This is a genomic window from Streptomyces sp. NPDC096323 (assembly GCF_040302845.1).
In the GTDB taxonomy this organism is placed as follows: domain Bacteria; phylum Actinomycetota; class Actinomycetes; order Streptomycetales; family Streptomycetaceae; genus Streptomyces.
In genome coordinates this window covers 454,680-512,350 of record NZ_JBEOSI010000004.1, presented here as the reverse complement: position 1 = coordinate 512,350, position 57,671 = coordinate 454,680, and the positions used below count along the sequence as shown (strand labels likewise).

Annotated in this window: 52 protein-coding genes, 3 tRNA genes and 1 pseudogene (2 of these 56 cut by a window edge); 33 read left to right on the top strand and 23 right to left on the bottom strand. The window is 68.3% G+C overall.

All coding sequences use genetic code 11. The features are described 5' to 3' along the window. Together murJ and ABTX18_RS13675 are read left to right on the top strand one after the other, a co-directional pair. On the top strand, positions 1–928 hold the final stretch of the coding sequence (gene murJ / locus ABTX18_RS13680; protein ID WP_352122899.1) for a murein biosynthesis integral membrane protein MurJ. Its footprint begins 1,235 nt before the window's first position; only the last 928 of its 2,163 coding nucleotides appear in the window; the start codon falls outside the window, past its left edge; its stop codon occupies positions 926–928. A 128-nt stretch (positions 929–1,056) separates the two neighbouring features. Then, positions 1,057–2,745 (top strand): protein kinase family protein, encoded by a 1,689-nt coding sequence (locus ABTX18_RS13675; RefSeq protein ID WP_352122898.1) that lies wholly within the window; start codon positions 1,057–1,059, stop codon positions 2,743–2,745. 115 nt (positions 2,746–2,860) lie between these two features. On the opposite strand, the gene ABTX18_RS13670 is transcribed toward ABTX18_RS13675, so the two are convergent. After that, positions 2,861–3,310, bottom strand: coding sequence for a DUF2690 domain-containing protein (locus tag ABTX18_RS13670; protein WP_352122897.1), 450 nt, complete (start codon positions 3,308–3,310; stop codon positions 2,861–2,863). Between the two features lie 155 nt (positions 3,311–3,465). On the opposite strand from ABTX18_RS13670, the gene sigM reads away from it, so the two are divergent. From sigM to trxA, 4 genes are all read left to right on the top strand, one after another. Beyond that, entirely contained in the window at positions 3,466–4,200 is a 735-nt protein-coding gene (sigM, locus tag ABTX18_RS13665) for an RNA polymerase sigma factor SigM (protein ID WP_352122896.1), read from the top strand. Further along, positions 4,197–5,135 carry an anti-sigma factor family protein gene (locus tag ABTX18_RS13660; RefSeq protein WP_352122895.1) on the top strand — a complete coding sequence of 313 codons (939 nt, stop codon included), beginning with the start codon at positions 4,197–4,199 and terminating at the stop codon, positions 5,133–5,135. The genes sigM and ABTX18_RS13660 overlap by 4 nt, the downstream gene beginning before the upstream one ends. 133 nt (positions 5,136–5,268) lie before the next feature. Continuing rightward, complete coding sequence (gene trxB / locus ABTX18_RS13655; protein WP_352122894.1) at positions 5,269–6,231, top strand: thioredoxin-disulfide reductase; 963 nt, start codon at positions 5,269–5,271, stop codon at positions 6,229–6,231. Positions 6,232–6,273: 42 nt separating this feature from the next. Further along, on the top strand, positions 6,274–6,603 hold the full coding sequence (trxA, locus tag ABTX18_RS13650) for a thioredoxin (RefSeq protein WP_352122893.1): 330 nt from the start codon (positions 6,274–6,276) through the stop codon (positions 6,601–6,603). An 86-nt stretch (positions 6,604–6,689) separates the two neighbouring features. Here the strand turns inward: trxA and ABTX18_RS13645 are convergent, their stop codons facing one another. The 9 genes from ABTX18_RS13645 to rpmH all read right to left on the bottom strand — a co-directional run bounded on the left by ABTX18_RS13645 (position 6,690) and on the right by rpmH (position 13,505). Next, positions 6,690–7,307 carry a GNAT family N-acetyltransferase gene (locus ABTX18_RS13645; protein ID WP_352122892.1) on the bottom strand — a complete coding sequence of 206 codons (618 nt, stop codon included), beginning with the start codon at positions 7,305–7,307 and terminating at the stop codon, positions 6,690–6,692. 281 nt (positions 7,308–7,588) lie between these two features. Further along, on the bottom strand, positions 7,589–8,692 hold the full coding sequence (locus ABTX18_RS13640; protein WP_352122891.1) for a ParB/RepB/Spo0J family partition protein: 1,104 nt from the start codon (positions 8,690–8,692) through the stop codon (positions 7,589–7,591). Next, a complete protein-coding gene (locus tag ABTX18_RS13635) occupies positions 8,689–9,765 on the bottom strand; it encodes a ParA family protein (protein WP_351396361.1) in 1,077 nt (358 codons plus the stop codon). Before ABTX18_RS13635 ends, ABTX18_RS13640 begins: the two co-directional genes overlap by 4 nt. Before the next feature lie 244 nt (positions 9,766–10,009). After that, entirely contained in the window at positions 10,010–10,726 is a 717-nt protein-coding gene (gene rsmG / locus ABTX18_RS13630) for a 16S rRNA (guanine(527)-N(7))-methyltransferase RsmG (RefSeq protein ID WP_352122890.1), read from the bottom strand. Positions 10,727–10,834: 108 nt separating this feature from the next. Beyond that, the gene (locus tag ABTX18_RS13625) at positions 10,835–11,344 is read right to left on the bottom strand and encodes a Jag family protein (RefSeq protein ID WP_136326750.1); all 510 of its coding nucleotides are present in this window, start codon (positions 11,342–11,344) and stop codon (positions 10,835–10,837) included. Positions 11,345–11,358: 14 nt separating this feature from the next. Then, complete coding sequence (gene yidC / locus ABTX18_RS13620; protein ID WP_352122889.1) at positions 11,359–12,615, bottom strand: membrane protein insertase YidC; 1,257 nt, start codon at positions 12,613–12,615, stop codon at positions 11,359–11,361. Between the two features lie 3 nt (positions 12,616–12,618). Then, a complete protein-coding gene (yidD, locus tag ABTX18_RS13615; protein WP_352122888.1) occupies positions 12,619–12,978 on the bottom strand; it encodes a membrane protein insertion efficiency factor YidD in 360 nt (119 codons plus the stop codon). Beyond that, entirely contained in the window at positions 12,975–13,346 is a 372-nt protein-coding gene (rnpA, locus tag ABTX18_RS13610) for a ribonuclease P protein component (protein WP_352122887.1), read from the bottom strand. The genes yidD and rnpA overlap by 4 nt, the downstream gene beginning before the upstream one ends. A gap of 21 nt (positions 13,347–13,367) precedes the next feature. Further along, on the bottom strand, positions 13,368–13,505 hold the full coding sequence (gene rpmH / locus ABTX18_RS13605; RefSeq protein ID WP_010985740.1) for a 50S ribosomal protein L34: 138 nt from the start codon (positions 13,503–13,505) through the stop codon (positions 13,368–13,370). Between the two features lie 381 nt (positions 13,506–13,886). On the opposite strand from rpmH, the gene dnaA reads away from it, so the two are divergent. The 9 genes from dnaA (at position 13,887) to ABTX18_RS13560 (ending at position 26,705) form a co-directional block, all read left to right on the top strand. Beyond that, positions 13,887–15,740: a chromosomal replication initiator protein DnaA gene (dnaA, locus tag ABTX18_RS13600; protein ID WP_352122886.1), complete on the top strand. Its 1,854-nt coding sequence runs from the start codon at positions 13,887–13,889 to the stop codon at positions 15,738–15,740. Between the two features lie 952 nt (positions 15,741–16,692). Then, the gene (gene dnaN, locus ABTX18_RS13595) at positions 16,693–17,823 is read left to right on the top strand and encodes a DNA polymerase III subunit beta (protein ID WP_352123093.1); all 1,131 of its coding nucleotides are present in this window, start codon (positions 16,693–16,695) and stop codon (positions 17,821–17,823) included. A gap of 147 nt (positions 17,824–17,970) precedes the next feature. Then, positions 17,971–18,849 carry a phosphogluconate dehydrogenase (NAD(+)-dependent, decarboxylating) gene (gnd, locus tag ABTX18_RS13590; RefSeq protein WP_352122885.1) on the top strand — a complete coding sequence of 293 codons (879 nt, stop codon included), beginning with the start codon at positions 17,971–17,973 and terminating at the stop codon, positions 18,847–18,849. 77 nt (positions 18,850–18,926) lie between these two features. Next, entirely contained in the window at positions 18,927–20,057 is a 1,131-nt protein-coding gene (gene recF, locus ABTX18_RS13585) for a DNA replication/repair protein RecF (RefSeq protein ID WP_352122884.1), read from the top strand. Then, positions 20,054–20,614 (top strand): DciA family protein, encoded by a 561-nt coding sequence (locus ABTX18_RS13580; protein WP_352122883.1) that lies wholly within the window; start codon positions 20,054–20,056, stop codon positions 20,612–20,614. The genes recF and ABTX18_RS13580 overlap by 4 nt, the downstream gene beginning before the upstream one ends. A 413-nt stretch (positions 20,615–21,027) precedes the next feature. Then, positions 21,028–23,115 (top strand): DNA topoisomerase (ATP-hydrolyzing) subunit B, encoded by a 2,088-nt coding sequence (gyrB, locus tag ABTX18_RS13575; RefSeq protein WP_352122882.1) that lies wholly within the window; start codon positions 21,028–21,030, stop codon positions 23,113–23,115. Positions 23,116–23,182: 67 nt separating this feature from the next. After that, positions 23,183–25,849, top strand: coding sequence for a DNA gyrase subunit A (gene gyrA / locus ABTX18_RS13570; protein ID WP_352122881.1), 2,667 nt, complete (start codon positions 23,183–23,185; stop codon positions 25,847–25,849). A 93-nt stretch (positions 25,850–25,942) separates the two neighbouring features. Then, positions 25,943–26,554, top strand: coding sequence for a DUF3566 domain-containing protein (locus ABTX18_RS13565; protein ID WP_352122880.1), 612 nt, complete (start codon positions 25,943–25,945; stop codon positions 26,552–26,554). 77 nt (positions 26,555–26,631) lie between these two features. Next, positions 26,632–26,705, top strand: a tRNA-Ile gene (locus ABTX18_RS13560). 381 nt (positions 26,706–27,086) lie between these two features. On the opposite strand, the gene ABTX18_RS13555 is transcribed toward ABTX18_RS13560, so the two are convergent. Continuing rightward, entirely contained in the window at positions 27,087–27,458 is a 372-nt protein-coding gene (locus ABTX18_RS13555; protein WP_352122879.1) for a DUF6344 domain-containing protein, read from the bottom strand. A gap of 318 nt (positions 27,459–27,776) precedes the next feature. On the opposite strand from ABTX18_RS13555, the gene ABTX18_RS13550 reads away from it, so the two are divergent. From ABTX18_RS13550 to ABTX18_RS13540, 3 genes are all read left to right on the top strand, one after another. After that, entirely contained in the window at positions 27,777–27,911 is a 135-nt protein-coding gene (locus tag ABTX18_RS13550) for a DLW-39 family protein (RefSeq protein WP_003958712.1), read from the top strand. A gap of 149 nt (positions 27,912–28,060) precedes the next feature. Beyond that, positions 28,061–29,989, top strand: a complete 1,929-nt coding sequence (locus tag ABTX18_RS13545) for a vWA domain-containing protein (protein WP_352122878.1) — start codon at positions 28,061–28,063, stop codon at positions 29,987–29,989. Further along, on the top strand, positions 29,989–31,314 hold the full coding sequence (locus ABTX18_RS13540) for a hypothetical protein (protein WP_352122877.1): 1,326 nt from the start codon (positions 29,989–29,991) through the stop codon (positions 31,312–31,314). Before ABTX18_RS13545 ends, ABTX18_RS13540 begins: the two co-directional genes overlap by 1 nt. Before the next feature lie 16 nt (positions 31,315–31,330). On the opposite strand, the gene ABTX18_RS13535 is transcribed toward ABTX18_RS13540, so the two are convergent. Beyond that, a complete protein-coding gene (locus ABTX18_RS13535; protein WP_352122876.1) occupies positions 31,331–32,683 on the bottom strand; it encodes a serine/threonine-protein kinase in 1,353 nt (450 codons plus the stop codon). A gap of 102 nt (positions 32,684–32,785) precedes the next feature. Beyond that, positions 32,786–33,334, bottom strand: a complete 549-nt coding sequence (locus ABTX18_RS13530) for a helix-turn-helix domain-containing protein (RefSeq protein ID WP_136326735.1) — start codon at positions 33,332–33,334, stop codon at positions 32,786–32,788. 170 nt (positions 33,335–33,504) lie between these two features. On the opposite strand from ABTX18_RS13530, the gene ABTX18_RS13525 reads away from it, so the two are divergent. Further along, positions 33,505–33,577, top strand: a tRNA-Ala gene (locus tag ABTX18_RS13525). 72 nt (positions 33,578–33,649) lie between these two features. Here the strand turns inward: ABTX18_RS13525 and ABTX18_RS13520 are convergent. Next, positions 33,650–34,369: a DUF5324 family protein gene (locus ABTX18_RS13520; protein WP_352122875.1), complete on the bottom strand. Its 720-nt coding sequence runs from the start codon at positions 34,367–34,369 to the stop codon at positions 33,650–33,652. 379 nt (positions 34,370–34,748) lie between these two features. On the opposite strand from ABTX18_RS13520, the gene ABTX18_RS13515 reads away from it, so the two are divergent. Further along, positions 34,749–35,276, top strand: a complete 528-nt coding sequence (locus ABTX18_RS13515) for a peptidylprolyl isomerase (protein ID WP_352122874.1) — start codon at positions 34,749–34,751, stop codon at positions 35,274–35,276. 155 nt (positions 35,277–35,431) lie between these two features. Beyond that, on the top strand, positions 35,432–36,331 hold the full coding sequence (locus tag ABTX18_RS13510) for a rhomboid family intramembrane serine protease (protein WP_352122873.1): 900 nt from the start codon (positions 35,432–35,434) through the stop codon (positions 36,329–36,331). A gap of 310 nt (positions 36,332–36,641) precedes the next feature. Here the strand turns inward: ABTX18_RS13510 and crgA are convergent, their stop codons facing one another. Next, positions 36,642–36,896: a cell division protein CrgA gene (gene crgA / locus ABTX18_RS13505; RefSeq protein ID WP_136326732.1), complete on the bottom strand. Its 255-nt coding sequence runs from the start codon at positions 36,894–36,896 to the stop codon at positions 36,642–36,644. A 141-nt stretch (positions 36,897–37,037) separates the two neighbouring features. On the opposite strand from crgA, the gene ABTX18_RS13500 reads away from it, so the two are divergent. The 6 genes from ABTX18_RS13500 to ABTX18_RS13475 all read left to right on the top strand — a co-directional run bounded on the left by ABTX18_RS13500 (position 37,038) and on the right by ABTX18_RS13475 (position 41,653). Then, a complete protein-coding gene (locus ABTX18_RS13500) occupies positions 37,038–37,805 on the top strand; it encodes a DUF881 domain-containing protein (RefSeq protein WP_352122872.1) in 768 nt (255 codons plus the stop codon). Between the two features lie 25 nt (positions 37,806–37,830). Beyond that, positions 37,831–38,541 (top strand): class E sortase, encoded by a 711-nt coding sequence (locus ABTX18_RS13495; protein ID WP_352122871.1) that lies wholly within the window; start codon positions 37,831–37,833, stop codon positions 38,539–38,541. A 128-nt stretch (positions 38,542–38,669) separates the two neighbouring features. Beyond that, positions 38,670–38,852 (top strand): hypothetical protein, encoded by a 183-nt coding sequence (locus ABTX18_RS13490; RefSeq protein ID WP_136326730.1) that lies wholly within the window; start codon positions 38,670–38,672, stop codon positions 38,850–38,852. Next, positions 38,849–39,487, top strand: a complete 639-nt coding sequence (locus tag ABTX18_RS13485) for an aminodeoxychorismate/anthranilate synthase component II (RefSeq protein WP_352122870.1) — start codon at positions 38,849–38,851, stop codon at positions 39,485–39,487. Before ABTX18_RS13490 ends, ABTX18_RS13485 begins: the two co-directional genes overlap by 4 nt. Next, positions 39,484–40,890 (top strand): class E sortase, encoded by a 1,407-nt coding sequence (locus ABTX18_RS13480; protein WP_352122869.1) that lies wholly within the window; start codon positions 39,484–39,486, stop codon positions 40,888–40,890. The genes ABTX18_RS13485 and ABTX18_RS13480 overlap by 4 nt, the downstream gene beginning before the upstream one ends. A 34-nt stretch (positions 40,891–40,924) precedes the next feature. Then, the gene (locus ABTX18_RS13475; protein ID WP_352122868.1) at positions 40,925–41,653 is read left to right on the top strand and encodes a class E sortase; all 729 of its coding nucleotides are present in this window, start codon (positions 40,925–40,927) and stop codon (positions 41,651–41,653) included. 62 nt (positions 41,654–41,715) lie between these two features. On the opposite strand, the gene ABTX18_RS13470 is transcribed toward ABTX18_RS13475, so the two are convergent. After that, the gene (locus tag ABTX18_RS13470) at positions 41,716–42,639 is read right to left on the bottom strand and encodes a transposase family protein (protein ID WP_352122867.1); all 924 of its coding nucleotides are present in this window, start codon (positions 42,637–42,639) and stop codon (positions 41,716–41,718) included. Between the two features lie 183 nt (positions 42,640–42,822). Here ABTX18_RS13470 and ABTX18_RS13465 point away from each other — a divergent pair. After that, positions 42,823–44,186: pseudogene (locus tag ABTX18_RS13465) on the top strand (IS1380 family transposase). A gap of 681 nt (positions 44,187–44,867) precedes the next feature. Next, positions 44,868–45,305, top strand: coding sequence for a hypothetical protein (locus ABTX18_RS13460; RefSeq protein WP_352122866.1), 438 nt, complete (start codon positions 44,868–44,870; stop codon positions 45,303–45,305). A 169-nt stretch (positions 45,306–45,474) separates the two neighbouring features. On the opposite strand, the gene pknB is transcribed toward ABTX18_RS13460, so the two are convergent. From pknB to ABTX18_RS13430, 6 genes are all read right to left on the bottom strand, one after another. Beyond that, positions 45,475–47,472: a Stk1 family PASTA domain-containing Ser/Thr kinase gene (pknB, locus tag ABTX18_RS13455; RefSeq protein WP_352122865.1), complete on the bottom strand. Its 1,998-nt coding sequence runs from the start codon at positions 47,470–47,472 to the stop codon at positions 45,475–45,477. A 167-nt stretch (positions 47,473–47,639) separates the two neighbouring features. After that, positions 47,640–49,103 (bottom strand): peptidoglycan D,D-transpeptidase FtsI family protein, encoded by a 1,464-nt coding sequence (locus ABTX18_RS13450; RefSeq protein WP_352122864.1) that lies wholly within the window; start codon positions 49,101–49,103, stop codon positions 47,640–47,642. Then, the gene (locus ABTX18_RS13445; RefSeq protein WP_352122863.1) at positions 49,100–50,512 is read right to left on the bottom strand and encodes an FtsW/RodA/SpoVE family cell cycle protein; all 1,413 of its coding nucleotides are present in this window, start codon (positions 50,510–50,512) and stop codon (positions 49,100–49,102) included. The genes ABTX18_RS13450 and ABTX18_RS13445 overlap by 4 nt, the downstream gene beginning before the upstream one ends. Before the next feature lie 23 nt (positions 50,513–50,535). Next, entirely contained in the window at positions 50,536–52,029 is a 1,494-nt protein-coding gene (locus ABTX18_RS13440) for a Stp1/IreP family PP2C-type Ser/Thr phosphatase (protein WP_352122862.1), read from the bottom strand. 129 nt (positions 52,030–52,158) lie between these two features. Beyond that, the gene (locus tag ABTX18_RS13435) at positions 52,159–52,674 is read right to left on the bottom strand and encodes an FHA domain-containing protein FhaB/FipA (protein ID WP_136326722.1); all 516 of its coding nucleotides are present in this window, start codon (positions 52,672–52,674) and stop codon (positions 52,159–52,161) included. A gap of 10 nt (positions 52,675–52,684) precedes the next feature. Continuing rightward, positions 52,685–53,569, bottom strand: coding sequence for an FHA domain-containing protein (locus tag ABTX18_RS13430; RefSeq protein WP_352122861.1), 885 nt, complete (start codon positions 53,567–53,569; stop codon positions 52,685–52,687). A 312-nt stretch (positions 53,570–53,881) separates the two neighbouring features. Here ABTX18_RS13430 and ABTX18_RS13425 point away from each other — a divergent pair. Then, positions 53,882–53,964: transfer RNA gene (locus ABTX18_RS13425), tRNA-Leu, on the top strand. A gap of 243 nt (positions 53,965–54,207) precedes the next feature. Here the strand turns inward: ABTX18_RS13425 and ABTX18_RS13420 are convergent. Further along, positions 54,208–54,819, bottom strand: coding sequence for an FMN-dependent NADH-azoreductase (locus tag ABTX18_RS13420; protein WP_352122860.1), 612 nt, complete (start codon positions 54,817–54,819; stop codon positions 54,208–54,210). Between the two features lie 123 nt (positions 54,820–54,942). On the opposite strand from ABTX18_RS13420, the gene ABTX18_RS13415 reads away from it, so the two are divergent. The 3 genes from ABTX18_RS13415 to ABTX18_RS13405 all read left to right on the top strand — a co-directional run. After that, positions 54,943–55,290: a winged helix-turn-helix transcriptional regulator gene (locus tag ABTX18_RS13415; RefSeq protein ID WP_352122859.1), complete on the top strand. Its 348-nt coding sequence runs from the start codon at positions 54,943–54,945 to the stop codon at positions 55,288–55,290. A gap of 146 nt (positions 55,291–55,436) precedes the next feature. After that, positions 55,437–56,912, top strand: coding sequence for a DUF2252 domain-containing protein (locus ABTX18_RS13410; RefSeq protein WP_352122858.1), 1,476 nt, complete (start codon positions 55,437–55,439; stop codon positions 56,910–56,912). A gap of 126 nt (positions 56,913–57,038) precedes the next feature. Next, positions 57,039–57,671 carry the 5' portion of a J domain-containing protein gene (locus ABTX18_RS13405; RefSeq protein ID WP_352122857.1) on the top strand. Its footprint extends 330 nt past the window's final position, so only the first 633 of its 963 coding nucleotides appear in the window; it begins with the start codon at positions 57,039–57,041; its stop codon lies off the right edge, out of view.

Genomic DNA, 57,671 nt, shown 5'->3' with positions numbered 1-57,671 from the left:
CTTCGACTGGCGGGGCCACGGTCTCGGCAAGACGGTCAAGCTGGCCAAGTGGACGGTGCTGTTCGTCTTCGCCAACCAAGCCGGTGTGCTGGTCGTCACCCAGCTCGCGACCTCCGCCGGCAAGGCGTCCGGCCAGAACGGGGCGGGCTTCCTCGCGTACTCCAACGCACAGCTCATCTGGGGCATGCCTCAGGCGATCATCACCGTCTCGGTGATGGCCGCGCTGCTGCCACGCATCTCCCGTGCCGCCCACGACAACGACCCGGGCGCGGTCCGCGACGACATCTCTCAGGGCCTGCGCAACTCGGCCGTGGCCATCGTGCCGGTCGCCTTCGCGTTCCTCGCCCTGGGCGTACCGATGTGCACCCTGCTCTACGCGTCCAGCGGTCCCGAGGCCGCCCGGTCCATGGGCTTCATCCTGATGGCCTTCGGCCTCGGCCTGATCCCCTATTCCGTGCAGTACGTGGTACTCCGCGGGTTCTACGCGTACGAGGACACCCGGACGCCCTTCTACAACACCGTGATCGTCGCCCTGGTCAACGCCGCCGCCTCGGCCCTCTGCTACGTCGCGCTGCCCGCCCAGTGGGCCGTGGTCGGTATGGCCGCCTCCTACGGGCTCGCCTACGCCGTCGGAGTCGGTATCGCCTGGCGCCGGCTCCGCAACCGCCTCGGCGGCGACCTGGACGGCGCCCACGTCCTGCGTACCTACGCCCGGCTGTGCCTCGCGGCCATCCCCGCGGCAGTGATCGCCGGCGGTGTGGGTTTCGGTCTTCTCCAGGTGCTCGGCGACGGCGCTTCGGGCTCGCTCCTGGCCCTCCTCTGCGGCGGGATCGTGCTGCTGGGAGTATTCGTCGTCGCAGCGAAGCGGATGCGGATCGAAGAGATCAACGGCATGGTCGGCATGATCAGGGGAAGGCTCGGCCGCTGAGGATCACCGGCCCGCACAACCATCGCCGGTCCCCGCGTGTCGTGCATGGTGCCGGAGTGTGGGCACAATTGGCGTGACTGTGCGGGGCTGGCTGGCATCGCCCAACGGATGGGGAGGCAGGAACGACGGTGGCGGAACGTAGCACGGCTGCCGTCGACGTGGCCGACAACAGTGGCGACAAGCCGCTGGCCGCGAAGGCGGACGAGGCCACGAGCGACGGCACGGCAGAAGCTCAGGATGCAATGGGCGAAGGCCCTCAGGACGCGGAGAACGAGCAGAACGGCTCCGAAACCGCCATGCCGGCCCCTGATCTGCACAGCGGTCACAAGCTTGCCGGGCGCTACCGGCTCGAGGAGTGCGTCACCCGTCTGGACGGGTTCAGCAGCTGGCGCGCCGTCGACGAGAAACTGCGCCGCGCGGTGGGTGTCCATCTCCTGCCCGCCGATCACCCGCGGGCCCGGTCCGTACTGGCCGCGGCGCGCTCCTCCGCCCTGCTCGGCGACCCCCGCTTCGTGCAGGTCCTCGACGCGGTGGAGGAGAACGACCTCGTCTACGTCGTCCACGAATGGCTCCCGGACGCCACCGAGCTGACCGCCCTGCTGGGCGCGGGGCCGATGGAAGCCCACGACGCCTACCAGCTCGTCAGCCAGATCTCCCAGGCCATGGCGGCCGCCCACCGTGAGGGGCTGGCCCATCTGCGGCTCACGCCCGGAGCGGTGCTGCGCAGCTCTTCGGGTCAGTACCGCATCCGCGGCCTCGCGGTGAACGCCGCGCTGCGAGGGATCACCTCCGACGGACCGCAGCGCGCCGACACGGAGGCCATCGGTGCTCTTCTGTACGCCGCGCTGACCCAGCGCTGGCCGTACGAGAGCGATGCCTACGGCCTCACCGGGCTGCCCAAGGGCGTGGGACTGATCCCACCCGACCAGGTCCGTGCCGGAGTCCACCGCGGTCTCTCCGAGATCGCCATGCGGGCGCTCGCCAATGACGGAGCCACGGCCTCCCGTCAGGAACAGCCGTGCACCACACCGGACGAGCTCGCCAAGGCCGTCGCGGCGATGCCGCGTATCCGTCCGCCGGAGCCCACCTTCACCGCACCACCCGAGTATCAGCGGACCACGTACCAGCAGGGCACCTTCGGCCGTCCGGCCGGACCCGTCGCCGGCGCCGCCCAGCCCGTCGTCGTGCCCCCCGCACCGCTCCAGAGCCGTACCGGTAAGGCCCTCAAATGGGCCGTGTCCGGGCTGCTCATCGCCGCGCTGGGGCTCGGCAGCTGGCAGCTGGCGGAGACACTCCTGGACCGTGACAAGGGCGCGGAGGACCCGGGCACGACGCAGACCAACCCGGAGAACAACGACCCCAAACCCGCCGTGGAAAGCAAGCCGGTTCCCATCGTCGGTGCTCGGGACTACGACCCGCTCGGCGACGGGTCCGAGAAGCCCCAGGGCATAACCCATATCTACGACGGGGATGCGACTACTTACTGGAACACCGACGGCTACTACAGCGCCGACTTCGGCAGGCTGAAGAAAGGGGTCGGGGTGGTACTCGATCTCGGAAAGGTGCAGCAGGTCGGTTCGGTGGACGTGACCTTCCTGGGTGCCACGTCGGTCGAGTTGCTGACCGCCCCAGGTGCCGAAGTGCCGAGTATGCCCGACGGCTTCACCAAGGTTTCTCAGGGGTCTGGAACGAAGGTAGTACTCAAGCCCGGCGAACCCGTCCAGGCGCAGTACCTTCTGGTCTGGCTCACCAAGCTGCCACAGAGCGACGAGGGAAAATTCCGGGGAAAGATTTCGGACATCAAGGTCACCAGCTGAGCGCACCGTCCAGCGGATCGCGCGGATGGAGTCGCCGCGCGGAAAGCAGGGGCCCCGGAGAACGCCTCTGGAGCCCCTGCTCGCCTTTCTGAATCCCCGAAAATTTTCGGCAGGATCAGTACGAAGGCGTTTTGGAGTGCAGATTCACGTTGTCGTACTGGGACCAGCCTTCCGCATATGACGAAAGGGGGTCCTTGTCATAGACCATTGCCGTGTAACAGGTGTAGCTACCGAGGGACGTGCTGTACGAAAGATTGGTGCAGCTGTACGCCTTACCATCCGTATTCCGTACAATCTGGGCTTTCCCCCACGCATTTTCAGACAGCGTAATACGCGCCCACGCAGTATGGCACTTTACGCTGTACCGCAGCTCGATGGCGCCCAACGTCCAGCTGGAGGTGCCTATATAGGACTCTTTCATCGTCGTCGAGTCAGCGGCACAGCCAGCCGAAATCGGATTCTTTCCATCCATCGAGTAAGTTGCGGCTTGCGCGCTACCCGGAATCAGAGCCACCAGAAACGGTGCAGCAATGACTGCTGGCAACACCTTGCGGATATATCGCACCAGAGACCTCTTCACTCGAACGCCCTATCCATACTGATTTTTATCCTAAGTAGACGAGAGGGAATCCTCAACACCCACTGCAAGAAAACTCGGGTCCAAAAATCCGAGCGATTCTCGCCATTTACTTTTAGCCATGGATCGGCTTCACTACAGGGATGCCGACAGCTGAGGAGGGGGGCCGCGGGCCCTGCGGAAGCCATGGCCGTGCGCCAAGCGACTCAGACCTCCTCGCTCGCCACGTAGCCGGCGAACCGGACGCCTTCGGTGAGCTCGTACGACGTCATCGCGACCGGCTGTGGGCCGTGGCGTTGCGGACCCTGGGCGATCGCGAGGAAGCGGCCGATGCCGTCCAGGACGCCCTGATCTCTGCCTTTCGCGCCGCCCACACCTTCCGCGGCCAGTCCGCCGTCACCACCTGGCTGCACCGCATCACGGTCAATGCCTGTCTCGACCGGGTCCGCAAGGCCTCCTCCCGGAAGACGGCACCGGTCGACGACCCGGAGCGCCTCGACCGGCTCATGGAACCCCATGAATCCGCCGAGGCACCGGCCGAGCGTCAGGATCTTCAGCGGGAACTGCTTGCGGCCCTGGCCACCCTCCCGGCCGAGCAGCGCGCCGCCCTGGTCCTCGTCGATATGCAGGGTTACCCGGTGGCGGAGGCAGCCCGCATCCTCGATGTGCCGGTGGGCACCGTAAAGAGCCGCTGCGCGCGGGGACGCGCCAGGCTGGCCCCCCAACTCACTCACCTCCGCAGCGGAAGCGGCGACGACGAGGTGCCGGAGCCGGGAGGGAACCGGACACCGAGAGCATCCGTCCCACCGGCGGCGAGACCGAAAGACGCAGGCACGACTGATCCAGCGGCAGCGAAGGGCGGAGGTGGACACGCATGACATCGACGACCGATACGACCCAGCACCCGGGCGTCTCGGAGATCTCCGACCTCACCGAGGGCCTGCTCTCCCCGTCCCGTGCCGAGGATGTCCGAGGACATGTGGCCGGCTGCGAGATGTGTTCGGCTGTTCTCTCCTCGCTGGAGGAGATTCGCGGGCTCCTCGGTACCTTGCCCCCCGCTCCGCCCATGCCGGCCGAGGTCGTGGACCGCATAGGCGCGGCGCTCGCCGACGAAGCCCGGGCCCTCGCACCCACCGCGCCGGCGGCACCCGCGGAGGATGTTTCACGTGAAACAGAGCCGTCTGCCGCAGCCTCGGACCCCGCAGACCGCCCCGCAGGACACTCACGCGCCGCCACCGGTCCCGGTCGTCGTACCGGCCGCCGACGGCGCCGGAATGCGGTGATCGGCGCCGCACTCGGCGCCGCCGTGGTCAGCGTCAGTGTGCTCCTTCTCCAGAACTTCCCCCTCTCTCAGAGCTCGGACGGGACCAGCGCCGCCGACCAGAGCGCCAGCGCCTCCCGAGACGGTGGACAGGCCTTTTCGCAGTCCACACTCGAAGGCCGCGTCTACAGCCTCCTGAGCGCGAACGGCGATGCGTCGAGCGCAACGGACCCCTCGGCCAAGCAGGCTCCGTCCGTCGACACCAAGTCCTCGCCAGAAGGCGCGTCCGACGGGTCCATTTCGCCCCAGGACCCGCTCCGCGCTTCCGGCGTCACGGTCCCTTCGTGTGTGGAGCAGGGAATCGGCCGGAACACCGCCGCCCTCGCCCTGGAGCGGGGCACCTACGAAGGTGCCGACGCGTTCCTTGTCGTGCTTCCGCATCCCACGGACTCCGCCAGGGTCCAGGCCTACGTCGTCGACGCGTCATGCGTAGGTGCCGAACCCCCGGCCAAGGGGAAGCTCCTGCTGACGCACGCCTACGCTCGCCGCTGAGAATCACGCCGAATGCCGCCCGGCACGTCGGGAATGCATCCCCCGTAGGATCCGTTGGGTGGGGTGAGAGTCGTTGAACCGACCCCCAGTAGGCGTGGACAGTAGGCAGTCTGCAGAGACGAGGAAGAAACCCGTGAGCGACGTGCGTAATGTGATCATCATCGGCTCCGGCCCTGCGGGCTACACAGCCGCCCTGTACACGGCGCGTGCCTCGCTGAAGCCGCTGGTGTTCGAGGGCGCCGTCACCGCCGGTGGTGCATTGATGAACACCACCGACGTGGAGAACTTCCCCGGTTTCCAGGACGGGATCATGGGCCCCGAGCTCATGGACAACATGCGCGCCCAGGCCGAGCGCTTCGGTGCCGAACTCATTCCTGACGACGTCATCTCCGTGGACCTCACCGGTGACATCAAGACGGTCACCGACACGGCCGGCACGGTGCACCACGCCAAGGCCGTCATCGTCACCACCGGCTCGCAACACCGCAAGCTCGGCCTGCCCAACGAGGACGCGCTCTCCGGACGTGGCGTCTCCTGGTGTGCCACCTGCGACGGCTTCTTCTTCAAGGACCAGGACATCGCCGTGGTCGGCGGTGGCGACACCGCGATGGAAGAGGCCACGTTCCTCTCCCGTTTCGCCAAGTCGGTCACCATCGTCCACCGACGCGACTCCCTGCGCGCCTCCAAGACCATGCAGGACCGCGCGTTCGCCGACCCGAAGATCAAGTTCGCCTGGGACAGCGAGGTTGCCGGTGTGCACGGCGAGCAGAAGCTCTCCGGGCTCACCCTCCGCAACACGAAGACCGGTGAGACGTCCGAGCTCGCCGTGACCGGCCTCTTCATCGCCGTCGGCCACGACCCGCGCACGGAACTCTTCAAGGGCCAGCTCGAGCTCGACGACGAGGGTTACCTCAAGGTCGCCGCCCCGTCGACGCGCACCAACCTCGCCGGTGTCTTCGGAGCCGGCGACGTCGTCGATCACACCTACCGGCAGGCCATCACCGCTGCCGGCACCGGATGCTCCGCCGCTCTTGACGCCGAGCGCTTCCTGGCCGCGCTCGAGGACGAAGAGAAGGCCGCCGCAGCCACCGTCTGATCCACGCCCCACCCCACACCCCGCGAAGTTAAGGAGGCCGCCGTGGCCGGCGCCCTGAAAAACGTGACCGACGACTCGTTCGACGAGGTTGTCCTGAAGAGTGACAAGCCCGTGCTGGTGGACTTCTGGGCTGCCTGGTGCGGCCCGTGCCGCCAGATCGCCCCCTCCCTGGAGGCCATCGCGGCCGAGCACGGCGAGATCGAGATCGTCAAGCTCAACATCGACGAGAACCCGGCCACCGCTGCCAAGTACGGCGTCATGTCCATCCCGACGCTGAACGTCTACCAGGGTGGTGAGGTTGCCAAGACCATCGTCGGCGCAAAGCCGAAGGCCGCGATCCTCCGCGACCTCGAAGGCTTCATCGCCGAGTAAGGCAGAACCGCAGCACCGTTGTTTCACGTGAAACGGGCCCGTCCCTTGGGGGACGGGCCCGTTTCACGTTCCTGGCTGCGCAGCTCTCACAACGGCCGAAGCGCGGGTTCCTTCTGTACGACCCCCAGCAACCGGTCCAGGGCCAGCTCGACGTCTTCCTTCCAGGAAAGCGTCGTGCGCAGCTCCAGCCTCAACCGCGGGTGCACCGGGTGGGGCCGCACTGTCTTGAAGCCCACCGCCAGCAAGTGATCCGCGGGCAGCACACAGGCGGGTTCCTTCCAGCGGGTGTCCCCGAAGGCCTCGATCGCTTTGAACCCTCGCCGGATCAGGTCCTTGGCTACCGTCTGCACCATCACCCGGCCCAGCCCCTGGCCCTGGTAACCCGGCAGGATGAAGGCGGTCATCAACTGGACCGCGTCGGGGGAGACGGGGCTCGTCGGAAAGGCCGTGGCTCTCGGCACATACGCGGGCGGGGCATAGAGCACGAAGCCGGCCGGCACATCATCGACATAGACCACGCGGCCGCAGGACCCCCACTCCAGCAGAACAGCGGAGATCCAGGCTTCCTTCTCCGACTCGGCCCTGCCGTCCTTGACCGCGGCGTCCCCCCTCACCGGATCAAGCTCCCAGAACACACACGAGCGGCAAGGCCGGGGGAGATCAGACAGGTTGTCCAGCGTGAGCGGTACGAGCCGACGCCCCATGGAGGCTGTTCCTCACTTCCCTGACCACCGCATGACGTGACGGCCGGTGCACTCCGTTCACGGCAGTGGATCAATTGGATACGCCCTGCCAGAACGCATCGTATCCACCAAGAGATCAAGCCGACACCGTGAAGAAGCAAAGGGCGGACCGCTTTCACCAGAAGGCAAACTCGGGCCGTCTTCCGCAGCAGGACGAAGGTGGGCCGTCTTCCGCGGGAAGGCAAAAGGCGGGTCGCTCTCCCGAACACCGGAGCACGGCCCGCCACTCGCCACTCAGAGCCTCAGCCCTCGCCGTCCTCGGCGGTCTCCTCCGACGACGCACGGTCCAGAACACGGCCTTCGCCCGGCGCCAGGCTGCCGAGAATGCGGTCCAGATCCTCCATCGAAGCGAACTCGACGACGATCTTTCCCTTCTTCTGCCCGAGGTCGACCTTCACCCTGGTCTCGAATCGGTCGGACAGCCGGGACGCCAGATCCGTCAGCGCCGGCGACAGCCGGCCGCCGGCCCGGGGCCCCTTGGACTTCGCGGTGCTCGTGGGCCTGGAACTCATGAGCGTCACGATCTCTTCGACCGCACGCACGGACAGCCCCTCCGCCACGATCCGGTGCGCCAGCTTGTCCTGCTCCTCGGAGTCGTCCACCGACAGCAGCGCCCGCGCATGTCCGGCCGACAGCACCCCGGCCGCGACCCTGCGCTGCACCGGCGGCGACAGCCGCAGAAGACGCAGCGTGTTGGACACCTGCGGCCGGGAACGCCCGATCCGGTCGGCCAGCTGATCATGGGTGCACTTGAAGTCCTTGAGCAGCTGGTCGTACGCAGCCGCCTCCTCCAGGGGGTTCAGCTGAGCCCGGTGAAGATTCTCCAGAAGCGCGTCCAGAAGGAGCTTCTCGTCGTCAGTGGCCCGGACAATCGCCGGGATCTGCTTCAGATCAGCCTCACGACAGGCTCTCCAGCGCCGCTCGCCCATGATGAGCTCATAGCGCCCGGATCCCGCCTTCCGCACCACGACGGGCTGGAGAAGACCCACCTCCTTGATGGAGGTGACCAGCTCGGCCAGCGCGTCCTCGTCGAACACCTCGCGCGGCTGACGAGGGTTGGGCGTGATCGAGTCGATGGGAAGCTCGGCAAAGTACGCTCCGGCCGCCTCTGCCGGGCCACCGGCCCCCTCGGAGACCGATACAGGGGTGCTCGGCTCCGGCACCGCAGGGCCACCCGTGCCCAGGGTGGTCAGTTTCGCGACAGCCACCCCCCGGTCGGACGTCAGTACCGGCATCGCTCCGGGTGCGGACGCACCCATCCCGGGGGCCGGAATCTGCTTCTCCTGCGGAGCGGCGGGGATCAGGGCACCGAGCCCTCGCCCCAAACCTCTACGACGCTCACTCACTGGGTCCCCTCCGAACTGTTCTGCGGGCTGTTCCGACTGCCCGTCTGGGCATGCTGTGCCTCGTACTGGATACCGACCCCTCGCAGGGCGATCTCACGGGCGGCTTCGAGGTAGGACAGGGACCCGCTCGAACCCGGGTCATAGGTCAGTACCGTCTGCCCGTAGCTCGGCGCCTCGGAGATCCGCACCGACCGAGGGATGCTGGTCCGCAGCACTTCCTTGCCGAAGTGGCTGCGCACCTCCTCCGCCACCTGCGAGGCGAGCCGCGTCCGGCCGTCGTACATGGTGAGCAGGATCGTCGACACATGGAGATCGGGGTTGAGATGCCCCCGCACCAGATCGACGTTGCGCAGCAGCTGACCCAGACCTTCCAGCGCGTAGTACTCGCACTGGATCGGGATCAGCACTTCCGCGCCGGCCACCAAGGCGTTGACCGTCAGCAGGCCGAGCGAGGGCGGGCAGTCGATCAGGATGTAGTCGAGCGGCTGCTCATATGCCTGAATCGCTCGCTGCAGTCGACTCTCCCGCGCCACCAGCGACACCAGCTCGATCTCCGCACCGGCGAGATCGATGGTGGCCGGGGCGCAGAAGAGACCTTCAACGTCCGGGACCGGCTGGACCACATCGGAGAGCGGTTTACTCTCCACCAGGACGTCATAGATCGAGGGAACTTCGGCATGGTGGTCGATACCCAGCGCCGTGGAGGCGTTCCCCTGCGGGTCGAGGTCGACGACCAGAACACGTGCACCATGAAGTGCAAGTGATGCGGCAAGGTTCACCGTCGAGGTGGTTTTACCCACCCCGCCCTTCTGGTTGGCGACCACCATGACCCGCGTCTGGTCAGGCCGGGGCAGCCCCTCGCCGGCACGGCCGAGGGCCTCGACCGCCAGCTGGGCCGCACGACCGATGGGTGTGTCATCCATCGGCGGCGGTGTTTCACGTGAAACACCGTCCCCCGCCGATTCGGTTCGGGGACCGGGGACCGGATCGGTCATCGGTCCCGCGATGTTGGCGTCGGACCGCAAGGATTCACTCTCCTCGGCTTCAGGCTCGCAATGAGCAGAGCCTGCCATGGTTTCGGGGTCGTGAACCAGCGAGGCCCGCTCTTCTGTGGATGAATCCACTTCTGTGGACAACTCCGTAGCCCTAACGGGCCTGCGATGGCGAGGGGCGGCGGCCGCACGACCGCGGCCGATGATTCCATGCAGCAGAGAGCGACGTTTCACGTGAAACACGATGCCCCTGCAGCGTAGCTACAGGGGCACGACACTCCGCGCGGGGTACGTACAGCTGCCCTCCGGGCACGTACGTCTGCGCTCAGCGACGACGACGTGTCCGGCTGACCCTGGCAGCCTTGGCGCGCTTTGCGGCGAACCTCACACCGCCGGGGCTCTCGCCCACCACCACACGCACCACGGTGGACATCGGGTCGACGATACCCTCGCCCACCTGGAGCACCTCTGCCTCCACGACGCCGAGCTTGCTGAGGGCGGCACGTGCGCCATTGACCTCTTCTTCGGCGGTATCGCCCTTGAGTGCCAGCATCTCCCCGTACGGGCGGAGCAGGGGCACTCCCCAGCCTGCCAGGCGGTCCAGTGGAGCCACCGCACGAGCAGTCACCACATGTACCGGCTGAAGCGTCCCAAGGACCTCCTCGGCCCGGCCACGGACGACCGTCACATGGTCCAGCCCCAGCAGTTCGACGACCTCCTGAAGGAAGTTCGTACGCCGCAGCAACGGTTCAAGCAGGGTGATCTTCAGATCCGGGCGCACCAGCGCCAGCGGGATCCCGGGGAGGCCGGCGCCGGACCCCACATCGCAGACCGTGACGCCCTCAGGGACGACCTCGGAGAGCACCGCACAGTTCAGCAGATGCCTCCCCCACAGGCGCGGAACCTCGCGCGGACCGATCAGCCCTCGCTTGACCCCCGCATCGGCCAGCAGTTCCGCGTACCGGACGGCCTCGGGGAAGCACTCACCGAACACCGCCCGGGCCTCGTCGGGCGCCTGGGGAAGCGCTACTTCCTCCGTCACGGGAACCGTCCTTCCATACCGCACTACCGCACGTGGGTGGCTGACTATCAGGCTGACAAAGATCGGCCCCGCCTGCGAACAGACGGGGCCGACAGGAAAGGTTTCCGGTCAGGCCGGAAGGACGACGACGAAGCGCTGCGGCTCCTCGCCCTCCGATTCGCTGCGCAGACCTGCGGCCGCAACCGCGTCGTGCACGACCTTGCGCTCGAACGGCGTCATCGGGTCGAGCTTCACCGGCTCACCAGTGCTCTTGACCTCGTCCGCGGCCTTGGCACCCAGCTCGGCGAGTTCCGTGCGCTTCTTGGCCCGGAAACCGGCGATGTCCAGCATCAGACGGCTGCGGTCACCGGTCTCCCGGTGCACGGCCAGCCGCGTCAGCTCCTGGAGCGCCTCCAGCACCTCACCGTCGCGGCCCACGAGCTTCTGCAGTTCACGTGCCGATTCACTGATGATCGAGACCGCGGCCCGGTCCGCCTCGACGTCCATGTCGATGTCGCCGTCCAGGTCGGCGATGTCGAGCAGGCCCTCAAGGTAGTCCGCTGCGATCTCCCCTTCCTGCTCAAGGCGGGTCAAGGTGTCGCTGCCCTCAGCGGCCGTGGAGGTGGTGCCTTCCGTCACGGATGGACTCCTTCTTACTTCTTGGACGGGTGCTTGGGCCGCTGCGGGCCCTTGCGCTGTCCGGACTTGGCTTGGCGTGAGGAGCCGGACGCGGGCTTGCCCGCCGGCTTCGACTTGTCGTCCTGCGGTGCGCTCTTCTGCAGGGATGTCTTGGGCTCGGACCCGCTGGAATCGGTGTCCTTGCCCGGCTGGCCCGCAGTGGTCTGGCGCTTCGCCTTCGTCTGGCGCTTGGGCTGCTGGCGTCGCTGTGCGGCTCCGCCCTCGGCCTCGGCGACGGCGGTGTCGCTCTTGGTCACCGTGCCGTCCTCCTGAGGGGCGAGGCCGAGCTTGGCCAGCCCCGTGACGAACTTCCGTTCGATGTCGTTGCGATCGGTGCCCTTGGCCACGATGCGCTTGACCGTGTTGCGCCGCGTCCGGCCCCGCACCTCACCGTGTGAGGTGACGCTCTTCAGGAGGCGCCCGAGGTACTGCTCCTGCGCCTTGCTGCCCGGGGTGGGGTTCTGGTTGATCACGTACATCTGCTGACCCATGGTCCAGACGTTCGTGGTCAGCCAGTAGACGAGGACACCGACGGGGAAGTTGATACCCATGACGGCGAAGATCAGCGGGAAGATGTACATGAGCATCTTCTGCTGCTGCATGTACGGCGTCTTGACGGTCAGGTCGACGTTCTTCGTCATCAGCTGGCGCTGCGTGAAGAACTGGGAGGCCGACATCATCACGATCATGACGGCGGTGACGACCCGGACATCGGTCAGCGAGGCACCGAGTGCCTCGACCTTGTCCGCGCTGTCCATGAACTTGGCGGCCAGCGGAGCACCGAAGATGTGGGCCTGACGAGCGCTGTCCAGCAGCGACTGGTCGATGACGCCGATCTTCTTGTTCGACGCGATGGCCGAGAGCACGTGGTAGAGGGCGAAGAAGAACGGCGACTGGGCAATGATGGGCAGGCACGAGGAGAGCGGGTTGGTACCCGTCTCCTTGTACAGCTTCATCATCTCTTCGGACTGACGCTGCTTGTCGCTCTTGTAGCGCTCCTGGATCGCCTTCATCTTCGGCTGGAGCACCTGCATGTTCCGCGTCGACTTGATCTGCTTGACGAACAGCGGGATCAGGCAGATGCGGATCAGCACCACGAGGGACACGATGGACAGACCCCAGGCCCATCCGGTGTCGGGGCCGAAGATCGCCCCGTACAACTTGTGGAACTGGACGATGACCCAGGAAACGGGCCACGTGATGAAGCTGAACAGACTGGCAATCGTGTCCACTAATCAGGCTCCTTGAGCATTGGGCGAAGTCTCTGCGGCCGGGCTCGGACGGTCGGTGGCCGACCCCCCGGCAGGCACATCAGCGGCGGAGTCCCCGCCCTTGCTGCCGCGTACGGCACTACGCAACAGTTCGTGCCAACGCGGACGTTTGCGTGGTGGAACGTGATCCACGCCGCCGGGTGACCACGGATTGCATCGCAGGATGCGCCAGGCCGTCAGCGCTGTTCCCTTGATCGCTCCGTGCCGGTCGATCGCCGTATATCCATAGTGGGAACACGACGGGTAGTAACGGCAGACAGGCCCGAGAAGTGGGCTGATCGTCCACTGGTACAACTTGATGAGAGCCAACAGCGGGTACTTCATCGCGCGCCCCCTCCCAGCAGCCGCTGAAAGGCGGCATCCAGGTCTCGGGCCAGCTGTTCATGGTCGGCGTCACCCGAACCGGGCAACGCGCGTACGACAACCAGGCTACCGGGGGGCAGCATGGCCAGCCGTTCTCGGACCAGATGGCGAAGCCTTCGCTTCACCGCTGTGCGGACGACCGCACCACCCACTGCTTTGCTGACAACGAAACCCGCACGCGGCGGGGGAGCAGTCTCCCCAGTCACGTGCGGGTCCGTTGCACCGCTGCGTAGATGAACGACGAGTAGAGGGCGACCGGCCCTGCGTCCCCGCCGTACTGCGGTCGCGAAGTCCTCGCGCCGCCTCAGCCGATTCTCGGTAGGCAGCACGTCATGACGACCTGTACGCGATCAGGCGGACAGGCTGGCGCGGCCCTTGCCACGGCGGGACGCGAGGATCGCGCGGCCGGCACGGGTCCGCATACGCAGACGGAAACCGTGGGTCTTCGCGCGACGACGGTTGTTCGGCTGGAAGGTGCGCTTGCTCACTCGGGGGCTCCAGTAATGATCGTGTATTGGCGGGACATCGCCTGGCTGTCACCGTGCGCCCACGAGAGACTCGCGTAAACGCCCTAGTTGCACCGCTTCACAATCACAGATCGTGATCTTTGCCCATCGGAGGCAGGCGGCAGCAGCCATCGACAACTCGACCTGGTCACGGTACGCGCGGCTACGCCATCCGGTCAAACCGACCCTGTCGGACCTCCCATTGTGCACAGCCTGTGGACAACGACTTGAACCGCATGGGCCGACCCGCCTACCGTGGCTGAACCCCGGTTCTTTTTCTTCCCGCCTGCCGGTCCTCACCCATCCCGACCCATCCCGTCCCGAGAACCACACATTCGTGGGACCAGCGAGAGAGCGTGCCCTGTGGCTGACGTACCTGCCGATCTTGCCGCAGTGTGGCCACGCGTGCTGGAACAGCTCCTCGGGGAGGGGCAGCAGGGCATCGAGGCGAAGGACAAGCAGTGGATCGAGCGCTGCCAGCCGCTCGCCCTGGTCGCCGACACGGCTCTGCTCGCCGTCCCCAACGAATGGGGCAAGCGTGTCCTGGAGGGCAGGCTCGCGCCGCTCATCAGCGAGACGCTGAGCCGCGAGTGCGGCCGGCCGATCCGGATCGCGATCACGGTCGACGATTCCGCGGGCGAACCGCCGAACCCGCCGTCGCCCCCGATGCACCAGTCCCCGCAGCCCCGCTACCAGGGTCCCCCGCACGACGAGCGGCAGCACAACGACGCGTACGACGGTTACGGCCGCCGGCCCTCGGACGACGGCATGCCGACGGCCCGGCCCGCCTACCCCGACTACCAGCAGCAGCGCCCCGAACCCGGCGCCTGGCCGCGCACCCAGGAGGACCTCTCCTGGCAGCAGCCCCGGCTCGGCGGGTTCCAGGACCGCGACTCGTCCGCCGAGCAGTGGCGCGAGCCGTATGGCGGTGGCCGCTCCCAGCAGCAGCCCCAGCACGATTACCGTCCGCAGCCACCCGAGCGCCAGGGGTACGAGTCGCAGCCGCCGGAGCGCCAGGGGTACGAGTCCCAGCCGCCCGAACGCCAGGGGTACGAATCCCAGCGCCCCGAACGCCACGACAGGCAGGAGCCCCAGCACCGGCAGGGCGGCGGCACCGGGCGGCCCGGCGGCGGTACCGGCCCGATGGGCGCACAGCCGTCGCCGGCGCCCGGCCCCGGCGAACCGCACGCCCGGCTGAATCCCAAGTACCTCTTCGACACCTTCGTCATCGGGGCGTCGAACCGTTTCGCGCACGCGGCAGCCGTCGCCGTCGCCGAAGCGCCCGCGAAGGCGTACAACCCGCTCTTCATCTACGGGGAGTCGGGGCTGGGCAAAACCCATCTGCTGCATGCCATCGGGCACTACGCCCGCAGCCTCTATCCGGGCACCCGGGTGCGGTACGTGAGCTCGGAGGAGTTCACCAACGAGTTCATCAACTCGATCCGCGACGGCAAGGGCGACACCTTCCGCAAGCGGTACCGCGACGTCGACATCCTGCTGGTCGACGACATCCAGTTCCTGGCGAGCAAGGAGTCGACGCAGGAGGAGTTCTTCCACACCTTCAACACGCTCCACAACGCCAACAAGCAGATCGTCCTGTCCTCGGACCGCCCGCCGAAGCAGCTGGTGACCCTGGAGGACCGGCTGCGGAATCGTTTCGAGTGGGGCCTGACCACCGATGTGCAGCCTCCCGAGCTGGAGACGCGCATCGCGATCCTGCGCAAGAAGGCGGTGCAGGAGCAGCTCAACGCCCCGCCGGAGGTCCTGGAGTTCATCGCCTCCCGTATCTCCCGCAACATCCGGGAGCTGGAGGGTGCTCTCATCCGGGTGACGGCGTTCGCGAGCCTCAACCGCCAGCCGGTCGACCTCGGGCTGACCGAGATCGTGCTGAAGGATTTGATCCCCGGCGGTGAGGACTCCGCTCCGGAGATCACGGCGACAGCCATCATGGCGGCGACCGCGGACTACTTCGGCCTGACGGTGGAGGATCTCTGCGGATCCTCGCGCAGCCGTGTGCTGGTGACGGCGCGCCAGATCGCCATGTATCTCTGCCGCGAGCTGACGGACCTGTCGCTGCCCAAGATCGGGGCCCAGTTCGGTGGCCGGGACCATACGACGGTGATGCACGCCGACCGCAAGATCCGGGCGCTGATGGCTGAGCGGCGCTCCATCTACAACCAGGTCACGGAACTCACCAACCGCATCAAGAACGGCTGACGGCCCTCCCGCCGCCGCGGCCCACGCACGCACCGAAGGGCGCTGTGCGGACTCGTCAGGAGTCCGCACAGCGCCCTTCTCCGTTCCCCATGACGCGCTCGGCAACCCTGGATCGCCTCGGTGATCAGGCGCTCGCCGGCCATCGTCGGGGCGAGCGCCGGGTGTTCCGGCCGACCGCGCTGTTCGAATACATGCCAGGACACGGCTGTTCTCCACAGATCTGGGGAGAATTTTCCCTCCACAGCCTGGGGATTCAAAAGTTGTCCATACTGCTTCCACAGGCAGACCAGCCGACACCTCATCAGGCCAGCTCAGAGGCCTGGGGATTTGTGGTCAACGATGATCCACAGCCTGTGGACAAGTTTTTCGTCCACAGGCCCTCGTCGACGTTGTCCACCGATGGCCCACAGGAGCGTGACCGTTTTCCCCAGGCAGAGCGGGCTTCTCCACACCGCTGTCCACTGTTCGGCAACGCAACACCCGCCGTCACCTCCCCGAGTGAAAGGCGTCACACCAGGAGGGCTGGTTGGGCTGTGGGGAACGTGGGTAAAGCTGGGGACGCCTCTGGGGACAAACCCCCCTGTCCTGTGTATCGGGTGTGCACAACTTTCGGCTGTCCACAGAAACACCGAGTTGTCCACCGGTCCCACCCACAGGGTCGGTGGATAAAAAACCGGTTCTGACCTGGGAAAACGACGTTATCCACTGTATCCACAGGACCTACTACTACTACCACCTATAGTTAGCCCGGAATCTGCTTCGAAGTGGGGCCTGTGCACAACTCGGCGCCGGAGCTCCCCGACCCGCTCGTCGCGACTTGACCCCGAGCAGCACCGAGTGTCGGTGCCGTACGTCAGACTGGTCCCCGGCGTCCTCCCCGGCAGCGGTGGAGCGACCCGACCAGATGACGAAGGCCGGCAGGGCGAGTGAGCAACAGCAGGAGGCGGTTCCGGTGAAGATCCGGGTGGAGCGCGATGTACTCGCGGAGGCTGTGGCCTGGGTGGCCCGTAGCCTCCCGGCCCGTCCGCCGGCGCCCGTTCTCGCGGGCCTTCTGCTGAAGGCTGAGGACGGTGCCCTCAGCTTCTCGAGCTTCGACTACGAGGTCTCGGCCCGGGTCTCGGTGGATGCCGAAATCGAGGAGGACGGCACGGTTCTCGTCTCCGGCCGACTGCTCGCCGACATCTGCCGCGCCCTGCCCAACCGGCCGGTGGAGATTTCCACAGACGGTGTACGAGCGACGGTCGCCTGCGGCTCCTCGCGGTTCACACTCCACACCCTTCCTGTGGAGGAGTACCCGGCACTGCCGCAGATGCCGACCGCGACCGGGACCGTCCCCGGCGAGGTCTTCGCTTCGGCCGCCGCCCAGGTCGCCATCGCCGCCGGCCGCGACGACACGCTTCCCGTCCTCACCGGTGTGCGCATCGAGATCGAGGGCGACAGGGTCACCCTCGCCTCGACCGACCGCTACCGCTTCGCGGTCCGCGAGTTCCTCTGGAAGCCGGAGAACGCCGACGCCTCCGCCGTCGCGCTGGTGCCCGCCAAGACACTCCTGGACACTGCCAAAGCGCTGACCAGCGGTGACACGGTGACGCTCGCCCTGTCGAGCTCCGGCGCCGGGGAAGGCCTCATCGGCTTCGAAGGCGCGGGCAGGCGGACGACCACGCGGCTGCTCGAAGGCGATCTGCCGAAGTACCGCACGCTCTTCCCCACCGAGTTCAACTCGGTCGCGGTCATCGAGACGGCGCCGTTCGTCGAGGCCGTCAAGCGTGTGGCCCTGGTGGCCGAGCGGAACACGCCGGTGCGGCTCAGCTTCGAGCAGGGCGTCCTGATCCTCGAAGCGGGTTCCAGCGACGATGCACAGGCTGTGGAGCGCGTCGACTCCGTGCTGGAGGGCGACGATATCTCGATCGCCTTCAACCCGACCTTCCTGCTCGACGGCCTGAGCGCCATCGACTCCCCGGTCGCCCAGCTCTCCTTCACGACCTCCACCAAGCCCGCGCTGCTCAGCGGCCGTCCGGCCGTGGACGCCGAGGCGGACGACGCGTACAAGTACCTGATCATGCCGGTCCGCCTCTCCGGCTGATCCGGTCACCGGTCCTGCCGGCGGCCAAGGAGTCGCGGCAGGACCCGACGGGCATGTTCAGCGCCGAGCATGCCCGGCGTCCTGTCCCCTGCCGGGCGTAGGCTCGGTTCCTGGGTACGAATCGGCACAACGCTTAAGGAATCTCTGATGGAGCTCGGTCTCGTCGGCCTCGGCAAGATGGGCGGCAACATGCGCGAGCGCATCCGCCGCGCTGGCCACACCGTCATCGGTTACGACCGCAACCCGGACGTCGCCGATGTCCACAGTCTCGAAGAGCTTGTGGGCAAGCTGAAGGGCCCCCGCGTCGTGTGGGTCATGGTCCCGGCCGGTGCCGCGACCCAGTCCACGATCGATGAGCTGGCCGAGCTGCTCTCGCCCGGCGACATCGTCGTGGACGGTGGGAACTCCCGCTGGACCGACGACGAGAAGCACGCGGTCGAGCTGGGCATCAAGGGCATCGGCTTCGTCGACTGCGGAGTCTCGGGCGGCGTCTGGGGCCTGGAGAACGGCTACGCGCTGATGTACGGCGGCGCCCCCGAGAACGTCGCGAAGGTCCAGCCGGTCTTCGACGCGCTGAAGCCCGAGGGCGACTTCGGGTCTGTCCACGCGGGCAAGGTCGGCGCCGGCCACTTCGCGAAGATGGTTCACAACGGCATCGAGTACGCCATGATGCAGGCCTACGCCGAGGGCTGGGAGCTCCTGGAGAAGGTCGACTCCGTCACCGACGTGCGCGAGGTCTTCCGCTCCTGGCAGGAGGGCACGGTCATCCGTTCCTGGCTGCTCGACCTGGCGGTCAACGCGCTGGACGACGACGAGCACCTGGACCAGCTCCGTGGATACGCCGCCGACTCCGGCGAGGGCCGCTGGACGGTGGAGGCGGCGATCGACAACGCCGTGCCGCTGCCCGCGATCACCGCGTCGCTCTTCGCGCGCTTCGCCTCGCGCCAGGACGACTCCCCGCAGATGAAGATGATCGCCGCGCTGCGCAACCAGTTCGGTGGCCACGCGGTCGAGAACAAGAAGTAGCGCGACGAGGGGTGGGGAAGGGCCGGACGGCCTGCCCCGCCCCACGGAGCAGGAAGCCGGAAAGGTCGGCGTACACCATGCATGTCACGCATCTGTCGCTGGCCGACTTCCGCTCGTACGCCCGGGTCGAGGTGCCTCTCGACCCGGGCGTCACCGCGTTCGTGGGGGCCAACGGCCAGGGCAAGACCAATCTCGTCGAGGCCATCGGCTATCTCGCGACGCTCGGCAGCCACCGCGTCTCCTCCGACGCCCCCCTGGTGCGCATGGGCGCGGACCGGGCCGTCATCAGGGCGGCCGTCACCCAGGGCGAACGATCCCAGCTGGTCGAGCTGGAGCTGAATCCCGGCAAGGCCAATCGCGCCAGGATCAACCGGTCGTCGCAGGTCAGGCCCCGTGACGTGCTGGGGATAGTGCGCACGGTGCTGTTCGCACCGGAGGATCTCGCCCTGGTCAAGGGCGACCCCGGCGAACGCCGGCGGTTCCTCGACGAGCTGGTCACGGCGCGTTCGCCGCGGATGGCCGGAGTGCGTTCCGACTACGAGCGGGTGCTCAAGCAGCGCAACACGCTGCTGAAGTCCGCCGCGATGGCACGCCGGCACGGCGGGCGTTCCATGGACCTGTCGACGCTCGACGTGTGGGACCAGCATCTGGGCCGGGTGGGCGCCGAACTGCTGGCACAGCGGCTGGACCTGATCGCGACGCTTCAGCCCCTGGCCGACAAGGCGTACGCGGACGTGGCGCCGGGCGGCGGTCCGGTGATGCTGGAGTACCGCAGTTCGGTGGGCGCGGAGGCGGAGCACGCGCGTACGCGCGAGGAGCTGTACGCGCAGCTGATCGCGGCCCTGGCCGAGGTGCGCAAGCAGGAGATCGAACGGGGCGTGACGCTGGTCGGCCCGCACCGCGACGACCTGGTCCTCGGCCTGCGCGGGATGCCGGCCAAGGGGTACGCGAGCCATGGTGAGTCGTGGTCGTACGCGCTGGCCCTGAGGCTGGCCTCGTACGATCTGCTGCGCTCCGAGGGCAACGAACCGGTGCTGGTGCTGGACGACGTCTTCGCCGAACTCGACGCACGGCGCCGGGAGCGGCTGGCGGAGCTGGTGGCCCACGGTGAACAGGTGCTGGTGACGGCGGCGGTGGACGACGACGTTCCGGGCGTGCTGGCGGGGACGCGGTACGCGGTGTCGGCGGGCGAGGTGGAACGGCTGTGAACAGCGACGGAGGCGGCCCCGGACCTGCGGGAGACCCGGCGAAGCAGCCGGAGCATTCGGGCGTGGACCTGGCGCGGGTGGCCCTGCGTGCGGCGAAGGAGCAGGCGCGGGCCCGTGGTGCGGCCGCGCAGCAGAAGAAGCAGGCCCGGCGCGGTGGAGGGCTGCGTTCCGGCGCGCGGGCGGACGGCAGGGACCCGCTGCCGCTGGGGGCCGCGATCAATCGCCTGATCACCGAGCGGGGCTGGGAGACGCCGGCCGCGGTGGGCGGTGTGATGGGCCGCTGGCCGCAGATCGTGGGTGACGATCTGGCCAATCACTGTGTGCCGTTGCGTTACGACGAGGACCCCGACGAGCGGGTGCTGACGGTGCAGTGCGACTCGACGGCGTGGGCGACGCAGCTGCGGCTGCTGGCCCCGCAGCTCGTGGCCCGGCTGAACGCGGATCTGGGACACGGCACCGTGAGACTGATCAAGGTGCTGGGGCCGGGCGGTCCGCAGCGTGGGTACGGTCCGCTGCGGGCGCCGGGGAGCACCGGCCCCGGCGACACCTATGGCTGACCCGGCCTGACCTGGTCTTTTCCCGCCCTTTGCCCGGTTCCGGCAGCGGTCCGGGCGCTGCGTGCCGCAGACCGGGTGACTGGTGTGGCCCTGTTGTCGGCGATGCCCCCGGTACCCGAGTTGTACGGGTGTGCGGCGGGGGAAACCGTACGGCGGTGAGCGGGCGTCCCTCACCGTAGTGGGAGGCTGACAGGCCGAAGCGCTCAATGCCCGCGTGAGCCTCTTGAGGCCCCTTCCCGGATATGGGGAGTCGTCAGGCGCTCATACAGGGCGGCACATGCGGACTCAGGTACCGGCAAACCCCCATTCGGGTCGGCGCTACCGGTAGACTGATGGACAATCCCGCGTCCTTGCGGGATTCGTCGATACAAGCCGAACGACGCAGCCGCTCCCGCCTGCCCGGAGAACGGCCTGTGCTGTGCCAGAAAGGGCGCTTCGTGGCCGATTCCGGCAACCCCAACGAGAACATTCCGTCCACCCCCGGTGAGAGCAGCGTGGCTCCCGCCTCGGGCGAGGTGAAAGCCTCGTACGACGCCAGCGCGATCACCGTGCTCGAGGGTCTGGACGCGGTCCGCAAGCGACCTGGCATGTACATCGGCTCGACCGGTGAGCGCGGTCTGCACCACCTCGTGCAAGAGGTCGTCGACAACTCGGTCGACGAGGCCATGGCCGGCCACGCGGACACCATCGACGTCACGCTCCTCGCCGACGGCGGGGTGCGCGTGATCGACAACGGCCGTGGCATCCCCGTCGGCATCGTGCCGTCCGAGGGCAAGCCCGCCGTCGAGGTCGTCCTCACGGTGCTTCACGCGGGCGGCAAGTTCGGAGGCGGCGGCTACGCGGTCTCCGGCGGCCTGCACGGCGTCGGCGTCTCCGTCGTCAACGCCCTGTCCACGCGCGTGGCCGTCGAGGTCAGGACGGACGGCTACCGCTGGACCCAGGACTACAAGTTCGGCGTCCCGACCGCCCCGCTGGCCCGTAACGAGGCCACGGACGAGACCGGCACGACCGTCAGCTTCTGGGCCGACGGCGACATCTTCGAGACGACCGAGTACTCCTTCGAGACGCTCTCGCGCCGCTTCCAGGAGATGGCCTTCCTCAACAAGGGCCTCACCCTCACGCTGACCGACGAGCGGGAGTCGGCGAAGGCGACGGCCGGTGCGGACAGCGCCGAGGCGGTCGAGGTTCCCGAGGAGGAGCCGGCCCGCACGGTCACGTACCACTACGAAAACGGCATCGTCGACTTCGTCAAGTACCTGAACTCCCGCAAGGGCGATGTCATCCACGCCTCGGTGATCGACATCGAGGCCGAGGACAAGGAACGTCTCCTCTCGGCCGAGATCGCCATGCAGTGGAACACGCAGTACAGCGAGGGCGTCTACTCCTTCGCCAACGCGATCCACACGCATGAGGGCGGTACGCACGAGGAGGGCTTCCGTGCGGCGCTGACCTCGCTGGTGAACCGGTACGCGCGCGACAAGAAGCTGCTGCGCGAGAAGGACGACAACCTCACCGGTGAGGACGTCCGCGAGGGTCTGACGGCGATCATCTCGGTGAAGCTGGGCGAGCCGCAGTTCGAGGGCCAGACCAAGACCAAGCTGGGCAACACGGAGGCCAAGACCTTCGTGCAGAAGGTCGTCCACGAGCAGCTGACGGACTGGTTCGACCGGAACCCGAACGAGGCCGCCGACATCATCCGCAAGGGCATCGCCGCCTCGACCGCCCGCGTGGCGGCCCGCAAGGCGCGTGACCTGACCCGTCGCAAGGGGCTCCTGGAGAGCGCCTCGCTGCCGGGCAAGCTGAGCGACTGCCAGTCGAACGACCCGACGAAGTGCGAGATCTTCATCGTCGAGGGTGACTCCGCCGGTGGTTCGGCGAAGTCGGGCCGTAACCCGATGTACCAGGCCATCCTGCCGATCCGCGGCAAGATCCTGAACGTCGAGAAGGCCCGGATCGACAAGATCCTGCAGAACACCGAGGTCCAGGCACTGATCTCGGCCTTCGGCACCGGGGTCCACGAGGACTTCGACATCGAGAAGCTCCGCTATCACAAGATCATCCTGATGGCGGACGCCGACGTCGACGGCCAGCACATCAACACCCTGCTGCTCACCTTCCTCTTCCGCTTCATGCGACCGCTGGTCGAGGCCGGGCACGTGTACCTCTCGCGGCCGCCGCTCTACAAGATCAAGTGGGGCCGGGACGACTTCGAGTACGCCTACTCGGACCGCGAGCGCGACGCCCTTGTGACACTGGGCAAGCAGAACGGCAAGCGGATCAAGGAAGACCTGATCCAGCGCTTCAAGGGCCTCGGTGAGATGAACGCCGAGGAACTGCGCGTGACGACGATGGACGTCGACCACCGCGTGCTGGGCCAGGTCACGCTCGACGACGCGGCGCAGGCCGACGACCTGTTCTCGGTGCTGATGGGTGAGGACGTCGAGGCGCGGCGCTCCTTCATCCAGCGCAACGCCAAGGACGTCCGCTTCCTCGACATCTGAGTCGGCCGTACAAGGAAGAGGGTCCGGCGACCCTCTTAGCCGCAGCGCGAAAGGACTTTGACCAGCAATGGCCGACGAGAACACCCCTGTCCCCGTGACGCCCGAAGAGGTCCCGCCCGTCGAGGGCGTGGGCATGCGTGTCGAGCCCGTCGGGCTCGAGACGGAGATGCAGCGCTCCTACCTCGACTACGCGATGTCCGTCATCGTGTCGCGTGCCCTGCCCGACGTGCGGGACGGCCTCAAGCCCGTCCACCGCCGGGTGCTCTACGCGATGTACGACGGCGGCTACCGGCCCGAGAAGGGCTTCTACAAGTGCGCCCGCGTCGTCGGCGACGTCATGGGTACGTACCACCCGCACGGCGACTCGTCGATCTACGACGCACTGGTGCGCCTCGCGCAGCACTGGTCGATGCGCATGCCGCTGGTGGACTCCAACGGCAACTTCGGTTCCCCGGGCAACGACCCGGCCGCCGCCATGCGGTACACCGAGTGCAAGATGATGCCGCTGTCCATGGAGATGGTCCGGGACATCGACGAGGAGACCGTCGATTTCAAGGACAACTACGACGGCCGCAACCAGGAGCCGGTGGTTCTGCCGGCCCGCTTCCCGAACCTGCTGATCAACGGTTCGGCGGGCATCGCGGTCGGCATGGCGACCAACATCCCGCCGCACAACCTGCGCGAGGTGGCATCCGGCGCCCAGTGGTACCTGGAGCACCCGGAGGCCACGCAGGAGGAGCTGCTCGACGCTCTCCTGGAGCGGATCAAGGGCCCGGACTTCCCGACGGGCGCGCTCGTCGTGGGCCGCAAGGGCATCGAGGAGGCATACCGCACCGGTCGTGGCTCGATCACGATGCGCGCGGTCGTGGCGGTCGAGGAGATCCAGAACCGCCAGTGCCTGGTCGTGACGGAGCTCCCGTACCAGACCAACCCCGACAACCTCGCGCAGAAGATCGCCGACCTGGTGAAGGACGGCAAGGTCGGCGGCATCGCGGACGTCCGTGACGAGACCTCGTCGCGCACCGGCCAGCGCCTGGTCGTCGTGCTGAAGCGGGACGCGGTCGCCAAGGTCGTACTGAACAACCTGTACAAGCACACCGATCTGCAGACCAACTTCGGCGCCAACATGCTGGCGCTGGTGGACGGGGTGCCGCGCACCCTGTCGATCGACGCGTTCATCCGCCACTGGGTGACGCACCAGATCGAGGTCATCGTCCGGCGTACGAAGTTCCGGCTCCGCAAGGCGGAGGAGCGCGCGCACATCCTGCGCGGCCTGCTCAAGGCCCTCAACGCCATCGACGAGGTCATCGCCCTCATCCGGCGCAGCCAGACCGTCGAGATCGCGCGTGAGGGCCTGATGGGCCTGCTGGAGATCGACGAGATCCAGGCGAACGCGATCCTGGAGATGCAGCTGCGCCGGCTGGCCGCGCTGGAGCACCAGAAGATCACCGCCGAGCACGACGAACTCCAGGCGAAGATCAACGAGTACAACGCGATTCTCGCCTCGCCGGAGCGGCAGCGGCAGATCGTCAGCGAGGAGCTGGCGGCGATCGTCGACAAGTTCGGCGACGACCGGCGCTCCAAGCTCGTGCCCTTCGACGGCGACATGTCCATCGAGGACCTGATCGCCGAGGAGGACATCGTCGTCACGATCTCCCGCAGCGGCTACGTGAAGCGCACGAAGACGGACGACTACCGCTCGCAGAAGCGCGGCGGCAAGGGCGTGCGGGGCACGAAGCTCAGGGAAGACGACATCGTCGACCACTTCTTCGTGTCGACGACCCACCACTGGCTGCTGTTCTTCACCAACAAGGGCCGCGTCTACCGGGCGAAGGCCTACGAGCTCCCGGACGCCGGTCGCGACGCCCGCGGCCAGCACGTGGCGAACCTGCTGGCCTTCCAGCCGGACGAGCAGATCGCGCAGATCCTGGCGATCCGCGACTACGACGCCGCGCCGTATCTGATCCTGGCCACGAAGGGCGGTCTGGTGAAGAAGACCGCGCTGAAGGACTACGACTCGCCGCGCTCGGGCGGCGTCATCGCCATCAACCTGCGCGAGACCGCCGACGGCTCCGACGACGAACTGATCGGTGCGGAGCTGGTGTCCTCCGACGACGACCTGCTGCTCATCAGCAGGAAGGCCCAGTCGATCAGGTTCACCGCTACGGACGACGCGCTGCGCCCGATGGGCCGCGCGACTTCGGGTGTGAAGGGCATGAGTTTCCGCGAGGGAGACGAACTGCTCTCGATGAATGTCGTCAGGCCCGGTACTTTCGTGTTCACTGCCACTGACGGCGGGTACGCGAAGCGGACCCCCGTCGACGAGTACCGCGTCCAGGGTCGCGGTGGCCTGGGCATCAAGGCCGCCAAGATCGTCGAGGACCGGGGCTCGCTGGTCGGCGCGCTGGTGGTCGAGGAGACGGACGAGATTCTCGCCATCACGCTCGGCGGTGGTGTGATTCGTACGCGAGTCAATGAAGTCAGGGAGACGGGCCGTGACACCATGGGCGTCCAACTGATCAATCTGGGCAAGCGCGATGCCGTCGTCGGTATCGCTCGCAACGCCGAGGCGGGTCGCGAGGCCGAAGAGGTCGACGGTTCCGTCGACGCCGATGCCGAAGGCGAGACGACCGCGGCAGTGACCGCTGAGGCCACCACGGCCGAGGCGACTGCCGAGAGCACGGTCGACGGCACAGTCGAGGGCACCACGTCCTCGACCGGGGACGAGGAGTAGAGCGTGAGTGGAGCCACGGGCGCCGGTTCGGCCGCTTCCGAAGCCGGCGCGAACGGCGCCCGTGGCCCTGCCACGGACTCCCAAGGGGGCACTGTGACGGATACCCGGGGACCTCAGCCCCAGTACGAGGGTTACGCGACCGGGCCGCTGCCCGGTGAGCGGGAACCCGCACCGGGCCAGGCGGGCCCGTACCACCCGCCGCAGGCCTACCCCTCGCCACCGGGCGGGACCCAGGGCGGCGGGCGGTCCTACGGCGGGCCGCAGGGCGCCGTGCCGGGCACGGGCACGCCCCAGGCGGCCCGCAGGCCGCGGACGGGAGCGCGGACCACTCCCCGCACCCGCAAGGCGCGTCTGCGGGTGGCGAAGGCCGATCCATGGTCGGTGATGAAGGTCAGCTTCCTGCTGTCCATCGCGCTCGGCATCTGCACGGTGGTCGCGTCGGCGGTGCTGTGGATGGTGATGGACGCCATGGGCGTCTTCGAGACCGTCGGCGGCACCATCAGCGAGGCGACCGGCTCGAACGAGGGCAACGGGTTCGACCTGCAGTCGTTCCTGTCCCTGCCGCGGGTACTGATCTTCACCTCGGTCATCGCGGTGATCGACGTGGTGCTGGCGACCGCGCTGGCGACGCTGGGCGCCTTCATCTACAACCTCTCGGCCGGCTTCGTGGGCGGAGTCGAGCTCACGCTGGCCGAGGACGAGTAGCGGCGCAGCTATCGATTTTGGGACTGGCCCCGACGTGCGCTAATCTTCTTCACGTCAGCGCGACACAAAAGCGCGGCGGGGCTATAGCTCAGTTGGTTAGAGCGCATCCCTGATAAGGATGAGGCCACAGGTTCAAATCCTGTTAGCCCCACAGTGACAACAGAAGGCCCGGTTCCTCTTCGGAGGGACCGGGCCTTCTGCGTGGGGGCGGGGAGGTCTGATGTCGGCGGGTGCCTCACTGCGGGGGACTCGGCGTCGGTACGGGGGCGGGCCGGGGGTGCGCGTCGGTGGGTGCCGTTCCCCGGCTCGTACGTACGCCGCTCTCCGCTTCCGTAAGCGCTCCCCGGCCCGCGCACGGGCGCGCTGAGAGCCGCGCACGGGCGCGCATTGACGGCGTGCAGGCGTGCAGGCGTGCAGGCGCACGGAAAGCCGCACGCAGGCGTGCGGCGGGAGAGGGTGTGCGCGGGCGCACGGGAAAGCCCCCGTCCGGTGGGAACCGGTCCGGGGGCTCTGGGTGTCAGGTGCGCCGCTCTCAGGGCGGCAGCAGGGAGGCGTCGCCCGCCGGGGCACCGTGCGAGGCGCGGGCGGTGCCGGTGGTGTGCGTGGTGTCCGTGGTGTCAGCGGCCAGGTGCCGGGTGACGGGTGAGGAGCCGTGTGCCTCGGCGCGGATGCGCTGCTTCATCGTGGGCGGCAGCGCCCGGTCACGCGGAAGGGTCCATCGCACCGAAGGGGCGGTCGGAGTTGCGGCGGCCGCGGCCCTGTGCTCGTGGCTCGCGGACGCCGGCTCCGTGATCGCGGATTCCGTGGCCGTCGCGGTGGAGCTTGCGAGGCCCAAGGACGCGAGAAGTGCGAAGAACGCGGTGATGAAGGCGGTCCAGATGCTCTTGGCCTTGAAGGTGCTCATGGCCCCTCACTTTCAGGTGGTCCGGTTTGCTTACCTTTCTGATGATGTGGATCCGGCTCGCGATTTCAGGGACCGACGCCGCCGATATGCCGTTCTTCGGATGAACACCACTCGTATGGTGCAACCGGTCCCGAGAAGCGGTGTCCGGACGTTCCCGTGGGGTGCCGCCGGCGCCGTCGGCCACTGATGCACAGTCCGGCGGTGAACGCTCGTCCACAGGCCCCAGTTGGGTTGCGGGGAGGTCACCGGTCGATATCGGCCGATGTGTATAGTCGGGCAGCAGAACTCCCCAACGCCAAGGAAAGACGAGGTCGCGCGGTGAAGAAGCTTCTCCTGGTCGCACTGGCTGCCATCGGCGGGCTCCTCGTGTACCGCCAGATCCAGGCGGATCGCGCCGAGCAGGATCTGTGGACGGAGGCGACTGACTCCGTGCCCGCAGGTTCGGGTGTGTGAGACAGAACAGCCTGTCGGGGCCCCGGTCGCAGTTGCGGCCGGGGCTTCGTGCTGTTGCGGGACCGTGACACCTGTGCTCTTGAGTTCCCTTAAGCAAATCAATAGCTTGCTCAAGCAAAGGAACTGGCGTTTCGGTCGAGGGGGCACGGGTGAGGGCTCGCAAGCACCGCCGCACAGCGCGGGTGGGCACAGTGATCGGCGGGGCGCTGTTCGCCCTGGTGGCGGGCGCGCTGCCGGCCCTGGCGGGACCGCCCGGCGCCCCTGATAGACCGGCCGAGGCGCAGACCGGCGGAGTCGGTGGTCTGGTCATGGTCCTGGACTCGTCGGGCTCCATGGGGGACGACGACGGAACGGGGCGCACCCGGATGGACAGTGCCCGTACGGCTGTCGGCACGGTCGTGGACGCTCTGCCCGACGGCTATCCGACCGGTCTGCGCGTGTACGGCGCCGACCACCCGCACGGGTGCGCCGACACCCGGCTCGTGCGTCCGGTGCGGAAGCTGGACCGGGCCGCGATGAAGCGGGCCGTGGCGGCCGTACGGCCCCGAGGGGACACCCCCATCGGCCTGTCGCTCCGGAAGGCGGCCGAGGACCTGCCGGAACCCGCGGACGGCGCCATCGGGACGCGCACGGTCCTGCTGATCTCCGACGGCGAGGACAACTGCGGTACGCCGCGGCCCTGTGAGGTCGCCGAGCAGCTCGCCAAGGAGGGCGTCGGTCTGCGGATCGACACGGTCGGCTTCCAGGTCGAGGGCGCGGCCCGCAAGCAACTGGAGTGCATCGCGAACGCGGGCAACGGCCGCTACTACGACGCACCGGACGCCAGGACACTGGCCCGTCAGCTCCAGCGTGCCGCCCAGCTCTCCGCCGACGGCTACCGCCTCCGGGGGGAGCGGGTGGCGGGTGCGGCAACCGCCGGCGGGGCGCCCGTGCTCGTGCCCGGGCAGTATCTGGACACCATCGGGCCGGGTGGGAAGCGGTACTACGCGGTTGACCTGGACGCCGTGTCCACAGCGGACTTCTCGGTAACCGCGGTGCCGCAACCCGGCGCGGCCGTCGACACGTTCGACGCGCTGAGCACCACGATCGAGTACGACGAACACGGCTCCTGCGGGACGGACACCGCGCGCTTCCTGCAGAAGGAGGGGGCGGTTCCGCTGACTTCGGCGGTCGCCCGCATCCGCTCCGCGGAGGGCACCCGCACCTGCGACCGCGCGGGCCGCTACCGGCTGGTGGTGGAGCGGGAGAGCAAGAAGGGCTCCGACGCCGCGCGTTGGCCCCTGGAGCTCGTGTACGGGATCGAGGCACCGCTGGCGAGCGGGGTGACACCGGCCTCGTCGCAGACGGAGTACGGGCCGGGCGGCAAGGAGGCCGCGCTGCCGGCGGGCGCCCCCCGGGACGTGCGGGGCGGCACCGGGTTCAACGACGCCCGGACGATCGGCGAGGGCGTGTGGCGCGACCGCGTCCTGCCTTCCCAGACGCTCTGGTACAAGGTTCCGGCGGGATGGGGCCAGCAGGTGCGCTACGACGTCGAGTTCGCCAACGAGCCCACGGTGGACGGCGCCACCGCCACGTACTCCTACGGGACGACCCAGCTCTACACGCCGGCCCGCCACCCTGTGACGGGCGGCGGTGAGTTCTACCCGCGCACGATGTACAGCGGGCGCCCTGCCGCGGTGGCGATGGGCGGGGTTCCGGTCGCCTGGACCAACCGCTACGAGACCCGGACCGACGTCCAGCCCGTGCATGCCGCGGGCAGCTTCTACATCTCCGTGACGCTGGGCGCGCAGGCCGCCGAGATCGCGGAGAACCCGCAGATCGGCCTGGTGCTGCGGGTGTCGGTGCTCGGCGACGCACGGACCGGCCCCGAGCACGGCGCTCCCGCGGCCAAGGCGGAGAACGGGGACAAGAAGGGCGACTCGACCGCGTCCGCAGACAGCGGTGGGGCGGGAGGGGCAGGATGGACCGGCATCGCGGCTGCCGCCGGGGCTGCCGTCATGGCCGCGCTGGTCGCCGTGTTCGTATATGTACGCAGCCGCCGCGGGGCAGCCGCACGGACGACGAGGGGAAGCGCGTGATGAGGCAGCGCAGCAGGGGCCGGGTGACGCCGGCGGCGGTCGCGGCGATGTGCGCGGTGGCGGCGCTGACGGGACCGGCGTACGCGGATGGCGGGAGCACCGCGTACACCTTCGACCCGGGTGCCGAGGCGGTGGCCGGGACCGAGGTCAACACCGAGGCGGCGGAACTCAAGGCCGGTTCGGTCTACAAGAGTTCGATCAAGGCCGGTCAGAAGCTCTACTACCGGCTGAACCTGGACGCGACGACGAACGCGTACGTCTCCGCCGTCGCCGTGCCCAAGGGCGGTGGCAAGGTCGCCTACGGGGACGGCGTCACGGTCAGCATCCGGGACTCCTCGGACTTGCAGTGCAGCTCGGAGGACGCCCGTTTCGAGTCCGCGGAATACCCGCGTCCGATCGCCGCGTACGCCTACCGGATGGTGCGGAAGGACAGCAGCACCTGCCAGGGCCCCGGTACGTACAACGTCCTCGTCGAGCGCGAGAGCAAGGCCACCTCGGGGCCCGGGGACTGGGATCTGGAGCTGCGGTACGCGGCGGAGCCGGAGCTCGCCGACGACGCCGCCATGCCGACCGAGGCGCCCGAGAACTGGCCGTCCGCCTCGCCCGCGCCGCCCACCCCCGCCGGCGACAACCGCAGGAAGGGCGGCACCGGCTACTACGACGCCACCAGCCTGCAGACCGGTGAGTGGAAGGACGAGATCGCGCCGGGACAGACCCGCTTCTACCGGGTTCCGGTGGACTGGGGGCAGCAGATCTTCGCCACGGCGCGCCTCGGCAACAGCACCGCCTCCGACGAGTTCATCGGCAGCGCGCTCGCGATGTCCCTGGACAACCCCGCCCAGGGCCACGTCGACGACGTCTCGCCCATGTCGTACTCCGGCAAGCCGGCCTCCGTCTCCCTGGACCCGGTGCCTCCGGTCGCGTACCGCAATAGGTTCGCCTCTGCCGAGAGCGTCAGCGCCATGCGGTTCGCGGGCTGGTACTACCTGTCCGTCACGCTGAGCCCGGAGCTCGCCAAGGCCTACGGCACCAAGCCGTTTCCGCTGACGCTGTCGGTCAAGGTCGCGGGCAAGGCCGAAGGGTCTCCGTACGCGGGCGACGCCGGCATCTTCGCGGTCACGGAGAAGGACAAGGACCTGGCCGAGCGCGGCCAGAGCGGGCCGCAGGCGGCCGAGAGCGAGAGCAACACCATGAAGCTGGTCGGCGCGGCCGGGATCGGCGCGGGGGCCGTGCTGGTCCTCGCCCTGGGCGTGTGGACGCTGCTTGCGCGCCGCCGCGCGGCCGCCGCACAGCCTCCGTACGGAGGGCCGCCGCAGGCCTGGTAGCGGGCCCGCGCCCAGCTCAGGCCTGGGTCAGCGCCCAGATGCCCACGGCGAAGCAGATCAGCGCCACCAGCAGCACCGGGACCGCCACCTTCGGGGACGGTCCCGGACGCGTTCGCGGGGCGGGCGCGGCTGCGGCCGGGGCGGGCGACGGTGAGTGGGAGGCCGCCACCGGTGCCTGTGGGTGCTGGGCGGTGTAGGCGCGGGTGAGCGGCTGTTCGTGCTGCACGGCGGAGGTGGGGACCTGCGATGGATCCGGCGCGGCGGAGGGGAAGGGAGCCGTCGTGTGTGCCGCCGGGTGCGGGGCGAGGGGATGTGCGGCGTGCGGGGCCGGGGCGGTGGGCCGCGGAGGCGGCGGGAGGTGGAAGCTGCCCGTCTCCGACATGGCGGCCGGGGGCGGTGTGTACGGCTGCTCGCCCGTCGCCTGAGGCCCGGCGGGGGGTTGTCCGGTGGACTGGGTGGTGGGCGTGGTGTGCGCGGTCTGCGTGTTCTGTACGGGGCCGGTGGGACCGAAGCCGGCGGGCAGCGGGCCGATCTGGTCGAAGACCTCCACCGGCTCGTCGTCGATCCCGGGCTCGGGCAGCATCTCCGCCGCGGCCGTCAGGGCCTTGCGCGCGCCCGTGGCCGTACGGAAGCGGGCCTGCGGGTCCGGTTGCAGCAGCCCCGCGAGGACCTGCCACAGCGGCTCGGGGATGCCCTGCGGGGCGCTGGGCGTCCCGTAGGAGGCGAAGTGCTCGACCAGCGCCTGGGAGTCGGGCTTCTGGCCCTGGAGCAGATACAGGGCGACGAGACCGACCGCGAAGAGGTCCGCAGGGAAGTCCGGCTCGGCGCCCATCATCTGCTCGGGCGCGAAGTAACCCGGCGTTCCCACCACGTAGTTCGTCTCGGTGAGGCGGGGCTCGCCCTTGCGCATGGAGATCCCGAAGTCGGACAGCCGCAGATGCGGCCGGCCGGTGCCGGTGGCCTCCATCAGGATGTTGGCGGGCTTGATGTCGCGATGCACGACCCCCTCGGCGTGCACCGTCGACAGACCCGACAGCAACTGGTCGAGCAACGTGCAGACGAATCTCGGCGGCAACGGGCCGTAGTCGCCGATGACATGGGCCAACGAACCGCCGCTGACCAGGTCCATGGTGAACAGGACCTTGTCGTCGTCCGCCGCCCAGCTCGCCGGAGCCAGCACATGCGGGTGCTCGATCCGCAGCGCCTGCTCACGCACGAAGCGCAGCAGCGTGTGCGCGTCGCTCTGCTGGAGGACCTTGGCCGCCACATAGCGGCGGCGCCGGTGGTCCCAGGCACGCCAGACAGCCCCGACCCCACCACGTCCGATCGGATCGATCAGCTCGTACCGACCAGCGAAGACCTCACCCATTGCGCTGCGCCCGCTCCCCGTTCCTGTTTCGGCCCGTGCGTGTGGCTGTGCCTGTGCCCGGATGCTCCGGTTGCCGGGCGGGTGCCCGGCAGCCCTGCTCGTCTAGCTCTGGTGGCCCTCGTAGTGCGCCACCGCGTCCGAGGTGCGCCCTGCGCCGTACACCCTGAGGAACTCTGCCAGTTCCGGGTGGGCCGGGGCGAGGGAGTCGGCGGCATCGATGATCTCACCGGCTGCCGCGACGGACCGCAGCAGCGACTGGATCTCGCGGACCACGCGGCGCACGGTGGGGGCACCGCCGGTCGTCGTGGTCTGACCGGTACCGGTGAGCACGGAGCCTCCCTGCGACTTCTTGATCTCTTCCATGCGGTCGGTGGCCTCTCCGGCGCTGATGCTGCCGTCCGCCACCTGGCTGGCGAGTTCCTGGAGCGCCTGGACGCGCTGGACGACCGCGGGGTTGCCGATCTTCGCCCGCTGGCCGCTCATGAGCTGGGAGAGCATGGGGGCGGACAGCCCGAGCACCGCGGCGAGCCGGGCCTGATTCAGGCCCAGGTCATCTATCAGCCGTCGGAAGAGCGCACCGAGCGGCTCCCCGTACCAACTGCGCTGAAGATCCCTGGCTCTGGCCGTTGCCTCTTGCTGCGCTGCATCCATGGCGTCTCCCCTTCGCTGCGGCTTCGCTGCTGCGAACCTCGACGTGCATCTTACGGAGAGTGGTTGTCCACCGGGAGTCCCTATCTTTTTGCAGGTTTCAGGGGGTCACCCGGTACTCTGGTCTGCGGCGGTGGCGCACGGCGGAGAACGTCGGGTGCTGCCTGCTTTTCGGGGCCTTAGCTCAGTTGGTAGAGCGCTGCCTTTGCAAGGCAGATGTCAGGAGTTCGAATCTCCTAGGCTCCACGGCAAAAATCCCCCTGACCCGCGTTTGCGCAGGTCAGGGGGATTTTTTTGGGTGCTTGTCCGATCCTGGTGTCAGGGGCGTTCGTCCGGGTCCTGGCCGCCCAGGGTGTCCTCCGCCTCCGCGTCGGACTGCTTGGCCTGAACCTCGGGGTCCAGGACGGACCGGTCGCTGCCGTCGACCGAGGACAGGGGGTCGCGGTCGTCGACCTCGGTGGGCGCGGGGGGCTCGACCAGCCAGTCGGGGTTGGCCTGCTTGTCCCACCACCGCCAGACGGCATAGGCGCCGCCCGCCAGGAGGCCGGCCACGGCCAGGCCCTTGAACGCCCTGCCGCACTTGGCCCGCCGTTCGTGCTTCCGGGTCAGCTTCCTGATCTCCTTCGCCGTGACCTGCCCGCGCAGAGCGGCCAGTGCGGCCGCGCTGCGGGCCGTGGCCTCCTCGGCGACGGGCTGGGCGGCGGCGATGGCGTGCCCGACGCGGGGAACGGTGTAGTCCGCCGCGCTGCGGGCGGCCTGTCGGCTGCGCAGGGCGGCGCGCTGTGCGGCCTCGTCGACCTTCGGGGGCACATGGGCGCGGGCGAGTTCGATACGTGGTGCGAGGTGCGCGTCGTACTGGACACGGGCCTGCTGTGCTGCCTTCGACACCTTCGGTGCGAGCAGTGTGCGAGCCTCGTGCGCATAGTGAACGGCCTGTTCCTTGGCCGAGTCGGCGTAGGGCGCCACCACTACCGCGGCGTGCTGCACGCTGTCCCTCGCCGAGTCGGTTGCGGCGCGCACGCTGTCGATGCGGGTCACGGGATCCTCCTCCTTGGTGGCGGGTAGGTACTCCGCCTTTCCACCCAGTTCGAGATCATGCCTGCAGGGGACCTGTGCGGCACGCGGGACGGGCATCCGGGTCATTCCGGCCATCAGGGATGCCCCGGGGCAAGCAGGTGCAAGCGGAGCCTGTTGACGAGCTTGCCATGGTTCGGTCTGCCGCGCGCCGGTTCGTCACACACTTGGCCGCATGTGTTCCTGCGACGATTCCGACCGTCGGCTGGGAAGCCGCAGGCGGGCGGCGTGTGGAGGGGGAAACGGTGCAAGAGCTGTGTGCGGCGCAGCCGGGCCGGGCGCCGGGCGGGGTGGGCCGTGCGAGGATCGGCTGACGTCAGATCAGACTTACGGAAGGCAGACCGTGGCCGAGCAGCTTTACGCCACCTTGAAGACCAATCAGGGCGACATCGAGATCCGGCTTCTGCCGAACCACGCGCCCAAAACGGTGAAGAACTTCGTCGAGCTCGCCACCGGTGAGCGCGAGTGGACCCACCCCGCGACCGGGGCCAGGACCAAGGACCGGCTGTACGACGGCACCGTCTTCCACCGGGTCATCAGTGGCTTCATGATCCAGGGCGGCGACCCGCTGGGCAACGGCACGGGTGGCCCGGGCTACGAGTTCGGTGACGAGTTCCACCCCGACCTCGCCTTCACCAAGCCGTATCTGCTGGCGATGGCCAACGCCGGTCCGGGCACCAATGGGTCGCAGTTCTTCGTGACGGTGTCGCCGACCGCCTGGCTGACCGGCAAGCACACCATCTTCGGCGAGGTGGTGGACGGAAAGAGCCAGAAGGTGGTGGACGCCATCGCGGCCACCCCGACCAACGGGCGCACCGACCGTCCGGTGCAGGACGTGGTCATCGAGTCGGTCGTCGTCGAGACACGCTGATCGCGCCCCGTAGCTTTCCTCTTACTCTCCGTCCCGCCTCGCGGGAACGAACCGCCCCGTCTGTCCGTACTTCATAGGAGAGCGGATGCGCGGGGCGGTGCCTCGCGGGCTGCTGCCGCGACGAGGACCGAGGGGACCGGGAAGCGATGGGACCGATGGACCAGCAACCGCCGGGCGGCCAGGACCCGACCTCGTCCGTCGACGGCCCGGTCAGCTGTTACCGCCACCCGGGCCGTGAGACGGCGATCCGCTGCGTGCGCTGCGACCGGCCGATCTGCACCGACTGCATGGTCAGCGCCTCGGTCGGCTTCCAGTGCCCGGACTGTGTGCGCCAGGGATCCGGTACGGGGCACCATCCGGCCGCCGCCCGGCCGCGGACGCTCGCCGGCGGCACGATCGCGGCCGATCCCCGCCTGATCACCAAGATCCTGCTGGGCATCAACGCCGCGGTGTTCCTGGCGGTGCTGGCCAACAGTGCGCTGATCAACGATCTGGAACTGCTGGGCAGAGCCAATTTCTACTACGGCGGTCCGCCCGAGGGCGTCGCCGAAGGCCAGTGGTACCGACTGGTGACCTCGATGTTCCTGCACGAGGCGGTGTGGCACTTCGCCTTCAACATGCTGGGGCTGTGGTGGCTCGGCGGTCCGCTGGAGGCGATGCTCGGCCGCGCTCGCTATCTCGCGCTCTATCTGCTGTCCGGGCTGGCGGGCGGCGCTCTGACCTACTGGCTCGCGGCGCCGAACCAGCCTTCGCTGGGCGCTTCGGGTGCCATCTTCGGCCTGTTGGGTGCCACGGTGGTGCTGATGCGCCGGCTGAACTACGACATGCGCCCGGTCTTCATGATCCTGGCGATCAACCTGGTCATCACCTTCAACCCCTGGGGCGGTATCGCCTGGCAGGCGCATGTCGGCGGGCTGGTCGCGGGCGCGCTGATCGCGATAGGCATGGTGCACGCCCCGCGCGAGCGGCGGAATCTCGTGCAGTACGGCATCTGTGCCGCTGCCCTGGCCGTCGTGGTCCTGATCGTGCTCGCCAGGACGGCCTCACTGACGTAGAGGGCAGGCAGCCCACGCCCGTCAGCCAGATATGGACCATTTGTGACCGAAGTTGTCCACAGCGTGTACCCGATCTTGTGCATTTCACGGGTACAACTGTGCCCCTTGTCGCTGAGCTGGGTTTTTCCCAGTCAGGACAAGGGGCGTGCCGCCCGCTCCGAGGGGTGGCTGCAGTCATATCGGCGTCAACCGCCGAGGAGTTATCCACAGATCGTCTGACCTTTTCCCCCGCCTGTGGATAACTCTGTGGGTAACTCAGGGCAAGGGTTGCGGGACAGGTTCCCGCCGTGGTCCTACGCGGCTCGCGGGGCTACTTCCACTGGGTGGAGACGCCGAAGCCGCCGGCGATGAAGCCGAAGCCGACGACGATGTTCCAGTTCCCCAGCGAATCGATCGGCAGATCGCCGTCGGTCACGTAGAAAACGACGATCCAGGCCAGACCGATCAGGAACAGCGCCAGCATCACCGGCGCCACCCAACTGCGGTTGGTCAGCTTTATGTTGGTTGCCTGCTTCGCCGGAGGGGGCGTGAAGTCGGCCTTCTTGCGGATACGTGACTTCGGCACGAGGGACTCTCCTGTCGATGCGCTGCGTGACCGCGCAGGGAACTGTGGCTGGCGCCGGGGTTGGGCGCGAGGGGGAATGCTGCCTCCCCGGGGCGTCCGTTAGCGTAGTGCTTCCGTGGCGCCGAAGGAGATAAGGGTACGTTGAGCAATTCTGCCGACTCTCCCCCAGGCCCGGCCCGGAGCACCTTCCGGCATCCGGCCAAAGTGCTCACGGCTGCCGTTTTCGCCCTGGCCGGCCTCATCTTCGTCACCAGCGCCAATACCGCCAAGGGCACCAATATCCGTACGGACTCCTCGCTGCTGAAACTCTCCGATCTCATCCAGCAGCGCAGCGAGAAGAATGCCGCCCTCGACGAGTCCGTCGCCTCCGTGCGGGGGGACATCGACACCCTTGCCCAGCGCGACGACGGCAGCACGAAGGCGGAGGACGCCAGGCTCGAGGCGCTGGAGCGCGCCGCCGGGACGGCGAAGCTTTCCGGCAGTGCCCTCTCCGTCACGCTCGACGATGCCCCGCAGAACGCCACCGCGAGCCCCGGCTACCCCGATCCACAGCCCAATGACCTCGTCATCCACCAGCAGGACCTGCAGGCCGTCGTCAACGCCCTCTGGCAGGGCGGCGCCCGCGGGATCAAGGTCATGGACCAGCGGCTCATCTCCACCAGCGCGGTGCGATGTGTCGGCAACACGCTGATCCTTCAGGGCCGGGTCTACTCGCCGCCGTACAAGATCACCGCAGTCGGTGATCCCGGAAAGCTGGAGCAGGCGCTCGACGACTCTCCGGCGATCCAGAACTACCTGCTGTACGTGAAGGCGTACGGGCTCGGCTGGAAAGTCGACGAGCGCGGGGCGGTGACTCTTCCCGGCTACTCGGGCACAGTGGATCTCCACTATGCGGAGCCGGTGAAGTAGCGAGCAGCTGCGGGGAGGCCGACCGGTGTCGGTGCGACTGATCGTCAGGACGTTCAGCGAGCTGTGCCTCACCGTAGGCGCCCTGATCATCCTCTTCGTGGTCTATGTCTTGTTCTGGACCGGGGTGAAGGCCGCGGGCGCGGCCGAGGGACAGATCGACGACCTGCAGAACCAGTGGGCCCGGGGGGCGGTGGCCGCGCCCGCGCCGCAGACCTCCGAGGAGAGCCCGAAGCCGACGGCCCCGGCCGCCGCGCCGAAGGCGTACCGCGACGGGAAGCCGTTCGCGATGCTCTACATCCCGCGCTTCGGGAAGGACTGGGAGTGGCCGGTCCTGGAGAACACGAAGGTCAAAACCCTGCAGAAGGGCCTCGGTCACTACCGGGGCACCGCGGCGGCGGGCGCGACCGGCAACTTCGCGGTGGCGGGGCACCGGCGCACCTACGGCGATCCGTTCAAGGACTTCCCGAGGCTGCGCCCCGGTGACGCGGTGCTGCTCACGGACGGGACGACGTGGTTCACGTACCGCATCGACAAGAAGCCCTACCGCACCGTGCCGGGCGACGTCGGCGTCATCGACCCGGTCCCCCGCAAGTCGGGTTTCGACGGGCCCGGCCGCTATCTGACGCTGACCACCTGCGAGCCCGAGTGGGGCAGCAGCCACCGGCTGATCGCCTGGGCGCATCTGGACGCGACCCAGCCCGTCACCGCCGGCCGGCCGGCGGCTTTCCCCGGCTGACCCTCACGGCCCCTTGCGGCGGGCTCCTCCCGGTCGGCCCACGCCCGCGCCCCGGCGGCTTTCCCCGGCTGACCCACGGCGATGCCCCGGCCCTTTAGTCTGGTCCCGTACCGAATGAAGGGGTCAGCATGTACGGCTGGATCTGGCGGCATCTGCCGGGCAACGCGTGGGTGCGTGGGGTCATTTCGCTCGTGCTCGCCCTGGCGGTCGTCTACGTCCTGTTCCAGTACGTCTTCCCGTGGGCGGAGCCACTGCTTCCGTTCGGCGATGTGACGGTGGACGGTACGAACGCGATGGGGGCCGGCCGATGAGCGCCCGCATCCTGGTCGTCGACAACTACGACAGCTTCGTCTTCAACCTCGTCCAGTACCTCTACCAGCTGGGCGCCGAGTGCGAGGTGCTCCGCAACGACGAGGTGACCACGGCCCACGCCCAGGACGGCTTCGACGGCGTCCTGCTCTCGCCCGGGCCCGGCACCCCCGAGCACGCGGGCGTCTGCATCGACATGGTGCGGCACTGCGCGGCGACCGGCGTGCCGGTCTTCGGCGTCTGTCTGGGCATGCAGTCGATGGCGGTGGCCTACGGGGGCGTGGTGGACCGCGCTCCCGAGCTGCTGCACGGCAAGACGTCCCCGGTGATCCACGAGGGCAGGGGCGTCTTCACCGGGCTGCCCTCGCCCTTCACCGCCACCCGCTACCACTCGCTCGCCGCGGAGCCGGACACGGTCCCCGAGGAGCTGGAGGTCACCGCGCGCACGGCCGACGGCATCATCATGGGGCTGCGCCACCGGGAGCTGGCGGTCGAAGGGGTGCAGTTCCATCCGGAGTCGGTGCTCACCGAGCACGGCCATCTGATGCTGGCGAACTGGCTGGCGCAGTGCGGTGACACCGGAGCCGTCGAGAGGTCGGCGGGGCTCGCGCCGGTGGTGGGCAAGGCCGTCGCGTGACCCCACCCCGCCACGGATCCGACGCCGGACAGGGCGGCCCGTACGAACCGGGCGGGTCCGAGGCCGCGGGCGCGTTCGAGGCGGCGGTGGACCACTTGGCGGACCCGCTGAACGACCCGCTGCCGGGGCGTCACGCAGCACCGTGGTTCCGGACGGAGAACGTCCAGGCCGGGCAGCCGGCCATGGACGGCGGCGAGTCGGGGGAGCCGGACGCCGCGACAGCCTCGGCGCGGGTACCACACGGGCCACAGGAGGCCCAGGAGCCTCCGCGCGAGTGGTACGACCCCGAGGGCTACGCACGGGACTGGTACGGCCGCCAGGAGCCCGCGGCGGCACCGCCCGCGCCTGTGCCGCCCGCCCATGTGCCGCCCACCCCTGCACCCCCTGTTCCGCCCGTCCGCCACGACGAGACCGTCGCGCTGCGGAAGGCGGAGCCCCGGCGCATGGTCGTCGCCGACCAGGCGGTGACGGCGGTCCTGCCGGTGACGGCCCCCCGCCCCTGGCCGGAGCATGATGCCGGGCCCACCGGCGAGCTGGGTTCCACCGCTCCGGACTCTTCCGTTCCGGCCACCGGCGGACGGGCCGAGCGGCGCCGTGCGGCGAAGGGCCGCGGCCGCAGGCGCGGCGACGGGGCGCCGGATGCGGCGACGGCGAAGTCCGGGGGCGTGGACGCCGTACCCCCGAAGCCGATGTCGCGCGTCGAGGCCCGGCGGGCGGCCAAGGCGGCCAAGGACAGTCCCGCGGTCGTCGTCAGCCGTGTGGTCGGCGAGCTGTTCATCTCGCTGGGCGTACTGATGCTGCTGTTCGTCACGTACCAGCTGTGGTGGACGAACGTGCGCGCCGAGCAGATCGCCGGCAAGGAGACCCACAAGATCCAGGACGACTGGGCCAAGGGCAACCGGAACCCCGGTGTGTTCGCGCCGGGTCAGGGCTTCGCGATCATCCACATCCCCAAGCTGGACGTGGTCACACCGATCGCGGAAGGCATCAGCAAGGAGAAGGTCCTCGACCGGGGGATGGTCGGGCACTACGGCGAGGAACCGCTCCGTACGGCCATGCCCTCGGACAAGCAGGGCAACTTCGCCCTGGCCGGTCATCGGAACACGCACGGCGAACCGTTCCGCTACGTCAACCGGCTGCGCCCCGGTGACCCGATCGTGGTGGAGACGCAGGACGCCTACTACACGTACGAGATGACGAGCGTCCTTCCGCAGACCTCGCCGTCCAACGTGTCGGTCATCGGCGCGGTTCCGCCGCAGTCGGGGTTCAAGAGGCCCGGCCGCTACATCACACTGACGACCTGTACGCCCGAATTCACGAGTACGTACCGTTTGATCGTCTGGGGCAAGATGGTCGAGGAACGGCCGCGCAGCAAGGGCAAACCCGACGCGCTTCTGGACTGAGCGGGCCGGACGACATCACGACAGGGACGGTGCGGTGGCAGCGACGACCGAGGACGAAGAGCTGACCGGTGAGTCCGCACCCCCGGTGCGGCCCAGGGGCCGTCACCCCGTGGCAACGGCCGTCAGCGTCTTCGGTGAACTCCTGATCACCGCGGGCCTGGTGCTCGGGCTCTTCGTCGTCTACTCCCTCTGGTGGACGAACGTCCTCGCCGACCGCGAGGCCACCAAGCAGAGCCACACCATCCGCGACCGCTGGGCCGGTGGCCCGGGAGCGCTGGACACCAAGGACGGCATCGGCTTCCTGCACGTCCCGTCGATGAAGAACGGCGAGGTGCTCGTCAAGAAGGGCACCGACACCGACAGCCTCAACGACGGCATCGCCGGCTATTACACCGATCCGGTGAAGTCGGCGCTCCCCTCGGACAAGCAGGGCAACTTTACCCTGGCCGCCCACCGCGACGGCCACGGGGCGAAGTTCCACAACATCGACAAGGTGCGGACCGGGGACGCGATCGTCTTCGAGACCAAGGACACCTGGTACGTCTACAAGGTCTTCAACGAACTGCCCGAGACGTCGAAGTACAACGTCGACGTGCTCCGGCCGGTCCCGAAGGGCTCGGGCGCGAAGAAGGCCGGCCGCTACATCACGCTGACGACGTGCACGCCCGTCTTCACGTCGAAGTACCGCTACATCGTGTGGGGCGAGCTGGTGCGTACGGAGAAGGTCGACCGCGACCGTACGAAGCCGGCGGAGCTGCTCTAACGAGCTCGTGCACGGTTAGCGGTGAGACGTCGAATGGCCGGGGACCTCGGTGCTCATGTCTGTCACGCCAGGCTCCGGTCTGCGGTCTGTTGTTGGGACAGCAGGCCGGCGATGGCTTGGATGGTGTCGTCCATGTGCTCGCGGCGGCCGAGGTGGCGGGCCAGTGCCCGCCAGTTCTTCAGGTGGGCGATGCCGTGTTCGACCCGGATGCGGCGTGAGGAGTGTGTTTTGCGCTGGCGCTCGTGCATCTCTTCGTACCAGTCCGGGGCGTTCTTCTTGAACTTGCGGTGCGGCGGCGTCACGACGCGTCCGCCGGTCTGTGCTCCGAGTCCTTGGTAGCCGGCATCGGCAAGGATCTCTACCGCGGGACCGTCGGCCAGGAGCTTGACCAGCCCTAACTCTCGGGCGTGGGTGATGTCCGCGCAGCTTCCGGGCTTGGTCGTGCTGCAGAACAGCAGCCGCCCGTCCCCGTCGGTGAAGACCATGACCTTCACGGCGTTCTGCTTGTTCTTGCCGGAGATGAAACGATCCCGGTCCTTATGGCCGACGGCCGGGCGGCGGACCCGGATCTCGGTGCCGTCGATGATGCCGGTCTTCCCGGCCCGGCCGAGATGATCGACGACCTCGTCCAGGGTTCGCAGCCGCATGTCGGGGCTGATGGTGCATCCCCGCTCTGCGAGCAGGGGCCGCACCTCGCCGATGGCACGCGTGACAGTCGAGCGGTCTACGCCGAACCAGCACAGCACATCATGAGTAACCCCGTGGCGAAGATGCACGAGCGTGGCCAGGAGCCGATCGACGAAAACCATGCAGTGCTTCGCGCTGGCGCCCACCGCACGCTTCCGCGACCGGGACGCCAGCCTGGCCTGGTGCCGCTCATGCCACAACGGCCCGACCTCAGCAACCAGTTCAGCAATTACAACGGCTGACAAGCCCGTGATCCTCCGGTCGCTGATGATCGCTGCGCGCGTCACGTTCCCCACCACCCAGCCATGATCGCCGATCCGAGACCGACGTTTCACCGCTAACCGTGCACGAGCTCGTTAGCCCCGCGCTTTCATGAAGCGGGCCGTCCGATGGGTGGTCAGGTAAGCGAAAAGTGCCTCTGACCAGCAAGAATGAGGATTGTCGAGGTCCTTGTTCCTGCTCCAGCCGGAGGCACTTCTCAGGTGAAGAAGAGTATCGGGTCGTACCCGCGTGTCCGGATCGAGGGCGGTGGTCTCACAGGCCGGGGGCGTGCTGCTGGTCGAGACGGTCCGCAAGGCCGACTTGGACACCGCGATATCAGCGGCGCTGGCGCCGTGGCGGAAAGCTCGGGCGGTGCACGATCCGGGCAAGATCCTGCTGGACGTTGCCCTCGCGGTCGCGCTGGGCGGGGACTGCCTCGCGGACGTCGCCATGCTGCGGGCCGAGCCGGCCGTGTTGGGGCCGGTGGCATCCGACCCGGCGGTCTCCCGCCTCATCGACACCCTCGCGGCCTCCGGGGAGACAGCCCTGCGGGCCCATCCGTGCCGCGCGGGCCGACGTTCGCCAGCAGGTCTGGCGGTTGGCCGACCGGGAAGCGCCTGATGCGGACGGGACGGTGACCGTGGACCTCGACGGGGTTCCGGCGATCGCGCACTCGGACAAGGAGGACGCCGCACCCACGTGGAAGCGCTACGGGCACCACCCTCTGACGGGGTTCGTCGACCACGGATCGGGCGGCACCGGCGAACCGGTCATGGCCCTGCTCAGACCAGGCAACGCGGGCTCGAACACGGCGGCCGACCACAGCACCGCAACCCAACTGGCCCTCGCCCAAATGCCGAAGAAGTACCGGCGCGGGCGCCGGACCCTGATCCGCACCGACTCCGCAGGCGGCACCCACGACTTCGTCGCCTGGCTCGCCCAGCGAGGACGGTGGATGTCCTACTCGGTCGGCATGGTGATCACCGAGGCGATCCACCAGCACGTGCTGAAGGTTCCGGCATCGGCCTGGACTCCGGCCGTCGAGACGGACGGAGAGGTCCGCGACGGCGCCTGGGTCGCTGAACTCACCGGCGACGTCCTGGACAGCTGGCCCAAGGGCATGCGGCTGATCGTCAGAAAGGAACGACCGCGCTCCGGAGCCCAGTTGCGGCTTACCGATGCGGACGGCATGCGGCTGACGTGCTTCGCCACCACCACCTCGGGCCGGCCGATCGCCGAACTCGAGCTCTGTCACCGGCTGCGGGCCCGGGCCGAGGACCGCATCCGAAACGCCCGCGCCACCGGCCTGCGCAACGTTCCCCTGCACCGCACCGCTCAGAACCGGATCTGGCTGGAGATCGTGCAGATCGCCTCCGACCTGCTGGCGCGGATGCCGATGCTCGCCCTGACCGGCAAGGCCCGCCTCTGTAAACCCCGCTGGCTACGGCTCCGCCTGTTCACCGCAGCCGGACAACTCGTCACCACTGGCCGCCGGCGGATCCTCCGCCTGGCCCGGCACTGGCCCTGGACCGGCCACATCACCGCCGCCCTGGACCGGCTCACCCAACTGCCCGCCCCTGGTTGACCAGCGGAATCCCCGCCCCTTCGACAGCACCTCAACACCCGGAGCAGTGGAACCCGGCGCCATCCCGAGACGACACTCGGGCCCTCGGCCTGCACAGCTTCAGCCCACGGCACGAAAACGGTCCACGACTCCGGCGGCGGACCGTCATGAAACTTCGAGGTTAGTGAACTTGATCGGCGGATTTCGGGTGCGTGGAGCGGTGATTTCCAGGCTGCACGTGTCCAAGCTTCGCACAGACACTGCCAATTTGGCGCGAATGTGCGAACATAACTCGTCCCACGATCAGGCGCAATTCTTTCGGTTGCCGCCATGTGTAGAAGCTTTCGATGGCCTGTGGAATCAGAACCACAGACGGCTAACCCTTCACTGACCGAACCGCGAGCGTCCGAAGAGTGCGACTCGAGTCCTTGCGGACTTCATGAGGTTCGAGACGCAACCTGAATCACACGATGTCAGTCATCAAAGATGTCCTCGACCTGGAGGAGTGGTGCTGAGGGCACTCAATGCCTCGCTATGTACGTGAGGACGGTCAAATCGTGACAGTACGCGTCGGCGTGGTCCGGTTGTTGTGCCTACCCTGGATGGGCCACGAGCCGCAGCCGATCCGTTCGGGCCATCTATTGTGCAATGCTGACCGAAAATGCGGTTCTAGCGAGCGATCCTCTCTGTGATCGTACGGGCATGGAGAAGAACTCGAAATTCCGACGGCTTGCCCGACCGATTGCGGTGGGGGCAGCTGCTTTGTCCCTTGTTTTGGTTGCTTCCAACCCCGCCAGCGCGAAAGATATGGTGGCTGATTGTGGAACTACAGGGGCGGTCGCCGATGTGACAATATATGACTTCAATGGGGCTACGGATCGGATTGATTTCCACATGGAGATCAAGGACTCTCTGGCTGACGGTCATCATGCGCGTGCGCGGCTCCTCACGAAAACCTCCAGTGGGGCTGTGGTCTACTGGAAGTGGCACAGTGATACGAACGGTTCCGGAAATGGATGGGTCACCCTCAATTCTTACGCGATTGACGATCGAGGGATATTCGATGTCGGAATTCAGGTCGCCAGGTTTGAGGGTGACACCCTTCTGAATTCATGTAAAGCGTGGATGTATAAGGGTTGAGGCAGCGAGAATTAAATGCTCGGTCAGGGGTCGGTAATTGGCTTGCTCGTATAAGGCTGGCCGACTGCGACGGCACGTCTCCGACGGGGCTGTACCGACACGACGAGCCACAAGCGAAGGGCCCCGGTCACCGTTGAGGTGACCGGGGCCCCGTGCTGTGGCGTGACTGCTAGTGGCCGTTGCCCCCGCCGAGGAGGCCGCCGCCGCCGTTCCCGCCTCCGCCCATGGTGCTGAGCGTGATGACGGTGGTGGCCGGGTCGGCCTGGGTGTTCGGCTGCGGGTCCATGCCGATGACGGTGGCGTTGTCGTCCGGCGAGCTGCCGTCGGCGAACTGGATCTGCGTGAAGCCGGCCTGGGCCAGGAGCTGCTTGGCCTCGGACACCTTCTTCGTGATGACCATGGGGACGGCGACCGTCGGGGGCTGCGTCGGGCCCTTGGACACCTTGAGGATGATCGAGGTGTCCTTGCCCACCTTCTCGTTGGCCGCCGGGTTCTGTTCGACCACGATGCCCGCAGCCTTCTCGTTGTCGACCTCGGCTTTGCCGATGTTCGTGAAGCCGAGCGCGGTAAGCTGAGCCACCGCTGCGTCCCATGTGCGGTCGGTCACAGGGGGCACCGAGATCAGCTTCTCCGTGGCAACGGAAATTTTCACCTCGGAGTTCTTCTCGGCCTTGGCGTTGCCCTTCGGCGTCTGATCCAGGACCGTGCCTGGGTTGGCCTCCGAGGTCTCGACCGAGTTGACCGTGACCGTGAAACCCTTCTCCTCAAGGCTCTGGCGAGCGTTCTCCAGGGACTCGTTCGTGACGTCCGGGACGCTGACCTTCGGCGCACCGCTGGAGACGAAGACCGTGATGGTGTCGTTCTCCGCCACCATCGCGTCCTTCGCCGGCGTCTGACGGCAGATCTTGCCCGCCGGCTGCTCCTCGCACTCTTCCTTCGGGCCGACCTTGAGGATCGTGTTCGTGTTGTCGGCCAGCAGCCGCGCTTCCTTGACGGTCGAACCGATCATGTTCGGCGCCTTGAACGTGCCGTCGCCGCTGTCGCCGTCACCGCCGAAGACGGCCTTGCCGATGAGGACCGCGCCGATCAGCACCAGGATGCCCGCGATGACCAGCAGGATCGTGGAGGTGTTGCCCTTCTTCTGCCGGCGGCGGTCGGGGCGGTCGTCGTAGCCGTAGCCGCCGTCGTCCGGGTTGACCGGCGGCAGCATCGACGTGCGGTCGCCGCCGTGGTCCGCGGCCCGCAGGGCGGTGGTGGGCTGGTCGTTGTCGTAACCGCCGTAGCCGCCGTAACCGGCCGCGCCCATCGCCGCCGTCGCCGCTACCGGCTGACCGTCGAGGCAGGCCTCGATGTCGGCGCGCATCTCGTCGGCCGACTGGTAGCGGTAGTCGGGGTCCTTGGTGAGGGCCTTCAGCACGATCGCGTCCATCTCGGGCGTGATCTCGGGGTCGAAGTTGCTGGGCGGCTGGGGCTCTTCCCGCACGTGCTGATAGGCCACCGCGACCGGTGAGTCCCCGACGAACGGCGGCCTGACGGCCAGCAGTTCGTAGAGCAGACAGCCGGTGGAGTAGAGGTCGGAGCGTGCGTCGACCTGCTCGCCCTTGGCCTGCTCCGGGGAGAGGTACTGGGCGGTGCCGATCACGGCAGCGGTCTGGGTCATCGTCATGCCGGAGTCGCCCATGGCGCGGGCGATGCCGAAGTCCATGACCTTGACCTGGCCGGTGCGCGTCAGCATGACGTTCGCCGGCTTGATGTCGCGGTGGACGATCTGGGCGCGGTGCGAGTACTCCAGTGCCTGGAGGATGCCGACCGTCATTTCGAGGGTGCGCTCGGGCAGCAGTCTGCGACCGGAGTGCAGAAGTTCCCTGAGCGTCGACCCGTCGACGTACTCCATGACGATGTACGGGATCGAGACCCCGTCGACGTAGTCCTCACCGGTGTCGTAGACCGCGACGATCGCCGGATGGTTGAGCGAGGCGGCGGACTGGGCCTCACGGCGGAACCGGGCCTGGAAGGACGGGTCGCGGGCGAGGTCCGCCCGGAGCGTCTTCACAGCTACGGTGCGGCCGAGCCGGGTGTCGTGAGCGAGGTAGACCTCAGCCATGCCACCACGGCCGAGCACCGAGCCCAGCTCGTACCGGCCGCCGAGGCGACGCGGCTCTTCCATAACTGTTCCAGCCCTCTCCGTCAGTCCTGACCGCACCGGTGTGCGGTCCGGCGGTGTGCTGTTCGCGCATACGCTACCGGCCGCGCACTACCTGATCAGCCCACAGGCAATACCTGATATCCGACCGGTATCCGCAGGGGCGGATTCGAGGCCGTGTGTGAGCGGTGTCACTTCTTGCTGTCGATGACGGCCTTCATGACGTCCTTCGCGATGGGTGCGGCCAGCCCGCCACCGGAGATGTCGTCCCGGTTGGCGTTGCTGTCCTCGACGACCACGGCGACGGCCACGGGGGAGCCGTCGTCGGTCTTCGCGTACGAGATGAACCAGGCGTACGGGTTCTCGCTGTTCTTGAGACCGTGCTGAGCGGTACCCGTTTTGCCGCCCACGGTGACGCCGTCGATCTTGGCGTTCTTACCCGTGCCGCTGTTGATGACGGTTTCCATCATCTGCTGGAGCTTCTGGGCGTTCTCACCCGACATCGGCTGGCTGAGCTGCTCGGTCTCGTGGGTGTAGATGTCGTCCAGGCCGGGCGACTGCCGCTTGGCGACCATGTACGGCTGCATCAGCTTGCCGTCGTTGGCGACCGCCGCGGCGACCATTGCCATCTGGAGCGGGGTGGTCCGGTTGGACGCCTGGCCGATGCCGGCCATGGCGTTCTGCGGACGGTTGTCCTTGGGGTAAACGCTCGCGGCGGAGCGGACCGGAGTGAAGATCTCCTTGTTGAAGCCGAACTTGTCGGCCTGGTCGATCATCTTCTGGTTGCCCAGGTCGTCGCTGATCTTGCCGAAGACGGTGTTGCAGGACATCCGCAGCGCCTCCCGGAGCGAGACGTTCTCGCACGGGATGTTGTTCTCGTTGGTCAGGGGCTGCCCGGTGGTCAGCGGAAGCCGCCAGGGCAGCGGCGACTTCGTCGCCGCGTCGATGTCGGTGTAGAGCCCGTTCTCCAGAGCGGCTGCCGCGGTGACGACCTTGAAGGTCGAGCCGGGCGGGTAGGTCTCGCGCAATGCCCGGTTGAGCATCGGCTTGTCCTTGTCCTTCTGGAGCTTCTGCCAGGCCTTGGAGTCCTTGTCGGAGTTGCCCGCGAAGGTCGAGGGGTCGTACGACGGGGTGCTGGCGAGCGCCAGGATGGCGCCGGTCTGCGGGTCGAGGGCTGCGACGGCGCCCTTCTTGCTGCCGAGGCCCTCGAACGCGGCCTTCTGGGCGGCGCTGTTGAGCGTGGTGACGACGTTGCCGCCCTGCTTCTCGTCGCCGGTGAACATCGACATCGTGTTGTCGAAGAAGAGCTGGTCGTCGTTGCCGGTGAGGATGCCGTCCTCGATGCTTTCGAGCTGGGTGGCGCCGAAGGCCTGCGAGGAGTAACCGGTGACGGGCGCCCACATGGGCCCGTTCTTCCAGACTCGCTTGTACTTGAAGTCGCTGTCCTTGGTCTCGGTGGACCCGGTGATGGCGCTGCCGCCGTCGACGATGATGTTGCCGCGTTCGTGTGCGTACCGCTCGATGCGGACGCGGCGGTTCTCGTCGCGGGTGTTGAGCTCGTCCGCCTTCACGTACTGGAGGTAGTTCGTCCGTGCGAGCAGGGCGAAGATGAGGACGCCGCAGAAGATCGCGATCCGGCGCAGGGGCTTGTTCACGGGCGGACCACCTGGGTCATCTCGGCGTCGGAGGACGGAGCGGGGGCCGGGGCGGGGCGGCGGGCGGTGTCGCTGATCCGGATCAGGATCCCGATCAGCGCCCAGTTGGCGATCACGGACGAACCACCGGCGGCGAGGAAGGGCATCGTCATACCGGTCAGCGGGATGAGGCCCATGACACCGCCGGCGACGACGAAGACCTGGATGGCGAAGGCGCCGGAGAGGCCGATCGCGAGGAGCTTGCCGAAGGGGTCACGCGCGGCGAGGGCGGTGCGGACGCCGCGCTCGACGATGAGGCCGTAGATCAGCAGGACGGCCATCATTCCGGCCAGCCCGAGTTCTTCGCCGACGGTGGAGAGGATGAAGTCGGCGTTGGCGGCGAAGCCGATCAGGTCGGAGTGGCCCTGGCCCCAGCCGGTGCCCAGGGTGCCGCCGGACCCGAAGGACATGATGGCGTTCCCGATCTGCTCACAAGCGCCGTCCTTGGCGTAGCAGGCGAACGGGTCCATCCAGGCGTCCACACGCTGCTGGACGTGGGACTCGAACGTGGAGACGCCCACAGCGCCGACCGCGGACATCAGCAGGCCGAAGACGATCCAGCTGGTTCGCTCCGTGGCGACGTACAGCATGATGACGAAGAGGCCGAAGAACAGCAGGGACGTACCGAGGTCGGTTTCGAAGACCAGGATCAGGATCGACAGCGCCCAGATGACGAGGATCGGGCCGAGGTCTCGTCCGCGCGGCAGGTACATCCCCATGAAGCGACGGCTGGCCAGGGCCAGGGCATCACGCTTCACCATGAGGTAGCCGGAGAAGAAGATCGCGATGATGATCTTCGCGAACTCGCCGGGCTGGATGGAGAACGGGCCCAGGCTGACCCAGATCTTCGCCCCGTTCACGGCGGGGAAGAACATCGGCATGACCAGCAGGATCAGCGCCGCCACCATGGAGATGTAGGTGTACCGCTGCAGGATGCGGTGGTCCTTGAGGACCACCAGCACCCCGACCATCAGTGCTACGCCGATGGCCGAGTACATCAGCTGTTTCGGGGCGTCCGGGGTGTACGTCCCGAACAGGTTCTCGGCCCGCTGGATCAGTCGTTCCGACTGGTCCAGCCGCCAGATCAGCACCAGGCCCAGCCCGTTGAGCAGCGTGGCCAGGGGAAGCAGCAGCGGATCCGCGTACGGCGCGAACTTGCGCACCACGAGGTGGGCCACGCCGCCGAGCAGGATCAGGCCGAGGCTGTATCCGAACATGCCGGAGGGCAGCGAGCCGTCGATGGCCAGGCCCACGTTGGCGTAGGCGAACACCGAGATGGCGATGGCGAAGACCATCATCATGAGTTCGGTGTTGCGCCGGCTCGGCGCGTCGATCGCGCCGATCGTGGTCGTGTTGGTGACAACGCTCATGGTGCTGAAGGCCCCCTACGGCTTTACTGCTTACCGCACTGCGGGACCAGCTTCTTCTCTTCCTCCGAGAGGCTGGGACCGGGAGTGGGAGTCGCTGAAGTCTGCTTGGTCTTGGTGGTGCCGGATCCTGCGGACGTCTTGGTGGCGTCCGTGTCCGTACCGCCGGCCTGGCCCTCGTCGCTCGGGGCGTTCTTCTCGGCTGCGCGGCGCTGTGCGTCCTTCTTGCAGGCCGTTGCCTGGGTGGCGAGCTCGGTGATCTTCTTCCGGGCGTCGGTCAGGCTGCCCTCGGCGATGGTCGCCTCGACCCGCTTGCGCTGGTAGGGCGGGAGGTACTTGAGTTCGATCTCGGGATGGTCCGTCTCGACCTTCGAGAGCGAGACCCACGCGAGGTCCTGGCTGATGCCGCGGTACAGCGCGACGTTGTCGTTCTTCACGCCGACGTAGTACTGGCCCTGGGTCCAGCGGTAGCCGCCGTACAGACCGCCGCCGATGACCGCAAGGGCGAGCACGATGTACAGGGACCGCTTGAGCCACTTGCGGCCGCCGGGCTTGACGAAGTCGTCGTCGGAGTAGGAGCCGAAGGCTCCGTCCGGCACGTCGTAGCCGACGTCGTCACCGCTGCCGGGAGGGCCGAAGCCGCCGGAGGGCGGCGGTACGGTGCGGCCGAGGCCGGCCGCGCGTCCGGCCGGGGTCTCCATGGCGCCGCCGTCGTTCAGCTGGGCGGCCTGGTTCTCCGCGACGGCTCCGACGATCACCGGGGTGTCGTTGAGCTGACCGGCCAGGGTGTCGTTGCTGTCGGCGTCGAGCACGTCGGCGACGATGCAGGTGATGTTGTCGGGACCGCCGCCGCGCAGGGCGAGCTGGATGAGGTCCTGGATGGTCTCCTGCGGGCCCTGGTAGCTGGCGAGCGTCTCCTCCATCGTCTGGTGGGAGACGACGCCGGAGAGCCCGTCGGAGCAGATCAGATAGCGGTCGCCGGCCCGGACCTCTCGGATGGAGAGATCGGGTTCGACGCGGTCGCCACTGCCCAGCGCGCGCATCAGCAGGGAGCGCTGCGGGTGGGTGGTGGCCTCCTCCTCGGTGATCCGGCCCTCGTCGACCAGTCGCTGGACCCACGTGTGGTCCTGCGTGATCTGCGTCAGGACGCCGTCCCGCAGGAGATAGGCGCGCGAGTCGCCGACGTGTACGAGGCCGAGGCGCTGGCCCGTCCACAGGAGAGCGGTGAGCGTGGTGCCCATGCCCTCCAGCTGGGGGTCCTCCTCGACCATCATGCGCAACTGGTCGTTGGCCCGCTGGACCGCCGTACCGAGCGAGGTGAGGATGTCGGAGCCGGGCACGTCGTCGTCGAGCTGGACGAGCGTCGAGATCACCTCGGAGCTGGCGACCTCACCGGCCGCCTGTCCGCCCATGCCGTCGGCGATGGCGAGCAGGCGCGGTCCGGCATAGCCGGAGTCCTCGTTGCCCTCCCGGATCATGCCCTTGTGCGATCCGGCGGCGAAGCGCAGGGAAAGACTCATGCGCACCTCACCCGTCGGTTCGGGGTACAGCCGGTCTCGAGCCACACTGCCCACCCTCCGGTCGGGAGCCTGCCCGGGGCCGATGCCCGGGCCGCTGCGGCTCGCTCGCTCCGCTCGCTCATTGTCGTACTACTTCCGCAGCTCGATGACGGTCTTGCCGATCCGGATCGGCGCGCCCAGCGGAACAGGCGTCGGGGTGGTGAGACGGGTCCGGTCAAGATACGTGCCGTTGGTGGACCCGAGATCCTCGACGATCCACTGGCCGTCACGGTCGGGGTAGATCCTGGCATGCCTGCTGGACGCGTAGTCGTCGTCCAGCACGATCGTTGAATCATGCGCCCGGCCCAGCGTGATGGTCTGCCCCTGGAGTGCCACCGTGGTGCCGGTGAGCGTCCCCTCGGACACGACCAGTTTGGTCGGTGCTCCCCGGCGCTGGCGGCCGGGCTGCTGGCGTTGCTGCGGCGGTGCCGCAGCGTTCTGGCGTGCCTGTGGAGGCCGCGCGTCGGCAGCAGTGCGGCGTGAGCCGCGCTGCGTGACGCGCGTTCCGAACAGGTCACTTCGGATGACCTGGACGGCCACGATCACGAACAGCCACAGAACAGCCAGGAATCCTAGCCGCATGACCGTAAGGGTCAGCTCTGACATTGCCCCCGCTTCACCCTTCGGCTTGCCGGTAAATGATGGTGGTACTGCCCACGACAATCCGTGAGCCGTCGCGGAGCGTAGCGCGGGTGGTGTGCTGCCCGTCTACCACGATGCCGTTGGTAGACCCGAGATCCTGGATCGTCGAGGGCGTTCCGGTCCTGATCTCACAGTGCCGGCGGGAGACGCCGGGGTCGTCGATCCGTACGTCGGCGTCGGTGCTGCGTCCCATCACGAGCGTCGGCCGGGAGATCTGATGGCGGGTGCCGTTGATCTCGATCCAGCGTCGCACCTGCGCGTTCGGCGGGGGGCTGGGGGTGGCCGGCGGACGCCGGTCGGGCCCCGGAGCCCCGCCGTGCCTGGCACCCGGCGGCGGTGCCGCGGGCATGGGCGGTGCGGAGGTGGGCGGGTAGCCGTAACCGCCGGGCGCCTGGGGGTGCCCGTGCCCGGGACGGGCGGGCGGTGCGGCCTGCGGGCCGGGGTGGTTCTGGAAGGCCTGCTGACCCGGCTGGTCCTGTGACGAACTCGACGCCAGGGTGCGGCTGCGCACGCGGTAGAGACCGGTGTCGAGGTCGTCCGCCTTCTCCAGGTGGACCTTGATCGGCCCCATGAAGGTGTACCGCTGCTGCTTGGCGTAGTCCCTGACCAGCCCGGAGAGCTCGTCGCCCAGCTGGCCGGAGTACGGGCTGAGGCGCTCGTAGTCGGGCGCGCTGAGTTCGACGATGAAGTCGTTGGGGACGACGGTCCGCTCGCGGTTCCAGATGGTGGCGTTGTTGTCGCACTCCCGCTGGAGTGCTCCGGCGATCTCGACCGGCTGGACCTCGGACTTGAAGACCTTGGCGAAGGTGCCGTTGACCAGACCTTCGAGACGCTGCTCGAAACGCTTCATGACTCCCATGGGGCACCTCCTCCGGTGTCGTCGTCCCTGTACTGCTTACTGATCGTATCCACGCGTAGGGAAATCGGCTGGTTCCCCTTGTCTGCCCTGTGGAGGAGTGTCCCCCCTCACACGGATCGTAGAGGTGGCCTCCTGACAGTGTCCCGCACCTTGCGTGCACTCAGGAGGAGTGGGGGCGGTGGCTCCCGGTTCCCGCTCCTCTCCGGGCGCTCGGCGAAACAAACGGATGTGAATCCACCCTGTCCAGCGTGCTAATCTTCCGTTTGTCGCCAGGCGCTCGCAGCAAAGCGAGAGTCTGGAAACACCACTCATGCGCGAGTGGCGGAACGGCAGACGCGCTGGCTTCAGGTGCCAGTGTCCTTCGGGACGTGGGGGTTCAAATCCCCCCTCGCGCACAAGAGAGAAGCCCCACAGGCCCATGGCCTGTGGGGCTTCTTCGGTTATGGCTCGGGGAATTGCCGGGTGGCTTGGTTTCACGTGAAACGTCCGGTTCGATCCTCGTGCTCCCGGTTGAGGGGGTTGAGGGGGGTCGAGGGCCGCCGAAGTCGAGCGCCGCGCGGGAAGGGGCCGGGTCTGCTGACCCCGGCCCCTCCGCCTGTCGTGCCCTGCGGCTCGGGCTGACCGTCGCGTCCGGCGCCTCAGGCGGCGAGCCGGGCGGCGAGGGCCTTGGCCTTCTCCGAGGCGTCGGCGAACGCCTTGGCGCGGGAGGAGTCGGCGAGCGGGATGAGCTCGGCCATCTGCGGGTTGCTGTGGGCCAGGGTGAGCTCCGGGACGATGAAGTCGACCTCGGCGGCAAACATGGACGTGAGCAGCGTCGCCAGATAGTTCTGTACGAACTCCGAGTCCGCGCGAGGGGTGCCCGCCGCGTAGGAACCGCCGCGGCTGGCGACGACGGTGATCGGGGTGCCGGCCACCGGGCTGTCGGGGCCGGCGTTGTGACCGACGACGATCACGTGGTCGAGCCATGCCTTGAGTGTCGACGGGATCGAGAAGTTGTACATCGGGGCACCGATCAGGACCGCGTCCGCAGCGGCCAGTTCCGCGGCCAGCTCGCCGCGCAGGGGGTGGTCGGCGCCCGCTGCGGCGGCCTCGGCGGTCAGGTGCGGCAGGGGTTCGGCAGCCAGGTCCCGGTAGACGACCTTCCCGTCGGGGTGCTGCTCGCGCCAGGTCTGCACGAATGCGGCGGTGACCTCGCGGGAAGCGGAGCCCTCGGGGAAGAGGGCGGAATCGAGGTGCAGGAGGGTGGCCATGAGGATCTCCACGGTTCGGTGAGGGGTGGGCCGGGAAGCGGTCCCTTATTTCGTACGTACCTAGTAATAACATAGTCGCTTACGAATAGTAAGCTCCTCCCGTCTACGCAGTACCCTGGACGGATGGCGGATCACAGCGAGCAGACGTGCAGGCGGGTGGACGTGGGCATCAGCCGCGTCTTCGAGCTGTTCGGGAAGCGCTGGACAGGGCCGATCGTTTCCGTCCTGATGCAGCAGCCGGTGCACTTCGCCGACCTGAGGCGGGCCATCCCGGGCATCAGCGAGCGCATGCTCTCGGACCGGCTGTCCGAACTGGGAGCGGCGGGGCTGGTGGTCCGCGAGGTCGACGAGGGGCCGCCGCTGCGGGTCTCGTACCGTCTGACCCAGGCCGGTGCCGCGATGGAACCCGCGCTCAAGGAACTGGGGAGCTGGGCCGAAGCCCACCTGAAGGACGATCTCGGCGGCTGTTAGGACCTCGTAGCCGCAATACCGTTCCTGGTGGCCGGAGTCCGGGCGGGCGCCCGCCGGGCAGCGGTACCGTCGTCGGCAGTTGATGCGGGACCGGGACGCCGGACGCCGACGGCGGCGCCGGGTGCGGTCGGGGGAGGCTGCGCGCCATGAGTGACATCGATACGGCAGTGCCGGAGCAGCGGGCCCTGGAGGCCGGTTCGCGTACAGCGGAGGCCAACTCGCGCATTCCGTTCGTGCCCGGGTTCGCCCGGCGCGCGGACCCGGACCCGGACCGGAGCGCACCGCTCTCGCCGCGAGAGGCCGGCAAGGCGCTGCGCCGGCGCGTGCCGCGCTCTTCCCACAGCTCACTGGTTCTCCCTGTGGGGCGGCCCGACGCGGTGGGGGCCGTCGAGGAGTCGAATCGGGGCCGGGTGCCGGGTCTCACGGCGATACGGGTGGGGCGGATGGCCGCCACGCCGTTCGCCTTTCTGCGGGGCTCGGCGGGTCTGATGGCCCATGACCTGGTGGGGACACCCGTCACCGGGGTGGCCGCTCAGCTCTGCGGTGACGCGCACGCGGCGAATTTCGGGCTGTACGGCGATGCCCGGGGCAGCCTGGTCATCGACCTGAACGACTTCGACGAGACCGTGGCGGGCCCCTGGGAGTGGGACCTCAAGCGTCTCGCCACCTCGATGGTGCTCGCGGGCCGCGAGGCCGGCGCCGACGAGGAGACCTGCCGCAGGGGCGCGTACGACACCGTGGGCGCCTACCGGCGGACGATGCGGCTGCTGGCCCGGCTGCCCGCGCTCGACGCGTGGAACGCCATCGCCGACGAGGAACTGGTCTCGCACACGGATGCGAAGGATCTGCTGGGCACCCTGGAGCGGGTGTCGGAGAAGGCGCGTAACAACACCAGCGCCCGTTTCGCGGCCAAGTCCACGGAGGACTCCGGGGACGGCGGCCGCCGGTTCGTCGACGCCCCGCCGGTGCTGCGCCGGGTGCCTGACGCGGAGGCGGCGGCCGTCGCGGCGGGGCTGGGCGGCTATCTGTCCACCGTCTCGGAGGACCGGGTGCCGCTGCTGGCCCGGTACGCGATCCACGATGTGGCGTTCCGGGTGGTCGGCACGGGAAGCGTCGGCACGCGGTCGTACGTCGTGCTGCTGCTGGATCACCGGGGTGAGCCGCTGGTCCTGCAGGTGAAGGAGGCCAGGCCCTCGGTACTGGCGCCCCATCTGCCGACTGCGGGATTCGATGTACCGGACGTGGTGCACGAGGGGCGCCGGGTGGTGCTCGGACAGAAGCGGATGCAGGTCGTCAGCGACATCCTGCTGGGCTGGACGACCGTCGAGGGCCGGCCCTTCCAGGTGCGGCAGTTCCGGAACCGGAAGGGCAGCGTGGACCCGGCGGCCCTGGCGGCCGACCAGGTCGACGACTACGGGCGGATGACCGGTGCGCTGCTGGCGCGGGCCCATGCGCACAGCGCGGACCCACGGCTGATCGCGGGGTACTGCGGCAAGAACGACGAGCTGGACGAGGCGGTGGCGGCGTTCGCGGTGACGTACGCGGATCGTACGGAAGCCGATCACGCGGATCTGGTGCGGGCGATCGAAGCGGGTCGGATCGCTGCGGAACCGGGGGTGTGACGACTGCGGAACCGGAGGTGTGACGACCGCGTGGCTGGCAGTGCGACAGCCGCGGAACCGGAAGTGCGACGACCCGGCGCCGACCGTGGGTGCTCGGCACCCTGGCCGTGGCCATACGCTGGACGGGTGACCCACGAAGCCGCCGGGGTGCCGACCTCCCGGAACGACGATGCCCGGCAGGGCGACGCCCTGCAGGACGAGCAGCCCGGCTCCCCGGCCGACGCGCATGCGGAAGGCCCCGCCGGGGCCGCCGAAGGCGGTACCGGAGGTTCCGGTGACGCCGGTGCGCCCTCTGACGATGGTGCCCTCGGACAGGCGCGTCCCGAGGCGCGGCTGGCGCATGCCGTGCGGGTGGCCGAGCAGGCTCTGATCGAGTTCGAGATCGCGGTGGAGACGTTCCGGGTCGAGGTCGAGAACTTCTCCCGGCTGCACCACCAGCGACTGGGCCCGATGTACGCGCGGCTCGACGAGCTCGACGCTCAGATCGCGGAGGCACGGGCCGCCAGGACCGGCGACCCGGAGGATCTGCGCAAGGCGCAGGAGGCCCGGGCGATCGTGATGCCCATGCCGGGGGTCGACGAACTGTTCCACGACTGGATCGACTCCGAGGGACTGTCCCCCGAGGCCGCGGCCATGCTGACCGAGCAGCCGGTCCGGCCGCCGAAGCGGGTCCGGCCGACCGACGAGGCCCGCAAGCTCTACCGCGAGCTGGCCCGCAAGGCACATCCGGACCTGGCCCAGGACGAGAAGGAGCGGGCC

Bases quoted from the DNA above. Each gene is read 5' to 3' on its own strand.
- sigM (WP_352122896.1), top strand. From the start codon at position 3,466: ATGCCGACAGCTGAGGAGGGGGGCCGCGGGCCCTGCGGAAGCCATGGC.
- ABTX18_RS13660 (WP_352122895.1), top strand. From the start codon at position 4,197: ATGACATCGACGACCGATACGACCCAGCACCCGGGCGTCTCGGAGATC.
- ABTX18_RS13645 (WP_352122892.1), bottom strand. From the start codon at position 7,307: ATGGGGCGTCGGCTCGTACCGCTCACGCTGGACAACCTGTCTGATCTC.
- ABTX18_RS13635 (WP_351396361.1), bottom strand. From the start codon at position 9,765: ATGGCAGGCTCTGCTCATTGCGAGCCTGAAGCCGAGGAGAGTGAATCC.
- yidD (WP_352122888.1), bottom strand. From the start codon at position 12,978: ATGAAGTACCCGCTGTTGGCTCTCATCAAGTTGTACCAGTGGACGATC.
- gnd (WP_352122885.1), top strand. From the start codon at position 17,971: ATGGAGCTCGGTCTCGTCGGCCTCGGCAAGATGGGCGGCAACATGCGC.
- recF (WP_352122884.1), top strand. From the start codon at position 18,927: ATGCATGTCACGCATCTGTCGCTGGCCGACTTCCGCTCGTACGCCCGG.
- gyrA (WP_352122881.1), top strand. From the start codon at position 23,183: ATGGCCGACGAGAACACCCCTGTCCCCGTGACGCCCGAAGAGGTCCCG.
- ABTX18_RS13555 (WP_352122879.1), bottom strand. From the start codon at position 27,458: ATGAGCACCTTCAAGGCCAAGAGCATCTGGACCGCCTTCATCACCGCG.
- ABTX18_RS13540 (WP_352122877.1), top strand. From the start codon at position 29,989: ATGAGGCAGCGCAGCAGGGGCCGGGTGACGCCGGCGGCGGTCGCGGCG.
- ABTX18_RS13535 (WP_352122876.1), bottom strand. From the start codon at position 32,683: ATGGGTGAGGTCTTCGCTGGTCGGTACGAGCTGATCGATCCGATCGGA.
- ABTX18_RS13530 (WP_136326735.1), bottom strand. From the start codon at position 33,334: ATGGATGCAGCGCAGCAAGAGGCAACGGCCAGAGCCAGGGATCTTCAG.
- ABTX18_RS13510 (WP_352122873.1), top strand. From the start codon at position 35,432: ATGGACCAGCAACCGCCGGGCGGCCAGGACCCGACCTCGTCCGTCGAC.
- ABTX18_RS13490 (WP_136326730.1), top strand. From the start codon at position 38,670: ATGTACGGCTGGATCTGGCGGCATCTGCCGGGCAACGCGTGGGTGCGT.
- ABTX18_RS13485 (WP_352122870.1), top strand. From the start codon at position 38,849: ATGAGCGCCCGCATCCTGGTCGTCGACAACTACGACAGCTTCGTCTTC.
- ABTX18_RS13460 (WP_352122866.1), top strand. From the start codon at position 44,868: ATGGAGAAGAACTCGAAATTCCGACGGCTTGCCCGACCGATTGCGGTG.
- pknB (WP_352122865.1), bottom strand. From the start codon at position 47,472: ATGGAAGAGCCGCGTCGCCTCGGCGGCCGGTACGAGCTGGGCTCGGTG.
- ABTX18_RS13445 (WP_352122863.1), bottom strand. From the start codon at position 50,512: ATGAGCGTTGTCACCAACACGACCACGATCGGCGCGATCGACGCGCCG.
- ABTX18_RS13440 (WP_352122862.1), bottom strand. From the start codon at position 52,029: ATGAGTCTTTCCCTGCGCTTCGCCGCCGGATCGCACAAGGGCATGATC.
- ABTX18_RS13435 (WP_136326722.1), bottom strand. From the start codon at position 52,674: ATGTCAGAGCTGACCCTTACGGTCATGCGGCTAGGATTCCTGGCTGTT.
- ABTX18_RS13430 (WP_352122861.1), bottom strand. From the start codon at position 53,569: ATGGGAGTCATGAAGCGTTTCGAGCAGCGTCTCGAAGGTCTGGTCAAC.
- ABTX18_RS13420 (WP_352122860.1), bottom strand. From the start codon at position 54,819: ATGGCCACCCTCCTGCACCTCGATTCCGCCCTCTTCCCCGAGGGCTCC.
- ABTX18_RS13415 (WP_352122859.1), top strand. From the start codon at position 54,943: ATGGCGGATCACAGCGAGCAGACGTGCAGGCGGGTGGACGTGGGCATC.
- ABTX18_RS13410 (WP_352122858.1), top strand. From the start codon at position 55,437: ATGAGTGACATCGATACGGCAGTGCCGGAGCAGCGGGCCCTGGAGGCC.